General features: G+C 71.4%; 43 protein-coding genes, 1 tRNA gene and 1 pseudogene (1 of these 45 running past the window's edge). 22 read left to right on the plus strand and 23 right to left on the minus strand.

Going from position 1 to position 45,095, the window contains the following annotated elements:
* The 3 genes from ACFYWX_RS21365 to ACFYWX_RS21375 all read right to left on the minus strand — a co-directional run.
* Window positions 1-131, minus strand: the beginning of a protein-coding gene (locus ACFYWX_RS21365; protein WP_389425626.1) for a chaplin. 907 nt of this gene lie to the left of the window's left edge; 131 of the gene's 1,038 nt are visible here — the first part of the coding sequence; its start codon is at window positions 129-131; the stop codon falls past the left edge of the window.
* Between the two features lie 172 nt (window positions 132-303).
* Entirely contained in the window at window positions 304-537 is a 234-nt protein-coding gene (gene chpH / locus ACFYWX_RS21370; protein ID WP_389425627.1) for a chaplin ChpH, read from the minus strand.
* 149 nt (window positions 538-686) lie between these two features.
* A complete protein-coding gene (locus ACFYWX_RS21375; protein ID WP_389425628.1) occupies window positions 687-2,012 on the minus strand; it encodes a M20/M25/M40 family metallo-hydrolase in 1,326 nt (441 codons plus the stop codon).
* Between the two features lie 197 nt (window positions 2,013-2,209).
* Between ACFYWX_RS21375 and ACFYWX_RS21380 the strand changes: the two genes are divergently transcribed.
* The 3 genes from ACFYWX_RS21380 to ACFYWX_RS21390 all read left to right on the plus strand — a co-directional run bounded on the left by ACFYWX_RS21380 (window position 2,210) and on the right by ACFYWX_RS21390 (window position 7,821).
* A tRNA-Leu gene (locus tag ACFYWX_RS21380) sits at window positions 2,210-2,294 on the plus strand.
* A 272-nt stretch (window positions 2,295-2,566) separates the two neighbouring features.
* Window positions 2,567-6,421 carry a Pls/PosA family non-ribosomal peptide synthetase gene (locus tag ACFYWX_RS21385; protein WP_389425629.1) on the plus strand — a complete coding sequence of 1,285 codons (3,855 nt, stop codon included), beginning with the start codon at window positions 2,567-2,569 and terminating at the stop codon, window positions 6,419-6,421.
* A 74-nt stretch (window positions 6,422-6,495) separates the two neighbouring features.
* Window positions 6,496-7,821 (plus strand): M1 family metallopeptidase, encoded by a 1,326-nt coding sequence (locus ACFYWX_RS21390; RefSeq protein ID WP_389425630.1) that lies wholly within the window; start codon window positions 6,496-6,498, stop codon window positions 7,819-7,821.
* Between the two features lie 19 nt (window positions 7,822-7,840).
* On the opposite strand, the gene ACFYWX_RS21395 is transcribed toward ACFYWX_RS21390, so the two are convergent.
* Window positions 7,841-8,593: a peptidoglycan-binding protein gene (locus ACFYWX_RS21395; protein WP_389425631.1), complete on the minus strand. Its 753-nt coding sequence runs from the start codon at window positions 8,591-8,593 to the stop codon at window positions 7,841-7,843.
* 73 nt (window positions 8,594-8,666) lie between these two features.
* A pseudogene (locus ACFYWX_RS21400) lies at window positions 8,667-8,897 on the minus strand (hypothetical protein); the annotation flags it as partial.
* Between the two features lie 347 nt (window positions 8,898-9,244).
* On the opposite strand from ACFYWX_RS21400, the gene ACFYWX_RS21405 reads away from it, so the two are divergent.
* Window positions 9,245-9,667 carry a YchJ family protein gene (locus ACFYWX_RS21405; protein ID WP_389425632.1) on the plus strand — a complete coding sequence of 141 codons (423 nt, stop codon included), beginning with the start codon at window positions 9,245-9,247 and terminating at the stop codon, window positions 9,665-9,667.
* A gap of 39 nt (window positions 9,668-9,706) precedes the next feature.
* Here the strand turns inward: ACFYWX_RS21405 and ACFYWX_RS21410 are convergent, their stop codons facing one another.
* Complete coding sequence (locus ACFYWX_RS21410) at window positions 9,707-10,408, minus strand: FadR/GntR family transcriptional regulator (RefSeq protein ID WP_389425633.1); 702 nt, start codon at window positions 10,406-10,408, stop codon at window positions 9,707-9,709.
* 141 nt (window positions 10,409-10,549) lie between these two features.
* Here ACFYWX_RS21410 and ACFYWX_RS21415 point away from each other — a divergent pair, with 141 nt between their 5' ends.
* Together ACFYWX_RS21415 and ACFYWX_RS21420 are read left to right on the plus strand one after the other, a co-directional pair.
* Complete coding sequence (locus ACFYWX_RS21415; protein ID WP_389425634.1) at window positions 10,550-11,068, plus strand: gluconokinase; 519 nt, start codon at window positions 10,550-10,552, stop codon at window positions 11,066-11,068.
* 139 nt (window positions 11,069-11,207) lie between these two features.
* On the plus strand, window positions 11,208-12,605 hold the full coding sequence (locus ACFYWX_RS21420) for a gluconate:H+ symporter (RefSeq protein WP_389425635.1): 1,398 nt from the start codon (window positions 11,208-11,210) through the stop codon (window positions 12,603-12,605).
* A gap of 40 nt (window positions 12,606-12,645) precedes the next feature.
* On the opposite strand, the gene ACFYWX_RS21425 is transcribed toward ACFYWX_RS21420, so the two are convergent.
* From ACFYWX_RS21425 to ACFYWX_RS21440, 4 genes are all read right to left on the minus strand, one after another.
* Window positions 12,646-13,269: a cytochrome b/b6 domain-containing protein gene (locus ACFYWX_RS21425; protein ID WP_389425636.1), complete on the minus strand. Its 624-nt coding sequence runs from the start codon at window positions 13,267-13,269 to the stop codon at window positions 12,646-12,648.
* Window positions 13,253-13,978, minus strand: coding sequence for a molybdopterin-dependent oxidoreductase (locus tag ACFYWX_RS21430; protein ID WP_389425637.1), 726 nt, complete (start codon window positions 13,976-13,978; stop codon window positions 13,253-13,255). Before ACFYWX_RS21430 ends, ACFYWX_RS21425 begins: the two co-directional genes overlap by 17 nt.
* Before the next feature lie 111 nt (window positions 13,979-14,089).
* The gene (locus ACFYWX_RS21435) at window positions 14,090-15,628 is read right to left on the minus strand and encodes an APC family permease (RefSeq protein ID WP_389425638.1); all 1,539 of its coding nucleotides are present in this window, start codon (window positions 15,626-15,628) and stop codon (window positions 14,090-14,092) included.
* Window positions 15,629-15,667: 39 nt separating this feature from the next.
* Window positions 15,668-16,618: a hypothetical protein gene (locus ACFYWX_RS21440; protein ID WP_389425639.1), complete on the minus strand. Its 951-nt coding sequence runs from the start codon at window positions 16,616-16,618 to the stop codon at window positions 15,668-15,670.
* Between the two features lie 441 nt (window positions 16,619-17,059).
* Here ACFYWX_RS21440 and ACFYWX_RS21445 point away from each other — a divergent pair, with 441 nt between their 5' ends.
* Entirely contained in the window at window positions 17,060-17,953 is an 894-nt protein-coding gene (locus ACFYWX_RS21445) for a DMT family transporter (protein WP_389425640.1), read from the plus strand.
* Window positions 17,954-18,016: 63 nt separating this feature from the next.
* On the plus strand, window positions 18,017-18,532 hold the full coding sequence (locus ACFYWX_RS21450) for an NUDIX hydrolase (RefSeq protein ID WP_389425641.1): 516 nt from the start codon (window positions 18,017-18,019) through the stop codon (window positions 18,530-18,532).
* Here the strand turns inward: ACFYWX_RS21450 and ACFYWX_RS21455 are convergent.
* On the minus strand, window positions 18,514-19,299 hold the full coding sequence (locus ACFYWX_RS21455) for a hypothetical protein (RefSeq protein ID WP_389425642.1): 786 nt from the start codon (window positions 19,297-19,299) through the stop codon (window positions 18,514-18,516). The genes ACFYWX_RS21450 and ACFYWX_RS21455 overlap by 19 nt on opposite strands.
* A 65-nt stretch (window positions 19,300-19,364) precedes the next feature.
* Here ACFYWX_RS21455 and ACFYWX_RS21460 point away from each other — a divergent pair, with 65 nt between their 5' ends.
* Window positions 19,365-19,757 (plus strand): YidH family protein, encoded by a 393-nt coding sequence (locus tag ACFYWX_RS21460; protein ID WP_389425643.1) that lies wholly within the window; start codon window positions 19,365-19,367, stop codon window positions 19,755-19,757.
* On the plus strand, window positions 19,754-20,113 hold the full coding sequence (locus tag ACFYWX_RS21465) for a DUF202 domain-containing protein (RefSeq protein WP_389425644.1): 360 nt from the start codon (window positions 19,754-19,756) through the stop codon (window positions 20,111-20,113). The genes ACFYWX_RS21460 and ACFYWX_RS21465 overlap by 4 nt, the downstream gene beginning before the upstream one ends.
* Before the next feature lie 199 nt (window positions 20,114-20,312).
* Here ACFYWX_RS21465 and ACFYWX_RS21470 read toward each other — a convergent pair whose 3' ends face one another.
* On the minus strand, window positions 20,313-21,290 hold the full coding sequence (locus tag ACFYWX_RS21470) for an NADP-dependent oxidoreductase (protein WP_389425645.1): 978 nt from the start codon (window positions 21,288-21,290) through the stop codon (window positions 20,313-20,315).
* Window positions 21,291-21,402: 112 nt separating this feature from the next.
* On the opposite strand from ACFYWX_RS21470, the gene ACFYWX_RS21475 reads away from it, so the two are divergent.
* From ACFYWX_RS21475 to ACFYWX_RS21485, 3 genes are all read left to right on the plus strand, one after another.
* Complete coding sequence (locus ACFYWX_RS21475) at window positions 21,403-21,699, plus strand: hypothetical protein (RefSeq protein ID WP_389425646.1); 297 nt, start codon at window positions 21,403-21,405, stop codon at window positions 21,697-21,699.
* 162 nt (window positions 21,700-21,861) lie between these two features.
* Window positions 21,862-22,896 (plus strand): phosphotransferase family protein, encoded by a 1,035-nt coding sequence (locus ACFYWX_RS21480; RefSeq protein ID WP_389425647.1) that lies wholly within the window; start codon window positions 21,862-21,864, stop codon window positions 22,894-22,896.
* A gap of 6 nt (window positions 22,897-22,902) precedes the next feature.
* On the plus strand, window positions 22,903-24,117 hold the full coding sequence (locus ACFYWX_RS21485) for an acyl-CoA dehydrogenase family protein (protein WP_389425648.1): 1,215 nt from the start codon (window positions 22,903-22,905) through the stop codon (window positions 24,115-24,117).
* A gap of 51 nt (window positions 24,118-24,168) precedes the next feature.
* Here the strand turns inward: ACFYWX_RS21485 and ACFYWX_RS21490 are convergent, their stop codons facing one another.
* Genes ACFYWX_RS21490 through ACFYWX_RS21500 form a run of 3 tightly spaced genes read right to left on the minus strand, consistent with a single transcriptional unit; the run spans window position 24,169 to window position 27,226 of the window.
* Window positions 24,169-24,762 (minus strand): TetR/AcrR family transcriptional regulator, encoded by a 594-nt coding sequence (locus ACFYWX_RS21490; protein WP_389425649.1) that lies wholly within the window; start codon window positions 24,760-24,762, stop codon window positions 24,169-24,171.
* A 26-nt stretch (window positions 24,763-24,788) separates the two neighbouring features.
* A complete protein-coding gene (locus ACFYWX_RS21495; RefSeq protein ID WP_389425650.1) occupies window positions 24,789-26,465 on the minus strand; it encodes a class I adenylate-forming enzyme family protein in 1,677 nt (558 codons plus the stop codon).
* Window positions 26,462-27,226 carry an SDR family oxidoreductase gene (locus ACFYWX_RS21500; protein ID WP_389425651.1) on the minus strand — a complete coding sequence of 255 codons (765 nt, stop codon included), beginning with the start codon at window positions 27,224-27,226 and terminating at the stop codon, window positions 26,462-26,464. Before ACFYWX_RS21500 ends, ACFYWX_RS21495 begins: the two co-directional genes overlap by 4 nt.
* Window positions 27,227-27,420: 194 nt before the next feature.
* Here ACFYWX_RS21500 and ACFYWX_RS21505 point away from each other — a divergent pair, with 194 nt between their 5' ends.
* Window positions 27,421-28,656, plus strand: a complete 1,236-nt coding sequence (locus ACFYWX_RS21505) for an exo-beta-N-acetylmuramidase NamZ domain-containing protein (RefSeq protein ID WP_389425652.1) — start codon at window positions 27,421-27,423, stop codon at window positions 28,654-28,656.
* Window positions 28,657-28,739: 83 nt separating this feature from the next.
* Entirely contained in the window at window positions 28,740-30,059 is a 1,320-nt protein-coding gene (locus ACFYWX_RS21510) for a serine-threonine protein kinase (protein WP_389425653.1), read from the plus strand.
* Between the two features lie 24 nt (window positions 30,060-30,083).
* Here the strand turns inward: ACFYWX_RS21510 and ACFYWX_RS21515 are convergent, their stop codons facing one another.
* On the minus strand, window positions 30,084-32,873 hold the full coding sequence (locus ACFYWX_RS21515; protein WP_389425654.1) for a penicillin acylase family protein: 2,790 nt from the start codon (window positions 32,871-32,873) through the stop codon (window positions 30,084-30,086).
* 293 nt (window positions 32,874-33,166) lie between these two features.
* Between ACFYWX_RS21515 and ACFYWX_RS21520 the strand changes: the two genes are divergently transcribed.
* Entirely contained in the window at window positions 33,167-33,769 is a 603-nt protein-coding gene (locus tag ACFYWX_RS21520) for a hypothetical protein (protein WP_389425655.1), read from the plus strand.
* A 96-nt stretch (window positions 33,770-33,865) separates the two neighbouring features.
* A complete protein-coding gene (locus tag ACFYWX_RS21525) occupies window positions 33,866-34,594 on the plus strand; it encodes a 3-keto-5-aminohexanoate cleavage protein (protein ID WP_389425656.1) in 729 nt (242 codons plus the stop codon).
* Here the strand turns inward: ACFYWX_RS21525 and ACFYWX_RS21530 are convergent.
* Window positions 34,540-35,274, minus strand: coding sequence for a hypothetical protein (locus ACFYWX_RS21530; RefSeq protein WP_389425657.1), 735 nt, complete (start codon window positions 35,272-35,274; stop codon window positions 34,540-34,542). The two genes, ACFYWX_RS21525 and ACFYWX_RS21530, sit on opposite strands and share 55 nt — an antisense overlap.
* Before the next feature lie 150 nt (window positions 35,275-35,424).
* Between ACFYWX_RS21530 and ACFYWX_RS21535 the strand changes: the two genes are divergently transcribed.
* Window positions 35,425-36,492 carry an RNA ligase (ATP) gene (locus ACFYWX_RS21535; protein ID WP_389425658.1) on the plus strand — a complete coding sequence of 356 codons (1,068 nt, stop codon included), beginning with the start codon at window positions 35,425-35,427 and terminating at the stop codon, window positions 36,490-36,492.
* A 90-nt stretch (window positions 36,493-36,582) separates the two neighbouring features.
* On the opposite strand, the gene soxR is transcribed toward ACFYWX_RS21535, so the two are convergent.
* Window positions 36,583-37,101, minus strand: a complete 519-nt coding sequence (gene soxR / locus ACFYWX_RS21540; protein WP_389425659.1) for a redox-sensitive transcriptional activator SoxR — start codon at window positions 37,099-37,101, stop codon at window positions 36,583-36,585.
* Window positions 37,102-37,246: 145 nt separating this feature from the next.
* Here soxR and ACFYWX_RS21545 point away from each other — a divergent pair, with 145 nt between their 5' ends.
* Window positions 37,247-37,708 carry a MaoC family dehydratase gene (locus tag ACFYWX_RS21545; RefSeq protein WP_389425660.1) on the plus strand — a complete coding sequence of 154 codons (462 nt, stop codon included), beginning with the start codon at window positions 37,247-37,249 and terminating at the stop codon, window positions 37,706-37,708.
* Between the two features lie 9 nt (window positions 37,709-37,717).
* Here ACFYWX_RS21545 and ACFYWX_RS21550 read toward each other — a convergent pair whose 3' ends face one another.
* The 3 genes from ACFYWX_RS21550 to ACFYWX_RS21560 all read right to left on the minus strand — a co-directional run bounded on the left by ACFYWX_RS21550 (window position 37,718) and on the right by ACFYWX_RS21560 (window position 39,849).
* Window positions 37,718-38,338 carry a TetR family transcriptional regulator gene (locus tag ACFYWX_RS21550; RefSeq protein ID WP_389425661.1) on the minus strand — a complete coding sequence of 207 codons (621 nt, stop codon included), beginning with the start codon at window positions 38,336-38,338 and terminating at the stop codon, window positions 37,718-37,720.
* A gap of 60 nt (window positions 38,339-38,398) precedes the next feature.
* Entirely contained in the window at window positions 38,399-38,626 is a 228-nt protein-coding gene (locus ACFYWX_RS21555) for a YiaA/YiaB family inner membrane protein (protein WP_389425662.1), read from the minus strand.
* A 71-nt stretch (window positions 38,627-38,697) separates the two neighbouring features.
* Window positions 38,698-39,849 (minus strand): acyl-CoA dehydrogenase family protein, encoded by a 1,152-nt coding sequence (locus tag ACFYWX_RS21560; RefSeq protein ID WP_389425663.1) that lies wholly within the window; start codon window positions 39,847-39,849, stop codon window positions 38,698-38,700.
* 92 nt (window positions 39,850-39,941) lie between these two features.
* On the opposite strand from ACFYWX_RS21560, the gene ACFYWX_RS21565 reads away from it, so the two are divergent.
* From ACFYWX_RS21565 to ACFYWX_RS21575, 3 genes are all read left to right on the plus strand, one after another.
* Entirely contained in the window at window positions 39,942-40,583 is a 642-nt protein-coding gene (locus ACFYWX_RS21565; protein WP_389425664.1) for a TetR/AcrR family transcriptional regulator, read from the plus strand.
* A gap of 52 nt (window positions 40,584-40,635) precedes the next feature.
* Complete coding sequence (locus ACFYWX_RS21570; protein ID WP_389425665.1) at window positions 40,636-41,346, plus strand: ArsR/SmtB family transcription factor; 711 nt, start codon at window positions 40,636-40,638, stop codon at window positions 41,344-41,346.
* Between the two features lie 115 nt (window positions 41,347-41,461).
* The gene (locus ACFYWX_RS21575; RefSeq protein WP_389425666.1) at window positions 41,462-42,424 is read left to right on the plus strand and encodes a DMT family transporter; all 963 of its coding nucleotides are present in this window, start codon (window positions 41,462-41,464) and stop codon (window positions 42,422-42,424) included.
* On the opposite strand, the gene ACFYWX_RS21580 is transcribed toward ACFYWX_RS21575, so the two are convergent.
* Window positions 42,416-43,738 carry an MFS transporter gene (locus ACFYWX_RS21580; RefSeq protein WP_389425667.1) on the minus strand — a complete coding sequence of 441 codons (1,323 nt, stop codon included), beginning with the start codon at window positions 43,736-43,738 and terminating at the stop codon, window positions 42,416-42,418. The two genes, ACFYWX_RS21575 and ACFYWX_RS21580, sit on opposite strands and share 9 nt — an antisense overlap.
* 123 nt (window positions 43,739-43,861) lie before the next feature.
* On the minus strand, window positions 43,862-44,944 hold the full coding sequence (locus ACFYWX_RS21585; RefSeq protein ID WP_389425668.1) for a Zn-dependent alcohol dehydrogenase: 1,083 nt from the start codon (window positions 44,942-44,944) through the stop codon (window positions 43,862-43,864).
* Window positions 44,945-45,095: the final 151 nt, after the last annotated feature.

A 45,095-nucleotide genomic window follows, 5' to 3' on the forward strand; every position in this document is an offset into this window, starting at 1 on the left:
GCCACGCCGGGCGAGTTGGACGCGGAGCCGCTCGCACCCGAGGCGGCGTGGGCGTAGCCGCCGCCGGCGGCGGCGAGGACGCCGGTCGCGGCCGCCACCGTCATGAGGCCTTTGCGGGTGACCTGTCGCATTACTGAATACCTGCCTTCGACCATGTCTCGAAACACTTGCCGCGAATTCTTCGCCGCGAATTCCAGCCCGGGAATGCGCCCGGGAATGTTCGCGAAAAGACCGGTCGGCCCCGGAGCGCATGGCGCGCGCTCCAGGGCCGACCGAGTGGACGCCCCCCTTAAAGGGTCGACGTCACTTGTTGATGCAGACGTTGCCGAAGGCGGGGTTCAGCAGACCGATCACGGAGATCGTGTTGCCGCACACGTTCACCGGCACGTGAACAGGCACCTGAACCACGTTGCCGGAGACGACACCCGGGGAGTGCACAGCGGCACCCTGGGCACCGGAATCGGCGACGGCCAGGCCCGCACCCGCGAGAACCAGACCACCGGTGGCAGCCGCAGCGGCGACGATCTTCTTGATCATTATTCCTCCTTGTTGGCAAAAGTGATCCCACTCGCGGATCACATAAGCAGTAACGAGGAGGGAGTAATGAGGCTACGAGCTTATGGTCGCATTCACCCTTCTCAGTTCGTTCCGCACAAGCGCCCGAATATCGAAGTCTCCTACGCGTCTCAGGACGCGTCGATGAACCGGTCGAGCACCCGCACGCCGAACTTCAGGCCGTCCACCGGCACCCGCTCGTCGACGCCGTGGAACATGCCCGCGAAGTCCAGCTCCGGCGGCAGCTTCAGCGGCGCGAAGCCGAAGCCGCGGATGCCGAGGTCGTCGAAGGACTTGGCGTCCGTACCGCCGGAGAGCATGTAGGGGATCGCCTTCGCGGCCGGGTCCTCGGCGAGCAGCGCGGACTGCATGGCGTCCACGAGCGCCCCGTCGAAGGTGGTTTCGACCGCCTTGTCGGCGTGCACGTCCTCCCGCCGCACCTTCGGCCCGAGGATCCGGTCGAGGTCGGCGAGGAACTCCTCCTCGAACCCGGGCAGGAACCGCCCGTCGACATGCGCGGTGGCCTCGCCGGGAATGACGTTCACCTTGTAACCGGCGCCCAGCTGGGTGGGGTTGGCCGTGTTGCTCAGGGTCGCGCCGATGAGCTTGGCGATGCCGCCGAGCTTGGCGAGCGTCCCCTCCATGTTCTCGGGGTCCAGTTCGGTGCCGAGCGCGTCGCCGAGTTCGTCGAGGAAGGCCCGGGTGGTCTTGGTGACCCGCACCGGGAAATTGTGCCGCCCGAGCCGCGCCACGGCTTCCGACAGCTCCGTGATGGCGTTGTCACGGTGGATCATCGACCCGTGCCCGGCCGTGCCGGCCACGGTGAGCTTCATCCAGTGCATGCCCTTCTCGGCCGTCTGGATCAGGTAGAGCCGGCGCTGCTCGCTCACGGTGAACGAGAACCCGCCGACCTCACTGATCGCCTCGGTGACGCCCTCGAAGAGGTCCGGGTGGTTGTCGACGAGGTACTTGGCCCCGAACTTCCCGCCCGCCTCCTCGTCCGCGAGGAAGGCGAGGACGATGTCGCGCGGGGGCCTGCGGCCGCTGCGCAGCCGGTCGCGGACGACCGCCAGGGTCATCGCGTCCATGTCCTTCATGTCGACGGCGCCGCGCCCCCACACGCACCCGTCGGCGACCTCGCCCGAGAACGGGTGGTGGGTCCAGTCGGCCGCGTTGGCCGGTACGACGTCCGTGTGGCCGTGGATGAGCAGCGCGGGCCTGGAGGGGTCCTCGCCCTGGATGCGGGCCACCGTGGAGGCGCGGCCCGGGTGCGACTCGAAGATCTGCGGTTCGAGCCCCACCTCGGCGAGCTTCTCGGCGACGTATTCGGCCGCCCTGCGCTCGCCCGGTCCCGAGTGGTCGCCGTAGTTGCTGGTGTCGATCTGGATCAGCTCGCGGCAGAGGTCCACGACCTCGTCCTCGCCGGTGACGGTCCTGGCCGTGTCCGTCTCGCTCACGCTGCTTCCTCCCACTGTCACTGCTGGTAGGTCTCCCTCATCCTCCCTCTCCTCCCGGCCCGGCCCCAAGGCCGGTCCCGGCCCGTCACACGCCGTTCACGCGCGAACCGCGGGGCCGGGGGGTGATCAGGGGCCCTTCGAAAGCCTGGTAATGTTTCCTCTGTCGCCGCGGGGAGAACCCGCACGACAGACACCTTGTCCGGGTGGCGGAATGGCAGACGCGCTAGCTTGAGGTGCTAGTGCCCTTTATCGGGCGTGGGGGTTCAAGTCCCCCCTCGGACACGCGAGATGAGCGAGGGCCGCGACCACTGGTCGCGGCCCTCGCTCATTGTGTGGGCCATCTCTCCTCGGCCCCAAGATCACGCAGGTCAGCGCCTTCCGCCCCCTCACCTCAACGCCCTCCAACGGCCGTCCCGAGTGGCCGACAGAAGGGGGCGACCCTAGCGTCGTACTAAAATTTCCGGCTTGTTACGTGGCTGGACCGGACAACCCCAGGCAGACCTGCGGGCCCGACGGCGCCCCGGAGGCTTCCGGGAACGAGACGCGAGGACCCGATGGCAGCGATACACGAGGGCAGTGCTCTCGGCCTGCTCGACGAAGAGATCCGCGAACGGTTCGGCGACAGGGCACGTTTCTCCGGGGGCCCCGCGGCCTCTCCGCGCACGCTGGTCGACGTCTTCGACGCGTCCGTGCGGTCGTACCCGGACGAGCTCGCCCTGGACGACGGCACGGGCCGTCTCACCTACCGCGGGCTCGCCGTCGAGGTGGAGCGGCTGCGGCGCCGGCTGGCCGCCGCGGGGGTCGGTCTGGGCGACCGGGTGGGTGTGCGCGTCCCGTCCGGGACGAACGACCTGTACGTGGCGATTCTCGCCGTACTGGCCGCCGGTGCCGCCTATGTGCCGGTGGACGCCGAGGACCCGGACGAGCGGGCCGAGCTGGTCTTCGGGGAGGCGGACGTGCGGGCCGTCGTCGGGGGCGGGCACGAGATCGCCGTGCACGGCGTGTCCGACGTGCCCGCCGCGCGGCCCGGCGTCGAGCACGACGCGTGGGTCATCTTCACGTCCGGTTCCACGGGGAAGCCCAAGGGCGTCGCCGTGAGCCATCGCAGCGCGGCCGCCTTCGTGGACGCCGAGGCGGCGCTCTTCCTCACCGAGGATCCGATCGGGCCCGGTGACCGGGTCATGGCGGGGCTGTCGGTCGCGTTCGACGCGTCGTGCGAGGAGATGTGGCTGGCGTGGCGGTACGGGGCCTGTCTGGTGCCGGTGCCGCGCTCGCAGGTCAGGAGCGGTGCCGATCTCGGGCCGTGGCTGGTGGAGCAGGAGATCACCGTCGTATCGACGGTGCCGACGCTGGCCGCGCTGTGGGAGCCGGAGGCCCTCAACGACGTACGGCTGCTGATCTTCGGCGGTGAGGCGTGCCCGCCCGAACTGACGCAGCGGCTGGTGACGGAGGGGCGCGAGGTCTGGAACACGTACGGGCCGACCGAGGCGACCGTCGTGGCCTGTGCGGCGCTGATGACCGGCGAGGAGCCGATCCGGATCGGGCTGCCGCTGGACGGCTGGGAGCTGGCCGTCGTCGACGAGGCCGGCGAGCCGGTGCCGCTGGGCGGCAGTGGGCAGCTGGTGATCGGCGGGGTCGGCCTTGCCCGCTATCTCGACGCCGAGAAGGACGCGGAGAAGTACGCGCCGCTTCCGTCACTGGGCTGGGAGCGGGCGTACCGCAGCGGTGACCTGGTGCGGGCCGACGCCGAGGGGCTCGTCTTCCTCGGGCGGGCCGACGAGCAGATCAAGCTCGGCGGGCGACGCATCGAGCTGGGCGAGGTGGACGCGGCCCTGCAGGCGCTCCCCGGCGTCGCGGGCGCGGCCGCCGCGGTGCGCACCGCCCGCAGCGGCAACCAGCTCCTCGTCGGCTACGTCGTCACCCAGGACGGTTGGGACCACGCCGCCGCCGTGGAGAAGCTGCGCGCCGAACTGCCCGCCGCCCTGGTCCCGCTGCTCGCGCCGGTGGACGACCTGCCGACCCGGACCAGCGGCAAGGTCGACCGCAACGCGCTGCCCTGGCCGCTGGAGGGCCTGGAGACCGGCGGCCCGGCCGAGGAGCTCTACGGCACCGAGGCGTGGCTGGCCGAGCAGTGGACGGAAGTCCTCGGCATCCCCGTCACCAGCGCCCAGGACGACTTCTTCGCCATCGGCGGCAGCAGCCTGGCCGCCGCCCAGCTCACCACCCGGCTGCGCACCCGCTACCCGAGCGCCGCCGTCCTCGACATCTACCAGAAGCCGACCCTGCGCAAGCTGGCCCGTCGGCTGGAGGAGTCCGCGCAGGACGACGGCGCCGCGCGCGTGGTCGTCCCGGTTCCGCGGCGGGCCCAGGCGATCCAGCTCCTTCTGCTCCTCCCGTTGTTCACGCTGCTCGGGCTGCGCTGGACGGTGGCGCTGGCCGCGCTGGGGAACCTCCTGCCGGCCTACTCCTGGCTGCCGACGGCTCCTTGGTGGCTGCTCCTGGCCGGAGCCGCGCTGTTCTTCAGCCCGCTCGGGCGGCTCGCGCTCGCTGCGGGCGGCGCGCGGCTGCTGCTGAAGGGAGTGCGGCCGGGCACGTACGCCCGGGGCGGTGGCGTCCATCTGCGGCTGTGGACCGCCGAGCGGCTCGCCGAGTTCACCGGGGCGACCTCGCTGACGGGGTCCTGGCTGGAGCGGTACGCGCGGGCGCTGGGCGCCAAGGTCGGGCCGGACGTGGACCTGCACTCGCTGCCGCCGGTGACCGGGATGCTGAAGCTGGGCCGGGGCGCGGCCGTCGAGTCCGAGGTGGACCTCTCCGGGTACTGGCTGGACGGCGACCGGCTGGAGGTCGGGCCGGTCAAGGTGGGCGCGCACGCCGTCGTCGGCACGCGCAGCGCGCTCTTCCCCAGCGCCCGCGTCGGCAAGCGCGCCGAGGTGGCGCCGGGTTCCGCGGTCACCGGGCAGATCCCCACCGGGCAGCGCTGGGCGGGCGCGCCCGCGGTCAAGCTCGGCAAGGCCAAGCGCAACTGGCCGAAGGAACGGCCGGCGCGGGGCAGGTACTGGGGGGCGATGTACGGCATGACCGGCTTCGCGCTGACCCTGCTGCCGGTGGTGGCGGGCGCGGTGGCGCTCGCGGTGGCTCACGTGTTCGTGACGCCGGAGGCACCTGTGAAGGGTGCCGCGCTCGCGCTGGTGCCGGCGACGCTCGCCTTCGGGCTGACGTACGCGGTGCTGCTCCTGGTCGCCGTACGGCTGCTGAGCCTGGGGCTGCGTGAGGGGACGTATCCCACGCACAGCAGGGCGGGTTGGCAGGCGTGGACGGTCACGCAGCTGATGGACCGCTCGCGGGAGACGCTGTTCCCGCTGTACGCGGGTCTGGTCACGCCGGTGTGGCTGCGGCTGCTCGGGATGCGGATCGGGAAGGGCGCGGAGGTGTCGACCGTGCTCGCGCTGCCGAGCCTGACCACGGTGGGTGAGGGCGCGTTCCTGGCCGACGACACGTTGACGGCGCCGTACGAGCTCGGTGGTGGCTGGGTGCGGATCGGGCGGGCGGAGATCGGGCGGCGGGCGTTCCTCGGCAACTCGGGGATGACCGCGCCGGGGCGGTCCGTGCCGGACGGTGGTCTGGTCGGGGTGTTGTCGGCGACGCCGAAGAAGGCGAAGAAGGGCAGCTCGTATCTGGGGCTGCCGCCGGTCAGGCTGCCGCGGAACGCGGCCGACGGCGACGGGAGCCGGACGTACGATCCGCCGGCGCGGCTGCTGTGGGCGCGTGGTCTGGTGGAGCTGTGCCGGCTGGTGCCGGTGTTCTGCTCGGCGGCGCTGGCAGTGCTGACCGTGGCGGCGCTGTGCGTGCTGGGTGTCTGGGCGCCGCTGCTGTCGGGGCTCGTGCTGCTCACGGTGGGTGGCGTGGCCGCGCTGGTGTCGATCGTCGCGAAGTGGCTGCTCGTGGGGCGGCACCGCGCCGGTGAGCATCCGCTGTGGAGCTCCTTCGTGTGGCGCAACGAGCTGGCGGACACCTTCGTCGAGGTCGTCGCGGTGCCGTGGCTGGCCGGTGCGGTCCCGGGGACGCCGGTGATGACGGCGTGGCTGCGCGGGCTCGGTGCGCGGATCGGGCGGGGTGTCTGGGTGGAGAGCTACTGGCTGCCGGAGACGGACCTGGTGACGCTTCAGGACGCGGCGACGGTGAACCGGGGCTGTGTGCTCCAGACCCACCTCTTCCACGACCGGATCTTGCGGACGGATACTGTGGTCCTCCGTGAGGGCGCGACGCTGGGTCCTGGCGGCATCGTGCTGCCCGGCAGCACGGTGGGGGCCCGGACGACGCTGGGTCCCGCGTCGCTCGTCATGGCCGCGGAGTCCGTTCCGGACGACACCCGCTGGCTCGGCAATCCGATCGAGGCATGGCGTCCGTGAGCGCGGGCCGCTCGGAGTCGGCGGGCGGTGGACCGGCACCGAGTGGCAGCACAGCGCAGGGAGCAGACTCAGCAGTGGCAGTTCAGCAAGCAGGGGGCCCGGATCCGTACTTCCCGGCCAACGGCGATCCCCGCTACCGGGTGCACCGCTACGAACTCACGCTGGACTACCGGCCCGCCCCGAACAGGCTGTCGGGCGCGGCGCGGATCAACGCCATAGCGGGGCGGTCGCCGCTCACCGAGTTCCAGCTCAACCTGGCCGACTTCAAGATCGGCCGGGTCCGCGTCGACGGTAAGCAGGCGCACTACACCCACCGGGGCGGCAGGCTGCGTGTGCGGCCCGCCAAGCCGGTCCGGGCGGGGGCGGCCTTCACCGTCGAGGTGCACTGGTCGGGCAACCCCGGGCCGGTCAACAGCCCCTGGGGCGGGATCGGCTGGGAGGAGCTGGGCGACGGGGCGCTGGTGGCGAGCCAGCCGGTCGGGGCGCCGTCGTGGTACCCGTGCAACGACCGGCCCGCCGACAAGGCGTCCTACCAGATCTCGATCACGACGCCGTCGGCGTACGCGGTCGTGGCCGGTGGGCGCCTGCTGACCCGGACGACGAAGGCGTCGACGACGACCTGGGTGTACGAGCAGTCCGCGCCGACGTCCAGCTATCTGGTCGGGCTCTCGATCGGCAAGTACCAGACGGTGCTGCTGGGCGACCCGGGGCTGGGCGGTGTGCCGCAGCACGGGCACATTCCGGCGCACCTGTTGCCGGAGTTCTCGCGGGACTTCGCGCGCCAGCCCGGGATGATGCATCTCTTCCAGCAGCTCTTCGGACCGTACCCGTTCGACGAGTACGCGGTCGTGGTGACCGAGGAGGAGCTCGATGTGCCCGTCGAGGCACAGGGGTTGTCCTTGTTCGGCGCCAATCACGTGGACGGGGCGCGGGGTTCGGAGCGGCTGGTGGCGCACGAGCTGGCGCACCAGTGGTTCGGCAACAGTGTGTCCATCGCGGACTGGCGGCACATCTGGCTGAACGAGGGGTTCGCCAAGTACGCGGAGTGGCTGTGGTCGGAGCGCTCGGGCGGCCGCAGCGCACAGCAACTCGCCGCCGCCGCACACCGGTTGCTCTCGTCGCTGCCGCAGGATCTCCAACTGGCCGATCCGGGGCGGAAGTCGATGTTCGACGACCGGCTCTACGAGCGGGGCGGGCTGACCGTGCACGCGGTGCGGTGTGCGATGGGTGACGACGCCTTCTTCCGTATGCTGCGCGGCTGGGTCGGCCTGCACCGGGGCGGCTCCGTCACCACGGCGACGTTCACGGCGCACGTGGCCCGTTTCGCGCCCGAGCCGCCGGACGGCCTGTTCGAGGCGTGGGTGTACGGGACGGCGCTGCCGCCGCTGCCCACGCCGTAGGCAGCGGCGGGTTCGGGCTTCAGGAGTTGGGCACCTGCAGCCGGTCCCAGCTGGTCTTGCCCGGGATGCCGTCGGCGTCCTTGCCCTTGAAGCCCTGCCGCTGCTGCCAGACGGCGTAGGAGCGGCGGTCGGCCTCGGTCCACTCGGGGCTCGGGCCCTCCTCGTAGCGGCCACAGCCCTCGGCGACCAGGCGGCGGCCCATGGCGGTGATGATCGGTGACTTCTGCCCGATGTGGAAGAAGCCGCTGCCGGGGAACGGCTCGTACTTCGGCTGGGGCCCCGGGTCCGGCTTCGGGTCGGGCTTGGGGGCCTTTCCGCCGAGCCGTTCGGCTCTGCGCCCCCGCATGCCGTCCATGGTGAAGCCGCGGGGGTCCTGCTTGCCCGGCTGCCACTCCTTGTGGCCGATGACGGAGCGCGCGCTCCAGCCGTGGTGGCGGCAGATCGCGGCGGACACCTTCTCGATGGCCTCCTTCTGCGCCTCGGGCCAGGGGTCCTTGCCGTCGCCGAGGTTGACGCACTCGAAGCCGTAGAAGTGCCGGTTGCCGTCGGCGTCGGCCTCGTTGTCTCCCGGCAGCCTCGACTCGTTGATCACGGCGCGCAGGACGTCGCTGTCGCCGAGCCCGGCGTGGTTGGCGCGGCCGTTGCCGACGAGGTGGACGTGGCCCTTCTTGTCGATCACGCCGTGGCAGAGGGGCCCCGGCAGGCCGGAGTAGCCGTTGTAGCAGATGTTCACGGAGTTCTCGGTGCCCGAGGTGACGGTGTGGTGGATCATCGTTGAGGCTCTGCTGTTCAGGAAGTCGTGGGGCGGGTGCGGCTCACGTCACGGAGCGCTGTGCCGGGCGGGCTCACGTCACGAAGAAGATCCCGGCGTCCGTGCCCGCGGGCGTGTACTCCGCGAGCCGGGCCCGCATGCCGTCCTCGCGCTGCGGCCGGTACAGGTCGTGGAAGGCGCCGAGTTCGGCCCCGTCGTCCGCGCCGCGCCGGATCTCCTCGGCACCGCGATCGGCCAACTGCGCGTACCAGGGCGTTCCGTAGCGCTCGTTCGCGAACAACGGCCGCACCCGGGAGGCCTGTTCCAGGCCGGCACACACCAGGAGGTGGTGGAGGAAGAGGTCGTCGTCGGGTGCGCAGGGGGCTGTCGCGACGCGCTGCGGCGCGCGGGCCCGCGCACTCCGCATCAGTTTTCCCCCGTCAGTGCCCGGGCGGACGGCCGTCCGGGACAAGCACGCTCGCTTGTGACTCCTGATGCTCAAGTGCCCGACCCACGTTGGTGGTTGGGCGGTTGACGCAACAAGGCGTGTTCACGCCAGCCCTGAGGGAGGTTCGATGAAGATCGCCCCTTATGACCCGCACACGATGTGCGCGCGTCGGGTCGGGTGCTTCACCGTTCTCGCACAGCTGATGGTGCAGCAGAATGGGGGGCATGTCCCGACGTACCACGCATCCCAGACGCCAGACATCTTCCGGCCCCGCTGACAAGGGCCCCTGCCCTTGCGGTCTTGCGGAGACCTACGAGAAGTGCTGTGGCCGATTCCACCGGGGTGAGGCCGTGGCGCCGACCGCCGAGGCACTCATGCGCTCGCGCTACAGCGCTTTCTCCGAACGGGACGATTCATACCTGCTGCGGACCTGGCATCCGCGAACCCGTCCGGCCCGGGTCGACTTCGACCCCGGGATGCGGTGGACGGGCCTGGAGATCCTCGAGAAGGCGGACGGAACGGCCTTCCACACCACCGGGACGGTGACCTTCCGCGCCTCGTTCCGGGGCGGCACGCTGCACGAACGAAGCCGGTTCGAGCGGGTCGACGGGGCGTGGGTGTACGTCGACGGGGAGTTCCTGGACTAGTGCCCCAGCCCTGTTGGGGCACTAGGACCTGTCCGGGGGTCAGGGCGCGAGGATGTCCAGCTCGCGCAGCGCCCCCACCGCGATCTCCCGGGTCAGCTGTTCCGCGCGCGGCCCGTCGCCGGCCCGGACCGCCTCGGCGACCTGGACGTGCAGGGTGACGGCGGCCGGGTCGGGGTCCTCGAACATGACCTCGTGATGGGTGCGGCCGGCGAGGACCTCGGCGACGACGTCCCCGAGGCGGGCGAACATCTCGTTGCCGGAGGCGGTGAGGATCACCCGGTGGAAGGCCATGTCGTGGACCAGGTACCCGTCGAGCCGGTGGCCGCGCGAGTTGGCCACCATGCCGAGCGCGCACTCGGTGAGCTCGGCACACTGCTCCGGCGTGGCGTGCTTCGCGGCCAGGCCGGCCGCCACCGGCTCGATCGCAGAGCGCAGGACGGTGAGCGAGCGCAACTGGTGCGGGCGGTCGGCGCCCGCCAGCCGCCAGCGGATGACCTGCGGGTCGTAGACGTTCCACTCGGCCTTGGGCCGCACCGTCACGCCGACGCGGCGGCGGGACTCGACCAGGTGCATGGTCTCCAGCACGCGGACCGCCTCGCGCATCACGGAGCGTGACACTTCGAAGCGCTCGGCAAGCTCGTCGGTGCGCAGCACGCTGCCCGGCGGGTAGTCGCCCCCGGTGATCGCGGGGCCGAGGGAGTCCAGTACATGGCCGTGCAGCCCCCGGCCCGGTGTGCTCATGCACACAGCGTACGCGGCGCGTCACGAGCCAAAAAGTCAGACTTATTTGTCACAGCCTCTTGAATTCGTCGTACCTAATGAGTTTCAGTGTGGCGACGTCAGAGGTCGGCGTCGTGATGTCGAGGGAGACACGAGGCTGTGATGCGTACCCCGCACGTCGTCGTGGTGATGGGCGTTGCCGGCACGGGCAAGACCACGATCGGTCCGTTGCTCGCTGCCCGGCTGGGCGTTCCGTACGCCGAGGGCGACGACTTCCACCCGGAGGCCAACATCGTCAAGATGTCGGCCGGCACCCCGCTCGGCGACGACGACAGGTGGCCGTGGCTGGACGCCATCGGCGCCTGGGCGCACGGGCGGGCCGGGTTCGGCGGAGTGGTCAGCTGCTCGGCCCTGAAGCGGTCGTACCGGGACCGGCTCAGGGCGGCCGCCCCCGGCGTCGTGTTCGTGCATCTCGCGGGCGACCGGGAGCTGATCGCGGACCGCATGGCGCACCGGCAGGGCCACTTCATGCCGACGGCGCTGCTGGACTCCCAGTTCGCGGCGCTCCAGCCGCTCGACGCTGACGAGGCCGGTGTCGCGGTGAGCGTCGCCGGCAGCCCGGAGGAGATCACCGACCGGGCCGTGAAGGCGCTCGACGATCTTCCCGACGCCCTGCGGTAACCGCCTTCCCGAGGCCGTGCAGCAACCGCCTTCCCGAGGCCGTGCAGTAACCGCCTTCCCAAGGCCTGCAGCAACGACCGTCCCGAAGCTCTGCAGTAACGCCCTTACCCCCTCCCCTCATACCTGCATTGGAACCCCCGTGACCAGACTCAGCGTCGAGATGCTGGCAGCGGACACCGTCGAGCCGATCACCTCGGCCGGCCACGCCCAGCTGGGCATCGCCGTGCTGGCGGGCATCGCTGTCATCGTCCTGCTGATCACCAAGTTCAAGCTCCACGCGTTCCTGGCGCTGACCATCGGCTCACTCGCGCTCGGCGCGTTCGCCGGGGCGCCGCTCGACAAGGCCATCGTCAGCTTCACCACGGGCCTGGGCTCCACGGTCGCCGGCGTCGGCGTCCTGATCGCCCTGGGCGCCATCCTCGGCAAGCTGCTCGCGGACTCCGGCGGCGCCGACCAGATCGTCGACACGATCCTCGCGAAGGCGGGCGGCCGGTCGATGCCGTGGGCGATGGTGCTGATCGCCTCGGTGATCGGGCTGCCGCTGTTCTTCGAGGTCGGCGTCGTGCTGCTGATCCCGGTCGTGCTGATGGTCGCCAAGCGGGGCAACTACTCGCTCATGCGGATCGGCATCCCGGCGCTCGCCGGCCTGTCCGTGATGCACGGGCTCGTTCCGCCGCACCCGGGCCCGCTGGTCGCGATCGACGCGGTCGGCGCCAACCTCGGCGTGACGCTGGCGCTCGGCGTGCTCGTCGCCATCCCGACGGTGGTCATAGCGGGGCCGGTCTTCTCCCGGTTCGCGACCCGGTGGGTGGACGTTCCGGCCCCCGACCGCATGATTCCGCAGCGCCCCTCGGAGGACCTGGACAAGCGCCCCGGCTTCGGTGCCACGCTGGCCACCATCCTCCTGCCCGTCGTGCTGATGCTGGCCAAGGCGCTGGTCGACATCGTGGTGGACGACCCCGCCAACACCGTCCAGCGCGTCTTCGACGTCATCGGCTCCCCGCTGATCGCCCTGCTCGCCGCCGTGATCGTCGGCATCTTCACGCTGGGGCGACCCGCCGGGTTCTCCAAGGAGCGCGTCTCGCGGCTCGTCGAGCAGGGCCTCGCACCGATCGCGGGCATCCTGCTGATCGTCGGCGCGGGCGGCGGCTTCAAGCAGACCCTGATCGACTGCGGGGTGGGCCGGATGGTCCTGGACATCTCCGAGGACTGGTCGATCCCGGCCCTGCTGCTGGCGTGGCTGATCGCGGTCGCGATACGCCTGGCGACCGGTTCGGCGACCGTCGCGACCGTCTCCGCGGCAGGCCTCGTGGCCCCCCTCGCGGCCGACATGTCCACCACCCACGCCGCCCTGCTCGTCCTGGCCATCGGCGCCGGCTCCCTCTTCTTCAGCCACGTCAACGACGCCGGTTTCTGGCTGGTGAAGGAGTACTTCGGCCTCAGCGTCGGCCAGAACCTCAAGACCTGGTCGGTCATGGAGACGATCATCTCCGTGGTCGCGGGCGGCCTGGTGCTGCTGCTCTCACTGGTCGTCTAGGACAAGTCCTCTAGGGGTGATCATCCCGCTGTAGCGCTGTTCAGCGGCGCCACAGCGGGTGCTCCCGTTCCGCCCACTCCTGGCTCACCGACCCCGTCCGCATGCCCCGGCGTGCCTCGGGGTCGGCCACGGCCATGCCGATGTGGCCCGCCAGGACGATGCCGATGGTCAGGGCGAGCCAGTCGTGGACGAAGGTCGCGCTCGTGCGCCACATCAGGGGGGTGAGGTGGGTGAACCACATGATCAGGCCGGTGCCGAGCATCACGAGGGTGGCCCCGGTGATCCAGGCCGCGTAGATCTTCTGGCCCGCGTTGAACTTGCCCGCCGGACGCGATTCCCGCCGCCGGTCGCGGCGCAGCGCGGCGCGCAGCCAGAGGCGGTCGTGCGGGAAGAAACGGTTGAGCAGGCGCACGTCGGCACGCAGGGCTCGGGAGGCGAGGCCCGCCAGGAGGGGCACGGGCAGGGCGAGCCCGGCCACCTCGTGGACGCGCACGACCAGCTCGCGGCGGCCGACGAGCTGGGCGAGCTCGGGGATGTAGAGGAAGGCCGCGGTCAGCACACACACGCCCATCAGCAACGCCGTGGTGCGGTGCACCCACCGCTGGACCGGGCCGAAGCGGTGGATCCTCGTGGCGGTGGGCGGGGTGTCAGCTCGTAGGGTCATCGTCACGTCCGTTCGAGTGGCCCACCCAGGCGTCGACGTCGTAGCCGCGCTCCTCCCAGTAGCCGGGGCGCACGTCCTCGGTGACGGTGATGCCGGAGAGCCACTTGGCGGACTTGTAGAAGTACATGGGCGCCACGTAGAGGCGGACGGGGCCGCCATGGTCGTGGCCCAGGTCCTTGTCCTGCATGCGCAGGGCGACCAGGACGTCGGCGCGGCGGGCCTGGGCCAGGGTGAGGCTCTCGCTGTAGGTGCCGTCGAAGCAGGTGAAGCGGACGGCGCCGGATTTCGCCCGTACTCCGGCCGCGTCGAGGAGGACGGACAGCCGTACGCCTTCGAAGGGCGTCTCGGGGACCCGCCAGCCCGTGACGCACTGGACGTCCTTGACCATTCGGGTCTGGGGCAGCGCCCTGAGGTCGGCCAGCGTGTACGTCCTGGGGTGGTCGACCAGGCCGTCGACCTTCAGGCGGTAGCTGTCGGCGTCCCTGTGCGGGACCGAGGCGGCGACGGAGTAGTAGCGGAAGCCTCCGCCGTTGGGGAGCAGTCCGGTGAGGCCGGTGGGGTCCTTGTCGGCGGCGCTTCCGAGGAAGGCCTCGAGTCCGCGTTGCAGGGTGGGCGCGGTGGCCACGCCCAGGATGCCCAGGCCGAGAGTGCCGAGGACGACGCGGCGGCCGACCGGCGTGCCCCGCTCCTCGGGTTGTTCGGAGTTCACGTACTCATTCGAACACCCGCGAGCCCTGTGGGACCAGGGATCGCGGGTGCTCGTCCAGGTTCCGTAATGACTTCTTACGCCACCATGACTTCCTTCGGCACCGACGACGCCTTACGACACCGTCGCCGCCTTCTCCAGCTGGAACGCCTCGTTGCCCAGGCCGATGCGGGCGTGCGCCTCGGGTGCGCGGGAGCGCAGCACCAGGCCTTGGACGAGGCCGGCGACCAGGGCGAGGGCGATGATGCCGGGCAGGACCCAGGTGAGGGCGGAGCCGGGGCCCGCGCCGACGAGGACGTCGAAGTCCTTGACCGTGTAGCCGGCGATCACGAGCAGGGCGACGGCCGCCAGCGCGGAGGTGACCATGCGCCAGCCCTGCGCGGCCGCGGCACCGCGCCGCGCGAAGAAGACGATCACCGAGACCGAGGCCGCCGCCATCAGCAGGATCACGCCGAGCGCGCCCACGTTTCCGCACCAGGTGAACAACTGGAGGACGGGTGCGGTGGGGTCGCCGGCCGGCTTGTCGTCGGCCACGGCGAAGGCGGCGACGACCACCACGGAGACGGCCGTCTGGAGCAGCGAGCCCGTGCCCGGCGCTCCGCTCGTGCCCGTCGTCCGTCCGAAGGCGCGCGGCAGCAGTCCCTCGCGGCCCATGGCGAAGGCGTACCGGGCGACGACGTTGTGGAAGCTGAGCAGGGCGGCGAACATGCCGGTGACGAAGAGGACGTGCAGGACGTCGGTGAAGGTGGCGCCGAGCCGGGACTCGGTCAGGGAGAACAGCAGGTTCGCGCTCTCCTTCTGCGCGGCCCCGACGATCTGCGAGGGTCCGGCGGCGACGGTGAGCGCCCAGCTGCTGAGCGCGAAGAAGACGGCCACTCCGGCGACCGCGAGGAACATCACGCGCGGGACGAGGACGTGCGGCCGGCTGGTCTCCTCCGCGTAGACGGGGGCCTGCTCGAAGCCGGTGAAGGCCGCGATGCAGAAGCACAGGGCGGTGCCGACGCCCGCGCCGGTGAGGGTGTCCGGGTTGAAGGCGTGCAGGGACAGGCCCTCCTTCGCGGGGTCGGCGACGGCGGCGATGTCGAAGAGGACGACGAGGGCCACCTCGACGACCAGCAGGACGCCGAGCACGCGCGCGTTGACGTCGATCTTCAGCCGGCCGAGCGTGCCGACGACGAGGACGGCGGCGAGCGCCGGTATCCACCAGGCGACCTCCAGGTCGGCGTAGGTGGCGAACAGTCCGGAGACCTCGAAGCCGAAGATGCCGTAGATGCCCACCTGGAGCGCGCTGTACGCGACGAGGGCGAGCAGGGCGGCGCCCGCGCCCGCGGTGCCGCCGAGGCCGCGGGAGACGTAGGCGTAGAAGGCGCCGGCGTTGTGGACGTGCCGGCTCATCTCGGCGTATCCGACGCCGAACAGGACGAGGACCGCGCCGAGGAGGACGAAGAGGAGGGGCTGTCCGACGATGCCCATCACTGCGAATGTGGTGGGCATGACACCGGCGACGACCATGATCGGGCCGGTCGCGGCGAGGACGGAGAGCAGCAGGCCCCCCGTGCCGAGGCGGTCGGCGCGCAGCGCGCGTTCCTGCCCCTTGAAGGTGCTGATGGTGCTCTCGGTGGGTCTGCTCGTGCTCGAACTGCCCGTGGTCATCGAGGGCCGTTCCTTTCGGGGGTCTGGCGTCGGGTGGTGTTACGCCGTGCCGAGCGCGGCGGCGCGTGCGGCACGGAAGGCGGTGTGGGGATCGCGGTCGGGGTACGACCAGGGCGCCGGGGTGGCGTGAGCGCCGATGCGGTGGAAGAGGGCGGCGGCCTCGGCGCCGCGGCCCTCGCAGACCTTGGCGTGGGCGAGGAAGTTGAGGTCGACGAGGCGGCGCGGGTGGCCGTCGTGTTCCCACTCCAGCCACCAGTCGAAGGCGGCCTTCATCACCAGACGGGCCCGGCGTCCGTGCCAGTGCTCGGAGCGGGCCGGCTCGGCGGGCTCGAACCCGGCGGCGGCCAGGACGCGGTAGCGCTCGGCGTGCGCGACGACCGGCAGGATCGCCAGCGGTGAGTCGGCGGGGGCCTGCTCGGCGGCCCAGGCGGCGAAGTCGTACACCTCGTGCAGCGGGTCGGGGCCGGCGTCGGCGCGGCGCTCGGCGAGCCGGGAGACGACGAGGTGGTGGGCGTGATGGTGGTCGGCGTGGCGCAGGCGCACCTCGTCGAAGAGCCGGACGATCTCCTCCTCGCCGCCCCCGGCACGCTCCAGCAGGAGCAGGCCGAGCCAGGGTGTGGGGTCGGCGGGCGCGAGCGCGGCGGCGGTGTGGCAGGCCTCCCGGGCCCGGGCCGGCTTCTCCTTGCCGCGCAGGGCACCGCCGACCAGGGCCAGGGCGAGCAGGACGCAGGCGTCGGCGGAGTCGGGCTCGGCGAGCAGCCAGTCGCGGGCCCAGGCGGCGCTGTACGGCTCCTCGGCGAGGACGGTGACGCGGTGTCCGCGGCGGTCCCAGTCGTCGCCGGTGCGAGCGAGCAGGGAGCGGGCGGCCTGCCAGCGGCCCTGGGTGAGGGCGGTGCGCGCGTCGCGGAGTTCGGTGTCGTCGAGTGCCGCGTCGAAGGCCAGGGCCGCGCGCTTGCGGCCGCGGCCGAGAGGTAGCGGGAGTGGGGACACCGCTGGCTTCCTCACGTTCTTCGCGCGATGTGTTCGATGTCGACCCGCCATCGGCCGATCACGGACAGCAAACCCCCAGCCAATGCTTTCCGTCAAGAAAGGCAGGTGAGTGACATATGCCAACCGGCCATCCGTAAAAGGGAGTTGCGACCGGCCCGATCGGCAGGCCGCCAGGTGGGAGGGGGTACGACGCCATGGATGTGGCGTACGCCATGGCACGGCCGCGTCCGGCATCGCACCATGGGCACAACGGTCGCGCCGCCACCCTCCCGAGGCCCTCGCCGATCCGCCGGGTCGCGACCGAGTCAGTCGCCCGGTTCCGGGCACTCCTGGAAGCACCGTTCCAGGCACCCCGGACACCAAATCCCCCGAAAACGGTAGAGTCGGCCATTACGCACATCCACATCCGTGGCCGACGGAAGATCATCGAGGTATCGCAGCGTGTCGTTTCTGGTTCTGGTTCTCGCCGTGAGCGCCGCTTGTTGTCTCGGCTTCGGCTACGTGTTGCAGCAGAACGCCGCGCAGAAGGCGCCCCTCGGCGACTTCCTCTCCTTCCGTCTGCTGCTGGACCTGATGCGGGTGCCGCGGTGGCTGGGCGGCATCGGGCTGATGGTGGCCGGTATGGCGCTGGGCGCGGTCGCGCTCGGGCAGGGCGAGGTCTCCCTGGTCGAACCACTGCTCGCCACGAACCTGCTCTTCGCCCTCGCACTCTCCCGTCGGCAGACCCGGCAGCCGCTGGGCCGGCAGGGCTGGGCGGGCCTGGCGCTGCTGGCGGGCGGGGTGAGCGTGTTCATCGTGGCCGGCCAGCCGCGCGGCGGCACCGCGGTCACCGATCCGGTGCGGCACTGGCTGATCATCGGCGTGATGGTGGGCCTCGCCCTGCTGCTCACGGGCTACGCCAAACGCTCGCGACTGAGCTCGGCACCGGTGCTGCTGGCCCTGGCGGCCGGGCTGCTCTACGGCCTCCAGGACGCGCTGACCCGGGTCAGCGGCGAGCGGTTCTCCGCGGGCGGCTTCGCCGAGCTGCTGACCGGCTGGCAGCCGTACGCCGTGCTGGCGCTGGGCGTGACCGGCCTGGTCCTGGTCCAGAGCGCCTTCGAGACCGCGTCCCTGCGCATGTCGCTCCCCGCCCTCACCGCGGCCCAGCCGCTGGCCGGTATCGCCTGCGGCATCGGCTTCCTCGGCGACCGCCTCCAGACCGACCCCGGCGCCCTCGTCTGGGAGGCCGCGGGCCTCGCGGCCGTCGTCGTCGGCATCGCCCTCCTCGGCTGCCACCCGGCCATGCCCAGCGGCACGGCCAAGCCGGAACGCGTACGCGACCTCCAGCCGAGCTGACGCCACCGTCCGGGCCACGCCGGCTCGGCACCGCCCCCGAGACAGCCTGGTTGGATGGCTTTCATGAGTGCCGCTGACGAGATCCTCGACATCGTCGACGAGGACGACCGGGTGGTCGGGCAGTCCCCGCGAGGTGAGGCGTACGCGCGCGGGCTGCGGCACCGTTGCGTGTTCATCCAGGCCCGGGACGCCCAGGGACGGATCTTCGTGCACCGCCGCACCCCGACCAAGCTGGTCTTTCCCTCCCTGTACGACATGTTCGTCGGCGGCGTCGTCGGCGCCGGCGAGGCCTACGACGACGCGGCCCTGCGCGAGGCCGAGGAGGAACTGGGCGTGAGCGGTCTGCCCCGCCCCGCCTTCCTCTTCAAGTTCCTCTACGACAACAACGCCGGCCAGACCTGGTGGTCCGCCGTCTACGAGGTCCGCTGCGACCTGCCCGTCCACCCGCAGGTCGAGGAGGTCGCCTGGCACGGCTTCCTGCCGGAGGAGGAGATGACCCGCCGCCTGACCGACTGGCCGTGGGTACCGGACGGACTGGCGGCGTACGAGCACCTGAAGGCCTACCGCTCGGCGGGCTGACCGGAGGAACGGCCACCCGTGAGCGCGTCGGCCAGGGCGTCTTCCTGCTCGGCGGTGATGCCCCGCGCGAGCGGCACCGCGCGGGGGCTGTACGCGCCGTCGCACACCGCGAGCGGGCTCGGTCGGGCCGTGGTTCCGCTGAGCGGGCTCGGACGCCGCACAGTCCACGTGGGCGGCTCCCAGAAGTGCTGCTCCAGAAGCCGCTTCGCCAGTCCGGGCGCGGCCCCGCCGTCGACCTCGACGGATCTCAGCGCACCGGAGATCCGCTCCACCGCCTCCGCCTCCGGCACGTCCGCGTCGCCGAACGCGGGCAGCAGCAGGAGCAGCCGCCGCGCGGGATCGCGTACGCCTTCGGCCCCGGCCGGCGCCGACTCGGCCACGGCGACCAGTTCGGGCCAGGACAGACCCGGCCCACTGAAGTGACCCTCGACGGATGCCAGGTAGGCGTACCGGTCCCAGTCGGGGTGTGCGATCAGGTAGTCCGTGCCCGAGTCCTCCGGGAAGTTGCGGTGGACGATCCACAGCAGGTGCCCGCCCGCCAGGGGTATGCGGAAGGCGGGCCACACCTCCTCGGCGTCGTACAGCGCCTCGCCCGCCGCGTCCACGTCCGCCGAATCCGCCCCGAACAGTTCGGGCTCCTGCGCGAACTCGTCCCAGGCGGGCCCGTAGTACGCCGGCCAGAACCCGGGCAGGTCGAGCAGGTGCTCGGCCGGGGCGATGCCGTGCCCGGGCGTCGCATACCGGGCCAGTGACGTGGGGACCTCCATGCCCCGAACCGTAGCGGGCGGCACTGACAACGCTCCCTCCCGACGGTCCCGGTAGTGTCCTGGGCGTGATCGAGTTCGTGCAGAACATCCGGCTGTGGTTCGCCCCGCAGCGCGTCCGCGAGGAGGGCCACACCCCCGACTACCGGTTCTCGCTGGCCAACGAGCGCACCTTCCTGGCCTGGCTGCGCACCGCCCTCGCCCTCATCGGCGGGGGGTTCGCGGTGGACCAGTTCCTGCCCGACCTGCGCTGGGGCTGGCGCGTCGGCCTCGCGCTCGCCCTGCTGGCGGCGGGTGTGCTGTGCTCGCTGCGCGCGGTGAACCACTGGATGCGCTGCGAGCGGGCGATGCGTCGCGGCGAGGATCTGCCGGTGTCACGCTTCCCGGCCCTGCTCGGCGTCGTCGTCGCGGTGGTGGCCGTCGCGATGGTCGTCGTCGTGCTCGTGGGATGGGACGGATGAGCGACGGGCACGGCGCGCCCGGGCCCGAGCCCCGTCCCGAGCGGACGGGCGACGAGCGCGACCCCGGGCTGCAGCCGGAGCGCACCCGGCTCGCGTGGCGGCGTACGACGCTGTCGAGCACCGTCGCCGCCGTCCTCGCCGTGAAGACCGCGCTTCACGGCGGGGCGACGGCCGCGGGAATCACGGTCTGTGCCCTGTGCTGCGCCCTGTGGCTGGGCTTCCTGATCGTCGCCCACCACCGCATCCGCACCCTCGCCGCCACGTCCCGCCCCCCGGCCCTGGCCCCGCGCGACGCCATGGCAGCGGTCCTGTGCACGGTGGCCATGGCGGTGTGCGCGGCGGCGCTGGTGTTCTAGTGCCCCGGCAGGCAACGTTCGCCCCGTCGCGACGCCCGGCACGCCCTCTCGCCGCACCGGCCGAAAACCCAAGGTCATCCAGTACGAGGGCTTCCGGCCGGCACGCCGAGAGCACGCTCCCCCACTCTCGGCTTCGCTAAAGCGGGAGGGCCCCCCCACGACGCCGCTCCTTGACGGGCAAACGTTGCCTGCCGGGGCACTAGTACCCGGTGGCACCCGCCTGCTCGTCCGCCTGCTCGGCCTCCGTCTCCCACTCCACGGTCACCACGATCTTCCCCCGCGTCCGCCCCTCCTGGTTGAGCCGGTGGGCGTCCGCCGCCCGCTCCAGCGGGAACGTGTCCGACACGTGCACGGACACCACGCCCTGTTCCGCCAGGTCCGCGAGCCGTTGCAGGTCCTCCGCGTCGGGGCGCACCCAGGAGTAGCGTCCGCCGTAGCCGAGGACGTCCGGGTCGGCGATCGACGCGAGGCGGCCCTCGGCGGCCAGGAGGTTCACCGAGGCCCGCAGGGCGTCACCGCCGACGGTGTCGAAGGCGACGTCCACGCCCTCGGGGGCCAGGCCCCGCACCCGGTCGGCCAGCCCGGCGCCGTAGATCACGGGCTCGCCTCCCAGGGAGCGCACGAAGTCGTGGTTGCCCTCGCTCGCCGTACCGATCACCCGCGCGCCCAGATGACGGGCGATCTGCACCGCGATCGAGCCGACCCCGCCGGCCGCCGCGTGGATCAGGACCGTCTCGCCGCGCTTCACCTGGAGGACCTTGATCAGCACCTGGTACGCGGTGAGCCCCGCGAGCGGCAGGCCGGCCGCCTCCTCGAAGGAGAGGGTGCGCGGCTTGCGGGCGAGGGTGCGCACGGGGGCGGCGACGTACTCCGCGAACGTGCCGCGGGAGAGGAAGTCCTCGCGGACGTAGCCGATGACCTCGTCGCCGACCGCGAACTCCGTGACGGAGACCCCCGGCTGCACGACGACGCCCGAGACGTCCCACCCGGGGACAACCGGGAAGACCGGTTCGAGCATGCCGTCCAGGTAGCCCTCGCGGCATTTCCAGTCGACGGGGTTGACCGCGGCGGCCCGGACCTTCACGAGCACGGCGTCGGGCCCCACTTTCGGGTCACCGACCTCCCCGTACTCCAGTACCTCGGGTCCGCCGTACCGGCTGTAGCTGATCGCCTTCATGTCATCGACCCTCCGGGGTACGCGAACGGCACGCAAGCCGAATGCCCTGATATTCACCTTTTATATGGCAGCCTGTCCGTCGCCAGTACGACCGCCTCGAAGGTGAGCGCCCATGACCACCGTGCACCAGGCACACGCCTCCCACACGCACACCCACGGCCCGGACTGCGGCCACACCGAGGTCCCGCACGGCGACCACGTCGACTACGCGCACGACGGCCATCTGCACCGCGAGCACGGCGGCCACTGGGACGAGTGCGAGCCCTCCGCGCACACCGCCCACGACGACCACGCCCACCAGCACGGCGAGGACTGCGGCCACGCGCGCGTGGACCACGGCGACCACGTCGACTACCTCCACGACGGCCACCGGCACGCCCGGCACGACGGGCACTGGGACGACCACTGAGGTCCCACCGCCGACGCACCGACGGCTCCCCGCCGTACCGCGCGGGGAGCCGTCGGCCTATCGTGGCTCAGGTCACGTTCGGCTCGCGCACTGGACGACATACCGACCGGTCGGCATCATAAGTCGGGTCACGTTCCGTTCACTCGCCCGTAGGAGCGACGCATGAGCCCCGACCACCCGCCCGGACTCGATCTCGACCGGCTGCGCGGCCTGCTCGACCGGGAGCGGCCCGGCCTGGCGCAGGGCCCCCTCACCGGCCGACTGATCGAGGGCGGACGGTCGAACCTGACGTACGAGGTCTCGGACGGCACGTCGAAGTGGGTCGTACGACGGCCCCCGCTCGGCCATGTCCTGGCCACCGCGCACGACATGAAGCGCGAGCACCGCGTGATCAGCGCCCTGCACCCGACGAAGGTTCCGGTGCCGCGCCCGGTGCTGCTGTGCGAGGACGACGAGGTGCTCGGGGCGTCCTTCTACGTCATGGAGTTCGTGCCGGGCACGCCGTACCGCACGGCCGACCAGCTCGCCCCGCTCGGCCCCGAGCGCACGCGCGACGCGGTGCTGTCGCTCGTCGACACGCTCGTCGAGCTGCACGCCGTGGACCCCGCCGAGGTGGGCCTGACCGACTTCGGCCGCCCCGAGGGCTTCCTGGACCGCCAGCTGCGCCGCTGGGGCAAGCAGCTGGACGCCTCCCGCAGCCGCGAACTGGCCGGTGTCGACGAGCTGCACGCGGCGCTCGGCCGCGAACTGCCCCACTCCCCCGCCCCGGCCGTCGTGCACGGCGACTACCGCCTCGACAACGTCCTCATCGGCGAGACCGAGGAGGGCACCGACAAGATCAGGGCGATCCTCGACTGGGAGATGTCGACGCTCGGCGACCCGCTGACCGACCTGGGCCTGCTGGTGATGTACAGCATCCCGCTCGGCGCACCCGACTCCCCGGTCTCCACCACCGCCGAGGCCCCCGGGCACCCGGCGCCCGCCGAGCTGATCGAGCGGTACGCCGCGCGTTCGGGGCGCGACGTCTCCGCGGTCTCCTGGTACACGGCGTTCGCCTGGTTCAAGCTCGCCGTGATCCTGGAGGGCATCCACTACCGCTACACCCTGGGCCAGACCGTCGGCCGCGGATTCGACCGCATCGGCGAACTCGTCCCCGTGTTCATCGAGCACGGCCTGACCACTCTCCAGGAAGGCTGACCCGCCATGGACTTCGCGTTCGACGCGCGCACCGAGGAACTGCGCGCCAAGCTGCTCGCCTTCATGGACGAGTACGTCTACCCGGCCGAGGCCGTCGCGGAGGAGCAGCGCGCGCAGCTGGCCTCGCCGTGGGACACCCCGGCCGTGGTCGAGGAGCTGAAGGCCGAGGCGCGCCGCCAGGGCCTGTGGAACCTCTTCCACCCCGACGCGGAATACGGCGCCGGGCTGACGAACCTCCAGTACGCGCCGCTCGCCGAGATCACCGGCCGCTCCCCGCAGCTCGCGCCCACCGTGACGAACTGCGCTGCCCCCGACACCGGCAACATGGAGGTGCTCTCCCAGTTCGGCGACGAGCAGCAGAAGAAGCAGTGGCTGGAGCCGCTGCTCGCCGGTGAGATCCGCTCGGCGTTCGCGATGACCGAGCCGGAGGTGGCCTCCTCGGACGCCACGAACATCACGACGTACATCGAGCGGGACGGCGACGAGTACGTCATCACCGGCCGCAAGTGGTACATCTCCGGGGCGCTGAACCCGGACTGCAAGATCCTCATCGTGATGGGCAAGACCGACCCGGACGGGCCGGACATCCGCCGTCAGCAGTCCATGGTGCTCGTCCCGCGCGACACCCCGGGCGTCACCGTCAAGCGGGCGATGCAGGTCTTCGGCTACGAGGACCACTACCACGGCGGCCACGCCGAGGTGATCTTCGACCACGCGCGTGTGCCGGTGTCGAACCTCGTCGGCGAGGAGGGCGGCGGCTTCGCCATCGCGCAGGCCCGGCTCGGCCCCGGCCGCATCCACCACTGCATGCGGCTGATCGGCATGGCGGAGCGGGCGATCGAGCTGATGTGCCGGCGGGCCGTGTCCCGTACGGCCTTCGGCAAGGCGCTGGCCCAGCAGGGCGTGGTCCACAACTGGATCGCGGACGCGCGCGTGACGGTCGAGCAGCTGCGGCTGCTGGTGCTGAAGACGGCCTGGCTGATGGACACGGTCGGCAACAGGGGCGCGCACACGGAGATCCAGTCCATCAAGATCGCCACGCCCCGCGCGGTCGTCGACATCATCGACCGGGCGATCCAGCTGCACGGCGCCGGCGGTGTGAGCCAGGACTTCCCGCTGGCCGAGCTGTACGCCGGTGCCCGGACGCTGATGATCGCCGACGGCCCGGACGAGGTCCACCAGCGTTCGCTGGCGCGCCGGGAGCTGAAGAAGTACCTGTGAGGTGACGGGTAAGGGGCGGTCGCCCATGGCGACCGCCCCTTACGCACGCAGTCAGGGACGCAAGGCCCGCAGCAGGAGGTCGGCCAGGTGGTCGGCGACCTGTTGCGGGGTCATCGGGCCGTCCGGCCGGTACCAGGTCGACAGGTGGTGGACCGAGCCGAAGTGGTAGTCCACCACCAGGTCCGCCGGGGTCGCCTTCGAGAAGACCCCGGCCTCCTGGCCCTCCTCGACGAGCGCGCGGAAGCGCTCGTGGTAGCGCCGGCGCTCGGCGCGCACCTGCTTGTTCTTCTCCGGGCTCAGGTGGTGCATCGAGCGGAAGAAGATCATCGCGTCGTCGAGGTTGTCGATCGTGGTGACGACGACGTCGGCCGCCGCGCCCCGCAGACGCTTCTCGATCGGCTCGTCGGCGTCCGCGAAGGCGTCGAGTCTCTCCTGCTGCACCCGCAGCACGCGCGCGTACACCTCGTGCAGGAGGTCGTCCTTGGAGCCGAAGTAGTGGTAGAGCGCCCCCTTGGTGACGCCGGCCGCCTCGACGATCTCCTGCACCGAGGTGCGGTCGTATCCCCGCTCGGCGAAGAGCCGGGTGGCGGCGGCGAGGAGCCGCTGCGGGACGGGAGTTCCCTCTCCGTCCGTCGTCCTGGGCACTGCCGCCACCTTCCTTTCCGTGATGCCTACTGGCCGTCGTGCGCGCGGGAACGCAGTTCCCGCCGGAGGATCTTCCCACTTGCCGTCTTGGGCAAGTCGGGCAGTATCTCCACCTGCCGCGGATATTTGTAGGCCGCCAGTTTGTCCTTGCAGTAGGCCGCGAGCGTATCGGGGTCCGTGTCGGCGCCCGGACGCAGGCTGATGTACGCCTTGACGGTCTCGCCGCGGTAGCCGTCGGCCACCCCGACGACGGCTGCCTCGCGCACCGCCGGGTGGGTGTACAGGACGTCCTCGACCTCGCGCGGCCAGACCTTGAAGCCGGACGCGTTGATCATGTCCTTCTTGCGGTCGACGACGTACAGCCAGCCCTCCGCGTCCATGAACCCGATGTCGCCGGTGCGCAGCTCGCCGCCGGGGAAGGTCTCCGCGGTCGCCTCGGGGCGCCGCCAGTACCCGGGCACGACCTGCGGGCCGCTGACGACGATCTCGCCCTGCTCGCCGAAGGGCACCTCCGCGCCCCGGTCGTCGACGATGCGCACGACCGCGTCGGCGCAGGGCACGCCCACCGCGAGGGTCCCCGAGGCCGGGTCGACGGGTGCCTCCCGCTGGGGCGGGACGGACGCGCAGGGCGCGGTGCACTCGGTGAGCCCGTAGCCGTTGCGGATGTACGGCCCGAAGCCCGCCCGGAACTTCTCCACCAGCGCGGGCGGCAGCGGGGCGCCGCCGGAGGAGATGTTCACGAAGGAGGAGAAGTGGTCCCGTGTGACGTCCGGATGGGCCGCCAGCGCCATGAAGGCGGTGGAGGGGCCGACCGTGTAGTGCGGGCCGTGCTCGGCGAACGCGTCGAGGACGACGCCCGCCTCGAAGCGGTACGCCAGCACGAGCGTGCCCGCGCTGTTGAGGCAGGCGCCCAGCTGGCAGACCATCCCGGTGATGTGGAACAGCGGCGCCAGCGCGTAGTACACGGGCTCGTCGGGCAGGTCCAGGCCGGTCCGCTGCCGCTCGGCGTTGTACATGATGTTGCCGTGCGTGTTGGTGGCGCCCTTGGGGGCGCCGCTCGTGCCCGAGGTGTAGCTGATCAGCGCGATGTCCGAGGCGGCCGGGTCGCGCCCCTCCGGCGCCTTGTGCCCCGCGCGGGCGACGGCCGTCAGGTCGTCGGCGTCGGGGACCTCCGGCACCCGCTCGAAGGTGAGCACGCGCGCGTCGTTACGCGTCTGGAAATCCAACTCACACGCCGTGAGCACGATCCGTACGGGCGAGTCGGCGGCCGTGTCCCGGAGATACGACTCCCACGCCCGGTCGGAACACACCAGTGCGGCCACCTCACCGTCCCGCAGGACATGGGCGACCTCCCCCGCCTTGTACATCGGGTTGACGGGCACGACGGTCGCGCCGGCCTTCCAGGCGCCGAGCACGGAGAGCACGAACTGCGGCGAGTTCTGCAGCAGCACGGCCACCCGGTCGCCGCGCTCCAGACCCCGGGCCACGAAATGCCCGGCGATCGAGTCGCTCAGCTCGTCGACCTCGCGGTACGTGAGCCGGCCGTCGAAGTAGGCCAGGAACGTGCGGTCCGGGGCCTCGGCGGCGGACCGGCGCAGGGCGTGCACGAGGGAGTCGGCCGGGTCGATCGGGGCACGCTGGGCCTCGTTGAGGAGCCCCAGCCAGGGCTTGACCGCGTACGGGGAAGAGGTCGGGGAGGTCACTGCCCGGCCTCCCACTTCTGCTGGATGTGGTTCATGTTGCTCAGCCACCGGTCGGGGGTGGCCGCCCGGGCCTGGTAGTACGCGGCCACCTCGGGGTGCGGCAGGATCAGGAAGCGGTCCTCCTCGATCCCCTGGAACAGGGCGTCCGCGACGTCCCCCGGCTCGATCGCGGTCGGCTTGAGCACCAGGTCGCCCGCGCTGCCGGTGGCCGCCAGCATGTCGGTACGGACGCCCTGCGGACAGATCGCGTGGACCTTGATCCCCCGGTGCCGGTACGTCAGCGACAGCCACTCGGCGAAGGCGTACGCACCGTGCTTGGTGACGCTGTAGGGCGCCGCCCCGATCATGGTCAACAACCCGGCCGCGGACACGGTGGACACGAACCGCCCGCTCCCCCGCTCCAGCCACTCCGGAAGCAGCGCCTGCGCCGCCCGGACGTGCGCCATGACATTGACGTCCCAGGCAAGTGCCCAGACGGCCTCGTCGGCCGCCTCGGAACCCCCGGAGGCCACACCGGCGTTGGCGCAGTAGACATCGACGGTGCCGCCCAGCGCGTCGCGAGCGTCACCCACGATCACGGAGGCGTCCCCGGGGACGGCAATCCCACCGATCTCCTCGGCGACGGCCTCGGCCCGCGAGGCATCCAGGTCATTGACGACGACCCGCGCCCCTTCAGCGGCAAAGCGACGGGCCAGCGCGGCTCCGATACCGCCTCCCGCCCCAGTGACGACCACTCCAGCACCCTGCAAGGCTTCCACCATCGGTCCCCTTCGACACGACTCCGGCTCCCCCGGCAGGGCCAGACTAACCGGTCGGTATGTTGCAGGGAAGGGGTGTTGCATCCCACCTAAGGGGCGCGGGGCTGTATCGATGTGCGGCTCCGCCGCGGGGCGCGACAAGCCACAAACAACCCGCACCCTGCACACAACAGGCGGAAACACCTACCGTTCACCACATGAAGCTCTCCAGGCGAAGCCTGCTGGCCAGTACGGCCGTCGTAGCAGCCTCAGCAGCCCCGGCCAAGGCCGATCCAGCACGCACCCCCCGTCTGCGGACCGGCTTCGAACGCCTGGCCGCAGACGGATACACCCTGCTGCACAACGCCCGCGTAGGAATCGTCACCAACCCCACCGGCATCACCCGCGACGCCCACCACATCGTCGACGTCATGCACGCCGACAAACGAGTGAACTTAGGGGCCGTCTTCGGCCCCGAACACGGCTTCCGCGGCACCGCCCAGGCCGGCGGCTCCGAGGGCCGCTACGACGATCCGGCCACCGGTCTGCCCGTCTACGACACGTACCAGAAGAGCGGGCAACCCCTCGCCGACATCTTCACCGCGTCCGCCGTCGACACCGTCGTCTTCGACATCCAGGACGTGGGCGCACGCTTCTACACGTACATCTGGACCCTCTACGACTGCATGGAGGCGGCCCAGCTCGCGGGGAAGCGGTTCGTCGTCCTCGACCGCCCGAACCCGGTGACCGGACGAACGGCCCTGGGCCCCGTGCTGCACAAGGAGTTCGCGTCCTTCGTCGGCAGACAGCCCATCTCCCAAGCCCACGGCATGACCGTCGCCGAACTCGCGAGGCTGTTCAACGCGGAGTTCCTCACCGAGCCCGTGCCCCTGGACACCGTGAAGATGACCGGCTGGAAGCGCTCCGACTGGTACGACGCCTCAGGCCTGCCCTGGGTCCCGCCGAGCCCCAACATGCCGACTCCCGAGACGGCCCTGGTGTACTCCGGCACGTGCCTCTTCGAGGGAACGAACCTGTCGGAGGGCCGGGGCACCACCCGCCCCTTCGAACTGCTCGGCGCGGAGGGCGTCGACGGGCGCTGGGCGGCCGCGGCGAACGAGGCCGGTCTGAAGGGCGTCCGCTTCCGGGAGGCCTACTTCGCGCCCACCTTCTCCAAGTTCCAGGGCAAGACCGTGGGCGGCGTACAGATCCACGTACACGACCGGGACGCGTACGACCCCGTACGCACCGGGATCGCGCTCCTGGTGACCGCCAAGCGGGTCTGGAGCGGCTTCTCCTGGCGGCCGGACAACTGGATCGACAAGCTCACCGGCTCCTCGTGGGTGCGCACGGCGATCGACGCGGGCGCGGGCGTGGACGAGGTGGTCGCGGGCTGGCGGCAGGAGCTGGGCGTGTTCCGGCGGATGCGGCAGGAGTGTCTTTTGTACGGATGAGCCGTGACGTATGGCCAATTCCACCCGTTGGCAGGACGATGCGCCCACATCGCGCACGCGACGGGGGACGGAAGGGGCCTGTCATGGCGGATCCTGCGATGAGTGTGACTCCCTACTGGGAGCTGACCTTCGACGCGGACGGGGATGTGCAGGGCCGGCAGCGCGACCGGCTGCTGGCGGAGGTGCCGAAGCGCGGTCTGCAGGACCTGGTCGTCTTCTCGCACGGCTGGAACAACGACCGCTCGATCGCGACCCGGCTCTACAACCACTTCTTCGCCCCGTTCCCGGAGCTGGCGCCCCACGCCAGGATCGGCTACGTCGGAGTGGTGTGGCCGTCGATGCGGTTCTCGGACGAGCCGATCCCGGACTTCCCGCGCGCCGCGACAGCCGCCGTCGCACCGGGCCCCGCGCTGGACAAGGACACGCGGCACGCGCTGCTGGAGACGTTCCCGGGCCGGGCGACGGTGGTGGAGCAGATCGCGCGGATGCTGGAGCAGCAGCCGCGTGAGGAGGCGGAGCTGGAGGAGTTCGGGCGGCTCGTGCAGCTGCTGGTCGATGTCGTACCGCCCGGGCCGCAGGCCTTGTTCGCGGCGGACACGCTGGCGGAGGGGGTGCCGCAGGACGAGCCCGAGATGTTCTCCCAAGGCACGGCGGCGGCCTGCGAGGAGTTCGCGGCCGCCCTGGCGCACGTGCAGTCCCCGCCCGGCGCCGAGGGGTTCGCGCTGCCCAACCCGTGGGACGGCGCGCACGAGCTGCTGCGGCAGGGGACGTACTACGCGATGAAGCGGCGCGCCGGGACGGTCGGCGAGCGGGGGCTCGGCCGGGTGGTCGGGCAGCTGGCCGAGGTCGCGCCGGACGTGCGGGTGCATCTGGTGGGGCACAGTTTCGGCGGGCGGCTGGTGTCGTTCGCGTTGCGCGGGCTGCCGGAGGGTGTGCGCACGGTGAAGTCCGTGACGCTGCTCCAGGGGGCGTTCTCCCACTACGCGTTCGCGGCCCGTCTGCCGCACGACACGCGCGCGGGCGGTGTCCTTCAGGGCCAGCACAACCGCGTGGACGGCCCCCTGGTGTGCTGCCACTCCTCGCACGACTCGGCGCTCGGCACGCTGTATCCGCTGGCCTCGCGGGTGGCGGGCGACGCGGCGGGTCTGGTCGAGGGCTTCGGCGTCGGGAAGGTGTTGGGCGCCAAGTGGGGCGCCATGGGGTTCGACGGTGTGCAGGCGGTGCCGGGCACCCGCACGATGAAGCTCGCCGACGCGCTGAGCGGGCCGCTGCCCCCCTCCGGCTGTGTGAACGTCGACGCGGCCGCGGTGGTCCGGCGTGGCGGGCCGCCGGCCGGGGCGCACAGCGACATCGTGCACAGGGAGCTGGCGCAGTTGGTGCTGGCGGCGGGCCGCATCCGCTGACGCGGGCCCGCCGCCGTCCGGGTGTTACCGGTGGGAGGTGAACTCGACGACCTGTTGGAAGGTCGGCCGGTTCTGCCAGCTGATCTTGCCGTGCTTGATGCCGCCCAGGGTGCGCTGGACGATCGAGTCGGCGCACCACTGGTCGCCCGCCGAGCACTGGTCGTCACCGGGGTAGACCTGGGCCGCGGTCTTGCCGGCCGCCGCCTTCAGGCTGCTGATCAGGATGTCCCGGCAGGCGCTGAGGGTGCCGCCGCCGCAGTACGAGCGGCCCAGCGGCCCCTGCACCGACTCGCCGAGCACCGCCCGGATGTCCTTGTCGACGTAGCTCCACCAGCCGTACTGGAAGGAGCTTCCGGCGTGTGAGCCGGTCGGGCCGTGGCCGGCCGACGGGGCCTCGTCGATGGGCAGGTTGTCGGTGAACGCCGTGTACAGGTCGGTGCCGAGGCCGGGTTCGAACTCGGCCTTCACCAGCAGCGGCCACCAGGCGTCCAGGATCCGGATCGCGTCGGCGTCGGCGTACTTCTTCGAACCGGCCGTGGTCTCCGTGCGCTTGCCGCCGGCCGACAGCCATGTCTGGAGCTTGCTGACGGCGGCCGCGGCCGTGGTGTCGGTGACCGTGGAGCTGTTGACGACCTTCAGCAGGTCGGGGAGCACGTCCTCGGCCCGCAGGTCGACGGTGGCCGCGTCCGCCATCGCCTTGGTCAGCGACGTACGGGTCACCCCGCCGGCCGCGACCAGCTTCTTCACCCGGTCCTCGAGCAGGTTGCCGCGGTGCACCGAGCCGTCGCCCCAGGACGCGGTCGTGTAGTCCTTGGCCTGCTTGTTGTTCCAGGAGATGTAGTAGTCCTGGTCGACGGAGTTGGGGTGGGCCGACGCGGGCGTGTAGTCGGAGGTGTTGGTCGTCGGGTTCCAGCCCCGCCACTCGTACGCCGACTGCGCCCACACCGGGAACTCGGCGTCGACACCGCTCGCGCGGACCGGGTTGTCGCCGCTGTTGTAGTACGCGGTGTGCTGGGAGTCGGCGTAGAACCAGTTGAAGGTGTAGTTGATGTGCTGCACCGCGCTCTGGAAGGTCTGCGGGCTCTTGACGTAGTCGGGGTCGTTGAGCATCTGGAAGCCGATGATGGAGTCGGCCTCGTGCAGGTAGGAGGAGCGCAGGGTGGTGTAGGCGACCTTCTTGCCGCCGACGGTCGCCCGGTACTCGACGGGGCCGTACTTCGTCCGCCACACCCGCATCGTGTACGAGCCCGCGGCCGTTCCGTCGGCCGTGGTCGGGGTCCAGGCGTTCTTGTGTTCGACCTTGTCCATGGCCGTGCAGGTGCCGCGGTACAGGTAGTGGTAGTCGTCCTGGCACAGTTCGACGGCGTACGTGTCGATGATGTCCTGGCCGGAGGTGGTGGCGCTCCACGCGTAGTCCTGGCCGCGGCCTAGTTCGACGTACATGCTCAGGCCTGCGAAGGAGGCGCCGCGGGCGCTGATGCCGGGGCCCTGGATCTCCTGGAGCAGGAGCAGCTGCGGGGCGAAGTAGCCGGTCTGCGGTCCGAAGACGGCGACCGGGTGGCCGCTCGCGGTGTGCTTGCCGCTGACCACGAGGGCGTTGGACATGCCGCGCTTGGCCGAGGTCAGGGCGGTCTTGGCCGCCGAGGCGGAGGCGGTGGCGGCGCCGGCGGTGGCCGCGCTGCCCGTACGGTCGTAGACCAGCGGCTCCTCGACGACCGAGCCGGGGTCGGGCAGGGCCAGGCCCTGTGGGTTGTCTGGCTTGGTGGCGTACGGGAAGCTCTCGCCGTTGTGGACCGTGAGGGCGGCCTCGGGGTCGTTGCGCTCGCGGAAGGATTCCCAGACCTTGGTGCCCTCGGTGACGCCGTACTTCTCCTGGGCGGCGAGCAGTGAAAGGGCGTTGTTGACCTCGCCGCCGCCTCCGGAGCCGAAGAGCGCGCCGATCACGGATCCGAGCGCGACCAGGTCGGTGATCTTGAAGTGGGCGATCGTACCGGCGTTGGTGATCGAGTCCTTGTGCCCGGTCAGGACGTACTCACCGGGGAAGTAGCGGCCGCTGTCGGAGGCGTCGATGTAGGCGTTGATGCCGTCGAGGTAGGCGGTGGCGTCGGCGAGGGCCTGCTGGCCGCGCGCGCCGTTCGTCGCGATGGCGTTGTCGATCTGGGCCTGCAGATCGGCCTCGGTGTACGGGGCGTTGCGCCAGAACTGCTGCTCCAGGCCCTGGTTGGAGGCCGCGCCGCCCGCGAAGGCGGTCAGCTGGCCGCGTCCGACGTGGCGGAAGACGTCCATCAGCCACAGGCGGTCCTGGGCCGCCGCATAGCCGGCACCGAACTCCGTGCCGTATCGAGTGGTACCGGTGATGTGCGGGACGCCCGTCTTCTTGTCACGGACGATCGTCACGTCGCTGCGGCCGGCGGGCTTCTCGGTGGAGGCGACCTGATCGGAAGGGACTCCGAACGACGCGTCGTTGAAGAAGGTGTTGATCGTGGCGTTGGTCAGCGTGGTGTAGCCCTTGGCCAGGTTGGCGTAGGGGCCGAGCTGGTCCTCGGCGTGGTCGGGCTGGGTGCCGAAGGCCTGGTTGAGCAGGATCTGGGCAAGTGTCGCGTTGCCGTTCTGACCGGGCGGGAGGATGTCGGAACACTGGCCGCCGCAGTAGTCGTTCGCGGTGGCCGTGGGCTCGGCCGCCACCGCCGCCTGGGAAAGCGGGGACAAAAGCCCGGCTATCAGGACGCATACGGATGCGTTCTTCAGGAACCCGGGGAATCGACTGGGAGTTCTCAGTCTGTCGAGAACGTTGCGTGGGGTTCGCCGCGGCATGGCAGCTCCTTGCGATGGGGGTGAGCCGGAGGTTACCGCCGGTATCCCCGCGATTGAAGATGAGCAAGCGTCACTTTTTGCAAAGTCGTCGCGGTCGTCAGGAGTCGACATGAACGTCACGTCGGGCACACGCGTCATGGAGGGCGGGGCGCGCGCAAGCCCGGACGGCTTATGGGGGCCATCCGAAATCGGATGGAGCCGAATCACGTGTCGACACGTCTATTCGGCGACGTCCGTACGGAGACGCCGAAGTGACCGAAGTGCAGGTGCAGGTGTGACGGAGGTGCAGGGCGATGGCCGGTTTCCGGAGTCTGGCGAGACAGGTGCGCGACCCGCGGTGCGATCTGGCACTGCGGCGCTACTCACTGCGCAAGTGCCTGGAGAGGTTCGCTCCTTACGGGCACCGGGCGACCTGGGACCACTTGTGCTCCCGGGCGGGGTTCGGACCGGAGGACCGGTCCCCCGATCCAGCGCGGCTCGTGGCCGCACTGGACGAACTGGAGGAGGCGCGGGCGGTCTGGCTCGCCTATGAGGTCGAGTTCGCCGAGCGCCGCAAGAAGGAGAAGCACGACGGGCTGCGCCGGCCGGGCAGTGTGGACGACTGGCACCGGCTGACCTGGGGCGGCTTCGGAGTCGCGTGGTGCGACGACCCGCGGGTACACCCCCGTGACCCGCTGGCCGAGGTACTGCGGCGGCTCATCGCCGCGCTGGAGCGCAAACCGGGCGCGACCTGCCCGGTGTGCGACGGGGAGCGCCTGGTCTGGAAGTACGACCTGGACCACGAACCGTCGTCGGGCCCCGTCTGCGCGCACTGCGGAATCCTGGTACCGCGCCCGGTTCTGAAGCCGGAGGCCCTGGGGTACACCAGGCGGGGTCGGATACTGGTGCCGGCCTAGATCGAGGGGGGTGCGCCGGGGATGCCGCACCCCCTGATGTCACGGGTCGAGCCCTGCCCACGGACCGTTGTCAGTGGCGGTCGGCAGACTTGAGGCATGGTGCAGGTCTGTCTGAACGGAACGCGGGGGGCCGTCGACGGCACGGTGGTGCCGTTGTCGCCGGGTGCGCTGGCCGAGTCCGCGGCGGAGGCCGTCGCGGCCGGGGCCACGGACATACACGTCCACCCCAAAACCCCCTGCGGACAGGACACGTTGTCGCCACGCGTGGTGGCGGCGACACTCGATGCGATACGGGCGCGCGTGGCGGTGCCGGTCGGCGTGACCACGGGCGCCTGGGCCGAGCCGGATCCGGCGGCCCGCCTTGAGTGTGTGCGGGCCTGGACGGTGCTGCCCGACCACGCCTCGGTCAACTGGCACGAGCCGGGCGCGGAGCAGCTGGCCGCCGTGCTGATCGACCTCGGCGTGGGAGTGGAGGCCGGCGTCTGGTCGGGGACGGACGGGGCCGCGCGGTTCGCGCACTCGCCGCTCGCGCCGAGGGTGCTTCGGGTGCTCGCCGAGGTGACGGACACCGACCCGGACACCGCGGCGGAGTCGGCGCGGGCGCTGCTGGCCGACCTGGAGGCCGCGCACGGCCGCCCGGTTCTGCTGCACGGCGAGGAGGGCGGCGCGTGGCCGGTGCTGCGGCTGGCGGGGCGGCTGGGGCTCGCGACGCGCATCGGGCTGGAGGACACGCTGCTCCTGCCCGATGGTGAACGCGCGGCGTCGAACGCTCAGTTGGTGGCGTCGGCCGTGTCCCAGTACGGGTGGGCCCAGCGCTCGTCGTAGGGCAGGGCGACGAGCTCGCAGCGGATGGCCAGGTCGGGCTCCCCCAGGGCGCGCAGCCGGGCGGCCCCGGGACCGGCCAGCCAGGCCCGCAGGTCCGAGATGCCCGCGTCCTCACTGTCGTCGTACCACCAGGAGAACGGGGTGGCGTCGCCGAGCAGGTCGTAGAGCCAGATGTCGACGCATTGGACGAGGTGCGCGTCCGCGGTGGGGCCCTGGATCCACCCGTCGAGGAACGGGGTCACGGTCCTCGCGATGGTGGTGCAGAGGTCGAAGACGTCGTCGACGCCGTACGGCGGCTCGGGCGTCGCGAGGACGTCCTGCCACCAGGCGCGCAGGAACGCGTCGATCGCGGCGACCTGCTCGGGCGGCCAGGAGCGCCAGTCCACGCAGGCCAGCCCGTGGGCGCCGTAGCCGATGGCCGACAGAGCCCCGTCGGCCATCGCCCGTGCCGCCTGCGGCAGGAGACGGCGCATCGCGGCGGCTTGGTCGTCGAAGTGGTCGGAGACCTCGAAGAGATACCTCTGAACGACGTCCAGGGGGATGCGGGTGCAGGGAGTGCGCAGGTAAGCGGTCTCCTCGGGCAGATGACACAGACCGCAGCCGGTCTCGTGCGGGCTGGCGAAGCCGTTGAAGACGATGTCGATGTCGGCGAGGGCCGCGTCAAGGGCGGGCGAAAGCATGGGAGTTGATCCCGTCAGGACTCCGTGCGCGGTGTGGTTGCCGGCCGAAGAGCGCGACGTTACCAGCCGCTAATCCGTTCGATCCAGCGTTTTCCGGTGCGGAGAGTTGGGGGTGATGAAACCCATGTGAGGTACCTGGAGGAGCTCCCCATGTCCACGCTGCGCGTGACCGCCGAAGTGCTGACCGTCCACGAGCACCCGAACGCCGACGCGCTCGAACTGGCCCAGGTGGGTCTGTACCGAGCCGTCGTCGCCAAGGGCGCGTACCGCACCGGGGAGGCCGCCGTCTACATCCCCGAGCAGTCGGTGCTGCCGCCCGAGCTGATCGAGGAACTGGGGCTGACCGGGCGGCTGGCGGGCGGCAACGCGGACCGGGTGAAGGCGGTGCGGCTGCGCGGGGAGCTGTCGCAGGGCATCGTGTGCCGGCCGAAGGCGCTCACGGAGTTCGACCTGGGCCGGGCGGCGCGGGAGGGGACCGACTTCGCGGCGCTGCTCGGCATCACCAAGTGGGTGCCGCCGGTGCCGCCCATGATGAACGGCGAGGTGGAGTCGGCGCCGGAGCTGCTGCCATGGGTCGACATCGAGAACTTCCAGCGGTTTCCGGGAATCTTCAGCCCGGGCGAGGATGTGGTCCTGACGGAGAAGCTGCACGGGTCGGCGTGCCTGCTGACGTATGTCGCCGGCGAGGGGCGGGTGTACGTCTCCTCCAAGGGCTTCGGGGCGAAGTCGCTGGCGCTGGCCGAGGACCCGCGCAATCTGTACTGGCGGGCGGTGCTGGGGCACGGCGTCGCCGAGGCCGCGGCGCGGCTCGCCGAGCGGTTGGGGGCGCGTCGGGTGGGGATCTTCGGGGAGGTGTACGGGGCGGGCGTGCAGGACCTGACGTACGGCGCGGACGGGAGACGCGACACGCTCGGGTACGCCGTGTTCGACGTGTCCGCGGAGATCGACGGGCAGGTGCGCTGGCTGGACGCGGCGGAACTGCTGGCCGGGGAGCTGCCGTTGGTGCCGCGGCTGTTCGAGGGGCCGTACGACATCGACCGGGTGCTGGAGGTCGCCGGCGGCCGGGAGACGGTGTCCGGGCGGGGGCTGCATCTGCGGGAGGGCGTGGTGATACGTCCCCGCAGTGAGCGGTACAGCGCGGTGACCGGCGGGCGGGCGATCGCGAAAGCGGTGAGTCCGGCGTACCTGACACGGAAGGGCGGGACGGAGTACGAGTAGGCGGTGTGCGGCGCGGGTGGGGCTGGGCGGGGACGGTTCGCGCGGCCCCGTCGCGCCGGCGGCACGACTGCCCGCGGGATTGCGTGTGGCTCAGCGGCAGTCGCCCGCGCGCACGCCCTCCCGCCGCCCGGAACCCTCGCTCCCCCTTCGGCCCCGCTCCTCCACCAGCAGCCGTGAGCCCGACTGGCGTTCGCCGAAGCTGTCATCGGGGTTGGACAGGACGCAGGTGTTGAGGGAGAGGCAGCCGCAGCCGATGCAGTCGGTGAGGTGGTCGCGGAGGCGGTTGAGTTGTTTGATGCGTTCGTCCAGCTCGACGCGCCAGGCCTCGGAGAGGCGGGTCCAGTCCTCGCGGGTGGGGGTGCGTTCCTCGGGGAGTTCGGCGAGGGCGTCACGGATCGTGGCCAGCGGGATGCCGACGCGCTGCGCGGCGCGGACGAAGGCGACCCTGCGCAGGGTGTCACGGGTGTAGCGGCGCTGGTTGCCCGAGGTGCGGCGGCTGCTGATCAAGCCCTTGGACTCGTAGAAGTGCAGGGCCGAGACGGCGGCGCCGCTGCGCGCGGAGAGCTGGCCGACGGTGAGCTCGTGGATCTTCTCTGGAATCTGGGGCACCCCTCGAACCCTACCTACGCGCCACCTGACCACGCCGCGCCATTCGGTCCGTTGACACGGGGCCCCCACCCGACCATGCTAAGCAGTCGCTTAGCATGCATGGCTAACCGTGCATAACCGAGATCGTGATGCGAGAGGCCCAGACATGGCAGAGCCGAGGATCTTCACGTCCGCCGACGAGCTGAAGGCGGCGGTGGGCGAGCAGCTGGGGTACACCGACTGGCTGGAGGTCGACCAGAAGCGCATCGACCTGTTCGCCGAGGCCACCGGCGACCACCAGTGGATCCACGTGGATCCGGAGAAGGCGGCCGCCGGACCGTTCGGCACCACCATCGCGCACGGGTATCTGACGTTGTCGCTGCTGCCTCTGTTCGGGCCCCAGCTGATCAAGGTCGAGGGCGTGAAGATGGGCGTCAACTACGGGACGAACAAGGTCCGCTTCCCCGCTCCCGTCCCCGTCGGATCGCGGCTGCGCGCCACCGCGACGATCACCGGCGTCGAGGACGTGACCGGCGGCGTCCAGGTGAGCGTCGCGTTCAGCGTGGAGCGCGAGGGCGGCGACAAGCCCGTGTGCGTCGCGGAGTCGGTGGCCCGCTACTACGTCTGACGGCCGCGCCTACTTCGCGCCCACCATCCGCAGCACGAGGTCGGCGTACAGATCGCCGACCTCCTCGGGCGTCCGCGGCCCGTCGACGTTGAACCAGCGGGCCACGTCGATGCACAGGGAGAGCACGGCGAGTGTGGTGCCGTGGATGTCCAGGACGTCGAACTCGCCCGTCCGCACGCCCTCCTCGACGATCCCGCGCACTTCCGCGTCGACCTGCCGGCGCAGCGCGAGGATCTCCGAGCGGGCGTCCGGCCCGAGCGACTCCAGCTCGTACTGGACGACCCGTGCGGTGGTGCGTCCGCCGGCGTGCCAGCGGACGAAGGAGCTCACCGCGTCGGCGAGCCGCTCGGTCGCGTTCCCCTCACCCCGGGCCGCCGTCCGCAGGATCTCGACGGCCTTCTCGTGGCCGATCCTGCTGATGCGGTGGAGCAACTCTTCCTTGGTCTTGTAATGGATGTAGAGCGCGGCCGGGCTCATGCCGGCGCGGCCCGCGATGTCGCGGGTCGTCGTGGCGTGGTAGCCGCGCTCGGCGAAGGCCTCCACCGCGGCAATGAGCAGCCGCCGGGCCGCATCGGGCGTCACCTCGCCCCACGGCTGCACTTCGCCGCCGGCCGTCTCCGCCGTACTCATCGCTCGTTCGCCCCTCTCGGTGACAGAAGCTCCACCATACCGCCGAAGGTGAGCGGCCGCTTAGAGTCCCCGCTCAGCGGGCTCCTGTCGGTCGCGGATCACCTTGGCCAGCGTGAAGGCGGACGTCACGAGGTACAGGACGGCGATGGCGAGGAAGGCCCGCACCCAGGCATCGGCCTTGAGCTGGTAGATCCCGACGGCGGTCGCCGCCATGGCGACGGCGAAGGAGGCGACGGCCTGGCCGTAGAAGGCGGCCGTGTTCTGCTGCTTGCCCGGTGTGTCACTCATGGGAACAGCTTCGGCGGACGTGGCCGAGACCACATCCGCCGAGATACTCAAGGGTCTGCACAGGTAGGTACTCAGAACGCCGAGACGCCCGTCAACGCCCGCCCGATGACCAGCTTCTGGATCTGGCTGGTGCCCTCGTAGAGGGTCATCACGCGGGCGTCGCGCAGCAGCTTGCCCGCCGGGTACTCGTCGATGTAGCCGTAGCCGCCGAAGACCTGCAGGGCGTTGTTGGCGGCGCGTACGGCGGCCTCGGAGGCGAAGAGCTTGGCCTTGGAGGACTCGGTGGCGAAGGGCAGTCCGCGGTCGATCAGGTCGGCGACGCGCCAGGTCAGCAGCCGGGCCGCGTCGACGTCCACGGCGATGTCGCTGATCAGCTCCTGGACGAGCTGGTGATGGGCGATGGTCCGGCCGAACTGCTCGCGCTCGGTCGCGTACCGGACCGCCGCGTCCAGCGCCGCCTGCGCTATGCCGACGCAGCCCGCCGCCACCGACATCCGGCCCTTGGCCAGGGCCGACATGGCGACGGAGAAGCCCTTGCCCTCCTCCCCCAGCATCGCGGAGGCCGGCACGCGCACGTCCTCGAGGACGAGTTCGGCGGTGGCCTGGCCGCGCAGGCCGAGCTTGCCGTGGATGGTGCGGCGGGTCAGGCCGGGGGTGTCGGTGGGGATCAGGAAGGCGGAGACGCCCTTGTGGCCGGGCGCGTCCGTGGAGCGGGCGAACAGCAGCACGACGTCGGCCCAGGTGCCGTTGGTGATGAACATCTTCGTGCCGTTGACGACGTAGTCGTCGCCGTCGCGGACCGCGCGCGTGGCCAGGTTGCCCGCGTCGGAGCCGGTGCCGGGCTCGGTGAGGCCGAAGCAGCCGACGTAGTCGCCGGAGGTGAGGCCGGGCAGCCAGCGGCGCTTGTGCTCCTCGCTTCCCCAGGCGGCGACGGTCTTGGCGACGAGGCCGAGCGAGACGGAGACGATTCCGCGCACGGAGGAGTCCCCGCGGCCGAGTTCCTCCGTCACCAGGCAGTACGCGAGGTGGTCGCCGCCCGAGCCGCCGTACTCCTCGTCGACCGTCAGGCCGAGGAAGCCGACCTCGCCCAGCTTCTTCACGATCCCCCGGTCGACCTCCTCGGCACGGTCCCAGGCGACGACATGGGGGGCGATCTCGCGCTCCACGAAGTCCCGGGCGAGCCGCCGTACGGCGGTCTGCTCCTCGCTGAGCTCCAGATTCATGCCGAGTCACCCCACAGAGAACGTCTCTCGAAAGCCGTGTACGCTTAAATTAGCACTGCTAGTTTCACGGACGCAGCCCTACTATGTGCGCCATGGCCCGACCGCGCAAGCCCCTCCTCAGCACCGACCGGATCGTCGAGACGGCACGCGCGCTCGTGGACGCGGAGGGCCTGGCGGCCGTCTCCACGCGCCGGCTCGCCGCCGAGCTGGGGGTGAGCGGGCCCTCGCTCTACAACCACTTCCGCACCAAGGACGAGATCCTGGAGGCGGTCGCCGACTCGGTGAGCGCGCAGGTCGACCTGTCGATGTTCGAGGGCGGCCGGGACTGGCGGACCGCGCTGCACGACTGGGCCGTCTCCTACCGGGCCGCCCTGCGCGACCACCCGAACATCGTCCCGGTCCTCGCCCGCGGCCCCGGCCGCCGCCCGGCCGCGCTGCGGCTCGCCGACGCGGTCTACGGCGCGATGGTCGACGCGGGCTGGCCGGCCGCGCAGGCGACCTCCATCGGCGCGCTGATGCGGTACTTCATCATGGGCTCCGCGCTGGGCTCCTTCGCCGGCGGCTTCGTCGACGACCAGAGCGCCTACGACCCCGCCGACTATCCCCACCTCGGCCAGGCGCACCTTCTCGCCGACCAGCAGGAGAAGATCGACGAGCGGGCCTTCGAGACGGGGCTGACGGCACTGCTGGAGGGGCTGGTGCTGCAATACGAGCAGCTCGGGCGGTCGGTCTAGGACCGGGACGGTTCGGCGGTCGCCGAAGTGTTCGTGGCGCATGCTGGGAGGCATGACCAGCAAGGACCCCCAGGCGCCGCAGCTGGCCCGGCTCGCCGCGCTCATCGCCGACGAGACACGGGCCGCGTGCCTGCTGGCGCTGCTCGACGGGCGGGCGTGGACCGCCGGTGAGCTGGCGCGGCACGCGGGAGTGGCCGCGTCGACGCTGAGCGAGCATCTGGGCAAGCTGGTCTCGGGCGGACTGCTGGCCGAGGAACGCCAGGGGCGGCACCGGTACGTACGGCTCGCCGACGCGCGGGTCGCCCAGCTGGTGGAGGACCTGGCGGCCCAGGTCGGGCCCGACACCGGCCGACGGCCGCGCAGCCTGCGCGAGTCGAGCGCAGGCTCGGCGATGGCGCGCGGCCGCACCTGCTACGACCATCTCGCCGGACGCCTCGGCATCGCGATCACCGACGCGCTGACCGCGCGCGAACTCCTCCTCCAGGACACGGGGTTCGCCCTGACGGACGCGGGGGTCGGCTGGTTCGACTCCGTCGGCATCGCCCTCGACCGCACGAGCCGCCGCCCTCTCGTCCGCGCCTGCCTCGACTGGACCGAGCGCCGCCCCCACCTCGCCGGAGTGGCCGGTGCGGCCCTGTGCCGACACGCCCTGAACGCCGGGTGGTGCGTGCGCATCGGCTCCGAGCGGGCGGTGAAGGTGACGGCGGCAGGCGAACGGGCCCTGACCGAGCTGCTGGGCATCCCGGCGACGACTCTGGCCTAGGTCGCCCGTTCGGCATCCAACCTGAAATCCGCCCGCCGGCGCCCCGCCCCCACTCGGCAGCCCCCCGTCCGAAATCCGCGAGCCTGCGGCCCGGTTCCTCCCTACCCTCTGGAGCATGATGAACCCCATCCCGTCCCGTCCGCCCCGCCCGGCCCGTCGTGCGGAGTTGCTTGCCGCTGGTGCGGCGGCGGTCACCGTGGTGTTGTGGGCGTCCGCGTTCGTGTCGATCCGTAGTGCGGGCTCCGAGTACTCGCCGGGCGCGCTGGCGCTCGGGCGGCTGCTGGCCGGGGCGCTCACCCTCGGGGTGATCTGTGCCGTACGGCGGGAGGGGTGGCCGCCGCGGTCGGCGTGGCGCGGGATCGGGATATCGGGGGTGCTGTGGTTCGGGTTCTACATGGTCGTGCTCAACTGGGGCGAGCAGCAGGTGGACGCGGGGACGGCGGCCCTGGTCGTGAACATCGGGCCCGTCCTCGTCGCCCTGCTCGGCGCACGCCTCCTCGGTGACACCACGCCGCCGCGACTGCTCGCGGGCATGGCGGTGTCGTTCGCCGGTGCGGTGGCGGTGGGTCTGTCCATGTCGGGCGACGGCGGTTCCTCGGTGCTCGGGGTGGTGCTGTGCCTGCTCGCGGCCGTCGCGTACGCCTGTGGAGTCGTGGCGCAGAAGCCGGCGCTGGGGCGGGCGAGCGCGCTGCAGGTGACGACGTTCGGGTGCCTGGTCGGGGCGGTGGTCTGTCTGCCGTTCGCCGGGCAGTTGGTGAGCGAGGCGGCGAAGGCCCCGGTGTCGGCCACGCTGAACGTGGTCTACCTGGGCGTCTTCCCGACCGCGCTCGCCTTCACGACCTGGGCGTACGCCCTGGCCCGTACGACAGCCAGCCGCATGGGCGCGACCACGTACGCGGTGCCCGCACTGGTCGTACTGATGTCGTGGCTGGCGCTGGGCGAGGTGCCGGGGCCGCTCACGCTGGCGGGCGGGGCGCTGTGCCTGGCCGGGGTCGCGGTGTCGCGGTCGCGGTCGCGGCGGGCGCCTGGGGCTGCGGCCGTGGAGCCGCAGCCCGAGCGGCTGGAACGGTCAGCTTGAACGGGCCTTGTCGGCAAGGACCTTGATGGAGACGAGCGCGATCACCGAGAGCGCGACGATGTAGGCGGAGACCGACATCGAGGTGCCGGTCGCCTCCAGGAGCAGGACCATGACGAACGGCGCGAGTCCGCCGCCGCCCACCGCGGCGATCTGGTAGCCGAGGGAGGCACCCGTGTAGCGCATCTCGGGCGTGAACAACTCGGCGAACAGGGCGGCCTGGGGTCCGTACATGATGCTGAGGAAACAGCTGGCGACGAACGTGCCGACCGCCAGCCACAGCAGCGAACCGGTGTCGATCAGCAGGAACAGCGGTACGGCCCACAGGGCGATGCCGACCGCGCCGACGGCGTAGATCCGGATGCGGCCGACGCGGTCGGAGAGCGCGGCGGAGGCCGGGATCAGCACCAGCTGGGTGAGGCTGACGCAGAGCGAGACGGTGAGGACGGCGCCGCGGTTCATGCCGAGTTCGCGGGTGGTGTAGTCGAGGACGCCGGTGATGAGGATGTAGAAGGTCGCCGTGTTCACGGCGAAGGAGCCGCCGGCGAGCAGGACCGTGCCGAGGTGGTCGCGCAGGACCGTGCGCAGGGGTGAGCCGCGTTCCGACTTCTCCTGCTCGGCCAACGCCCGCTCCGCCTCGCGGAAGGCGGGTGTCTCCTCGACGCGGGTGTGGATGTACCAGGCGAGGAAGAGGACCAACAGGCCGACGAGGAAGGGGACTCGCCAGCCCCAGGCGGCGAAGGCGGTGTCGGTGGTGAAGGCGCCGGCCAGCAGGAAGACGCTGTTGGCGGTCACCACGCCGATGGGGACGCCGAGTTGGACGACGCTGCCGTAGACACCGCGCTTGCCCTCCGGGGCGTACTCGGTGGCCAGCAGCATCGCGCCGCCCCATTGGGCGCCGACCGCGAGCCCCTGGACGACGCGCAGGGTGACGAGCAGGACGGGGGCGGCGACGCCGATCGTGTCGTACGTCGGCAGCAGGCCGATGCCCGTCGTCGCCACGCCCATCAGCGTGAGCGCGAGGACGAGCATCGGCTTGCGGCCGCGCTTGTCGCCGAGGTGTCCGGCGACGATGCCGCCGAGCGGGCGGGCGAGGAAGCCGACGGCGAAGGTGGCGAAGGAGGCGAGGACTCCGGCGGTGGAGCTGCCCGCCGGGAAGTACAGGTCGCCCAGGACGAGGGCGGCCGCGATGCCGAAGACGAAGTAGTCGTACCACTCGACGGCTGAGGCGAGGGCGGCGGCGGTGGCGACCCGGCGGCGATGGGGGGTCGCCGGTGCGGTCACGGTGGTGGGGTGAGCGGTTGGGGACGTGTCCATGCGTGCACACTCCGGTGGGTGCGGTGGGGACGTTCCCGGGAACATACTGACCGGACGGTATGGGGTCAACGGTCGTGCGCGAAGGTTGCCCGGAGCACCTGAGGGCGCTCCGGGCAACTCCCCTCAGAACACCACCAGCGCCCTGCCGCCCTTCCCCGCGAGCATGTTCGCAAACGCCGCCGGGATCCCCTCCAGCGCGATGCGCTCCGTCACCAGTGCGCCCAGGTCCAGGCGGCCCGCGCGTACGTGTTCGGCGAGTACCGGCAGGTCCCGCGCCGGGTCGGAGTTGCCGTAGACGCAGCCGGACAGGGTCCTGCCCCAGTGGAAGATCTCCAGGGCGTTGAAGGTGACCTGCTGGTCCTTGCCGCCGATGCCTACGACCGTCGTGCGGCCGCCGCGGCGGGTGGAGTCCCAGGCCGCGCGGATGGTGCTCGCGCGGCCCACGCACTCGACGGCCACGTCGACGCCCTGCTTGTCCGTGAGGCCCCTGATCTCGCGGGCCGTGGCGTCGGAGGCCACCACGTAGTCGGTGGCTCCGGCGGCACGCGCCAACTCCTCCTTCTGAGGGGAGACGTCGACCGCGACGATCTTCGCGGCGCCCGCGACCCGGGCCGCCTGGAGCGCGGCGAGGCCCACTCCCCCGACGCCGTACACCGCCACGGTTTCCCCGGGCTGGACCCGCGCCGAGTGATGGACGGCGCCGTAGCCGGTGAGGACCGCGCAGCCCAGCAGCGCCGCGTCGGTGAGCGGGATGCCCTCGGGGAGGGGCAGGACGCAGTTCGCCGGTACGACCGTCTCCTCGGCGAACGCGGCGACGTTCAGGCCGGGGTGCAGGTCGGTGCCGTCGACGGTACGGGCGTACACATCGGCGGCGCCGTTGAGGGCGTTGGCGCACAACCAGACCTCGCCGAGCGAGCAGGCGTGGCAACTTCCGCAGGATGGCGCCCAGTTGAGGACGACGCCGTCGCCGGGCGAGAGACGGGTGACCCCTTCGCCGACGGCGACGACCGTGCCCGCGCCCTCGTGACCGAGGACGGCGGGGACCGGTACCCGCATGGTGCCGTTGGACAGGGACAGGTCGGAGTGACAGACCCCGGCGGCGGCGAGCCGGACGCGGACCTGGCCGGGGCCGGGGTCGGGCAGCTCGATGTCGGTGATCTCCAGCGGGGAGCCGACGGCGGGGAGTACGGCGGCACGGACGGCCATGACGGGCAACGCTCCTGGGTCTGGAGGGACTGGTACCGGGGGCTGGGACTGGAGGACTAGTGCCCCGACAGGCAACGTTCGCCCCGTCGCGACGCCCGGCACGCCCTCTCGCCGCACCGGCCGAAAACCCAAGTACATCCAGTACGAGGGC

Source organism: Streptomyces sp. NPDC002888 (assembly GCF_042888465.1).
Lineage (GTDB): Bacteria > Actinomycetota > Actinomycetes > Streptomycetales > Streptomycetaceae > Streptomyces.

What these genes read in the sequence shown, in the direction of transcription:
- chpH (WP_389425627.1), bottom strand. Translation starts at nt 537, where the DNA reads ATGATCAAGAAGATCGTCGCCGCTGCGGCTGCCACCGGTGGTCTGGTT.
- ACFYWX_RS21385 (WP_389425629.1), top strand. Translation starts at nt 2,567, where the DNA reads ATGGCAGCGATACACGAGGGCAGTGCTCTCGGCCTGCTCGACGAAGAG.
- ACFYWX_RS21395 (WP_389425631.1), bottom strand. Translation starts at nt 8,593, where the DNA reads ATGATCCACCACACCGTCACCTCGGGCACCGAGAACTCCGTGAACATC.
- ACFYWX_RS21405 (WP_389425632.1), top strand. Translation starts at nt 9,245, where the DNA reads ATGTCCCGACGTACCACGCATCCCAGACGCCAGACATCTTCCGGCCCC.
- ACFYWX_RS21410 (WP_389425633.1), bottom strand. Translation starts at nt 10,408, where the DNA reads ATGAGCACACCGGGCCGGGGGCTGCACGGCCATGTACTGGACTCCCTC.
- ACFYWX_RS21415 (WP_389425634.1), top strand. Translation starts at nt 10,550, where the DNA reads ATGCGTACCCCGCACGTCGTCGTGGTGATGGGCGTTGCCGGCACGGGC.
- ACFYWX_RS21425 (WP_389425636.1), bottom strand. Translation starts at nt 13,269, where the DNA reads ATGACCCTACGAGCTGACACCCCGCCCACCGCCACGAGGATCCACCGC.
- ACFYWX_RS21435 (WP_389425638.1), bottom strand. Translation starts at nt 15,628, where the DNA reads ATGACCACGGGCAGTTCGAGCACGAGCAGACCCACCGAGAGCACCATC.
- ACFYWX_RS21450 (WP_389425641.1), top strand. Translation starts at nt 18,017, where the DNA reads ATGAGTGCCGCTGACGAGATCCTCGACATCGTCGACGAGGACGACCGG.
- ACFYWX_RS21455 (WP_389425642.1), bottom strand. Translation starts at nt 19,299, where the DNA reads ATGGAGGTCCCCACGTCACTGGCCCGGTATGCGACGCCCGGGCACGGC.
- ACFYWX_RS21465 (WP_389425644.1), top strand. Translation starts at nt 19,754, where the DNA reads ATGAGCGACGGGCACGGCGCGCCCGGGCCCGAGCCCCGTCCCGAGCGG.
- ACFYWX_RS21470 (WP_389425645.1), bottom strand. Translation starts at nt 21,290, where the DNA reads ATGAAGGCGATCAGCTACAGCCGGTACGGCGGACCCGAGGTACTGGAG.
- ACFYWX_RS21475 (WP_389425646.1), top strand. Translation starts at nt 21,403, where the DNA reads ATGACCACCGTGCACCAGGCACACGCCTCCCACACGCACACCCACGGC.
- ACFYWX_RS21480 (WP_389425647.1), top strand. Translation starts at nt 21,862, where the DNA reads ATGAGCCCCGACCACCCGCCCGGACTCGATCTCGACCGGCTGCGCGGC.
- ACFYWX_RS21485 (WP_389425648.1), top strand. Translation starts at nt 22,903, where the DNA reads ATGGACTTCGCGTTCGACGCGCGCACCGAGGAACTGCGCGCCAAGCTG.
- ACFYWX_RS21500 (WP_389425651.1), bottom strand. Translation starts at nt 27,226, where the DNA reads ATGGTGGAAGCCTTGCAGGGTGCTGGAGTGGTCGTCACTGGGGCGGGA.
- ACFYWX_RS21505 (WP_389425652.1), top strand. Translation starts at nt 27,421, where the DNA reads ATGAAGCTCTCCAGGCGAAGCCTGCTGGCCAGTACGGCCGTCGTAGCA.
- ACFYWX_RS21510 (WP_389425653.1), top strand. Translation starts at nt 28,740, where the DNA reads ATGGCGGATCCTGCGATGAGTGTGACTCCCTACTGGGAGCTGACCTTC.
- ACFYWX_RS21515 (WP_389425654.1), bottom strand. Translation starts at nt 32,873, where the DNA reads ATGCCGCGGCGAACCCCACGCAACGTTCTCGACAGACTGAGAACTCCC.
- ACFYWX_RS21520 (WP_389425655.1), top strand. Translation starts at nt 33,167, where the DNA reads ATGGCCGGTTTCCGGAGTCTGGCGAGACAGGTGCGCGACCCGCGGTGC.
- ACFYWX_RS21525 (WP_389425656.1), top strand. Translation starts at nt 33,866, where the DNA reads ATGGTGCAGGTCTGTCTGAACGGAACGCGGGGGGCCGTCGACGGCACG.
- ACFYWX_RS21530 (WP_389425657.1), bottom strand. Translation starts at nt 35,274, where the DNA reads ATGCTTTCGCCCGCCCTTGACGCGGCCCTCGCCGACATCGACATCGTC.
- ACFYWX_RS21535 (WP_389425658.1), top strand. Translation starts at nt 35,425, where the DNA reads ATGTCCACGCTGCGCGTGACCGCCGAAGTGCTGACCGTCCACGAGCAC.
- ACFYWX_RS21545 (WP_389425660.1), top strand. Translation starts at nt 37,247, where the DNA reads ATGGCAGAGCCGAGGATCTTCACGTCCGCCGACGAGCTGAAGGCGGCG.
- ACFYWX_RS21550 (WP_389425661.1), bottom strand. Translation starts at nt 38,338, where the DNA reads ATGAGTACGGCGGAGACGGCCGGCGGCGAAGTGCAGCCGTGGGGCGAG.
- ACFYWX_RS21555 (WP_389425662.1), bottom strand. Translation starts at nt 38,626, where the DNA reads ATGAGTGACACACCGGGCAAGCAGCAGAACACGGCCGCCTTCTACGGC.
- ACFYWX_RS21560 (WP_389425663.1), bottom strand. Translation starts at nt 39,849, where the DNA reads ATGAATCTGGAGCTCAGCGAGGAGCAGACCGCCGTACGGCGGCTCGCC.
- ACFYWX_RS21565 (WP_389425664.1), top strand. Translation starts at nt 39,942, where the DNA reads ATGGCCCGACCGCGCAAGCCCCTCCTCAGCACCGACCGGATCGTCGAG.
- ACFYWX_RS21570 (WP_389425665.1), top strand. Translation starts at nt 40,636, where the DNA reads ATGACCAGCAAGGACCCCCAGGCGCCGCAGCTGGCCCGGCTCGCCGCG.
- ACFYWX_RS21575 (WP_389425666.1), top strand. Translation starts at nt 41,462, where the DNA reads ATGATGAACCCCATCCCGTCCCGTCCGCCCCGCCCGGCCCGTCGTGCG.
- ACFYWX_RS21580 (WP_389425667.1), bottom strand. Translation starts at nt 43,738, where the DNA reads ATGGACACGTCCCCAACCGCTCACCCCACCACCGTGACCGCACCGGCG.
- ACFYWX_RS21585 (WP_389425668.1), bottom strand. Translation starts at nt 44,944, where the DNA reads ATGGCCGTCCGTGCCGCCGTACTCCCCGCCGTCGGCTCCCCGCTGGAG.